The sequence below is a fragment of the Streptomyces sp. SAI-127 genome, from assembly GCF_029894425.1.
Taxonomy (GTDB): Bacteria; Actinomycetota; Actinomycetes; order Streptomycetales; family Streptomycetaceae; genus Streptomyces.
In genome coordinates this window covers 5,199,073-5,256,743 of record NZ_JARXYJ010000001.1, presented here as the reverse complement: position 1 = coordinate 5,256,743, position 57,671 = coordinate 5,199,073, and the positions used below count along the sequence as shown (strand labels likewise).

Below are 57,671 nucleotides of genomic sequence, written 5' to 3'. Positions count from 1 at the left end.
CTCACCAGTCCGCTTCGGCTCATCGTTCGCATGGCCCCTGCCTCTCCTCAGAGGTACTGCCGGGTGGATGTGCCGCACCCATTCGCATCGTATCCACACAGCGATTCCATCGATACCGCCTGAAAGCAAAGAGCGGGCCGTGTCCGGTACACACCGGACACGGCCCGCTCTTCATGCCTCGTCCAGGCGGTGCCGCGAGGCCTGGCTCAGGCTTCCGTCTCCTCGCCCTCGTCGTCCAGCAGACTCTTCTGCAGAACCGGTCCTTCACCCGGGGCAAGGGAGCTGAGGATGCGCTCGAGGTCTTCCATCGAGGCGAACTCGACCGTGATCTTGCCCTTCTTCTGTCCCAGGTCGACCTTCACCCGTGTCTCGAAGCGGTCCGAGAGACGAGTCGCGAGGTCGGTCAGCGCCGGAGAAACGAGGGCGCCGGCACGCGGCCCCTTGGAGCGCTGAGCGGTCTGCGGCCGCGACCCCATGAGGGTCACGATCTCCTCGACGGCACGCACCGACAGTCCCTCGGCCACGATTCGGTGGGCCAGCCGGTCCTGCTCCTCCGAGTCATCGACGGAGAGCAGCGCCCGGGCATGTCCGGCGGAGAGAACTCCGGCGGCCACCCGGCGCTGGACCGCAGGCGAGAGCTTCAGCAGGCGCAGTGTGTTGGAGACCTGCGGGCGGGACCGGCCGATACGGTCCGCCAACTGGTCGTGCGTGCAGTTGAAGTCCTTCAGCAACTGGTCGTAGGCGGCTGCCTCTTCCAGCGGGTTCAGCTGAGCACGGTGCAGGTTCTCCAGGAGCGCGTCCAGGAGAAGCTTGTCGTCGTCCGTGGCCCGCACGATCGCCGGGATCGCCTCCAGGCCCGCCTCACGGCAGGCCCGCCAGCGCCGCTCGCCCATGATGAGCTCGTAGCGGGCGGGACCCAACTGCCGCACGACGACCGGCTGGAGGAGGCCGACCTCCTGGATGGAGGTGACCAGTTCCTGAAGGGCGTCCTCGTCGAAGACCTCACGCGGCTGGCGCGGGTTCGGCGTGATGGAGTCGAGGGGGAGCTCCGCGAAGTGGGCGCCCATGGGAGGTGCCGGCGTCTCCGCGTAGCCGTTGACCGACGGCTCTTCGGTTTCATGTGAAACAGGCGGCAGTGTGGCCACCTTCGCCGCGGCCACCCCACGGTCGGTCGTCAGCACCGGGACGGACGTCGGGGAGGCGGAGCCGGCACCCCCCATCGCCGCCGGGGTCGGCGTCTTCTCTGTCGGGGCAGCGGGGATCAATGCGCCGAGCCCACGGCCCAAACCCCTCCGTCGCTCGCTCACTGGATCCCCTCCACCATGCTCGGGTTGCTCTGTGCGCCGATGTGCGCCTGAGTCGGGTCGTAGCTGACGCCGACTCCCTTCAACGCGATCTCTCGCGCCGCCTCAAGGTAGGACAGGGCCCCGCTCGATCCCGGATCGTACGTCAGCACCGTCTGTCCATAGCTCGGCGCCTCGGAGATACGGACCGAGCGAGGAATACTCGTCCGTAGCACCTCGTCGCCGAAGTGGGTGCGCACCTCGTCCGCGACCTGGGACGCAAGACGCGTCCGGCCGTCGTACATGGTGAGCAGGATGGTCGATACGTGCAAGGTGGGGTTGAGGTGGCCCCGCACCAGGTCGACGTTGCGCAGCAGCTGTCCGAGGCCCTCGAGCGCGTAGTACTCGCACTGGATCGGGATGAGGACCTCCGCACCAGCCACCAGCGCGTTGACCGTCAACAGGCCGAGCGAGGGCGGGCAGTCGATGAGGATGTAGTCCAGGGGCTGCTCGTACGCCTGGATCGCTCGTTGCAGTCGGCTCTCCCGGGCCACCAGGGACACCAGCTCGATCTCCGCACCGGCGAGATCGATCGTGGCGGGGGCACAGAAAAGGCCTTCGACATCGGGGACCGGCTGGACGACCTCGGCCAGCGGCCTGCTCTCGACCAGGACGTCGTAGATGGACGGGACTTCCGCGTGATGGTCTATACCCAGCGCCGTGGACGCGTTGCCCTGGGGGTCGAGGTCGATGACCAGGACACGGCCGCCATGCAGAGCAAGCGAAGCGGCAAGATTGACGGTCGTCGTCGTCTTGCCCACCCCGCCCTTCTGGTTGGCGACGACCATGATCCGGGTCTGCTCAGGCCGTGGCAGGCCCTCGCCGGCACGGCCCAAAGCCTCTACCGCCAGTTGGGCAGCACGACCGATCGGAGTGTCGTCCATCGGGGGCGGTGTTTCACGTGAAACATCGTCCCCCATCGACTCGGTTCGGGGACCGGGGACCGGATCGGTCATCGGTCCCGCGATGTTGGCGTCGGACCGCAAGGATTCACTCTCCTCGACTTCAGGCTCGCAATGAACAGAGCCTCCCATGCCATCGGGGTCGTGAACCAGTGAGGCCTGTTGTTCTGTGGAGAAATCCACCTCTGTGGACAACTCCGTTACCTCTCCGAGTGACCCGAGAGGCTTACGGTCGCGGGGTTCGGCCGCGGCGCGGCCCCGGCTGATGATGCCGTGCAGCAGTGAGCGACGTTTCACGTGAAACACGATGCAGGGCGACCGCGTCCGTTCTGCCGCGACACTCCGGCATGCATAGGTTTGGCAGCTTGTGTGGAGTACGTCTCGTCGTCAGGACGGATCAGCGACGCCGACGAGTGCGGCCGGTACGGGCCGCCTTGGCACGCTTGGCCGCAAAACGCACACCACCGGGACTCTCCCCGACCTCGACCCTCACCACCGTGGACAACGGGTCGACCACGCCCTCACCCACATGCAGGATGGAGGTCTCCACGGCACCGAGCTTACTCAGGGCCGTACCTGCCGCCTTGAGCTCCTCCTCCGCGGTGTCACCCTTGAGCGCGAGCATCTCGCCGTAGGGGCGCAGCAGCGGGACGCCCCACGTCGCCAGCCGGTCGAGCGGGGCCACGGCCCGCGCTGTCACCACATGCACGGGGGTCAGCTTGCCCATGACCTCCTCGGCACGGCCACGCACGACCGTCACATGGTCCAGGCCCAGCAGCTCCACGACCTCGGTCAGGAAGGTGGTGCGCCGCAGCAGCGGCTCCAGCAGCGTGATCTTCAGATCCTCGCGTACGAGCGCCAGGGGGATGCCGGGCAGACCGGCACCGGAGCCGACGTCGCACACCGTCACGCCCTCGGGAACCACCTCGGAGAGCACCGCGCAGTTCAGCAGATGCCGCTCCCAGAGGCGGGGCACTTCACGCGGGCCGATGAGACCGCGCTGCACCCCCGCCTCGGCGAGCAGCTCCGCGTAGCGAACCGCGTCGTCGAAGCGATCGCCGAACACCTCACGCGCCTGCTCGGGCGCAGGCGGGAGCTCCACTGCCTCCGTCACGGGGAACCGTCCTTCCGTACCGCATCAGCGCACGGGCGCCGACCACCAGAACTATCAGGCTGACAAAGTTCGGCCCCGCCTGCTCTACAGACAGACGGGGCCGGAGGAACGTACGGACCGATCAGGCGGGAAGCACGACGACGAAGCGCTGCGGCTCCTCGCCCTCGGACTCGCTGCGCAGGCCGGCGGCCTTGACCGCGTCATGCACGACCTTGCGCTCGAACGGCGTCATCGCATCGAGCTTCACGGACTCGCCGGTGCTCTTGACCTCGGCGGCGGCCTTGGCGCCCAGCTCGGAGAGCTCGGCGCGCTTCTTGGCCCGGTAACCGCCGATGTCCAGCATCAGCCGGCTGCGGTCCCCGGTCTCCCGGTGCACGGCCAGGCGGGTGAGCTCCTGCAGGGCTTCCAGCACCTCGCCGTCCCGGCCGACCAGCTTCTGCAGTTCGCGGCCGCCCGCGTCGCTGATGATCGAGACAGCGGCGCGGTCGGCCTCGACGTCCATGTCGATGTCGCCGTCGAGATCGGCGATGTCGAGCAGACCCTCGAGGTAGTCCGCCGCGATCTCACCCTCCTGCTCAAGGCGGGTCAGGGTGTCTGCGCCCTCGGCAGCGGCGGAGGTGGTGCCTTCCGTCACGGGATGGACTCCTTCTTACTTCTTGGACGGGGACTTGGGCCGCTGCGGACCCTTGCGCTGTCCGGACTGGGCCTTGCTGCGGGTACCGCCGCCGGACTGCTTCTTGGCGGGTGCGGCGGGCTTGGCGTCCTCGGGCTCATCGGACTTGCTCAGCGAGGTCGGCTCCGACGACGGAGCGTCATCGGCCGCCTTGCCACCCGAGGCAGCCGCACCGCCCGACTGCCGCTGGGACTTGCTCTGCCGCTTGGGCTGCTGACGCTTGGGCGTGGCCGCGCTGGTCGACGTACCGTCCTCGGTCTGGACCGCGGCCTGGGACTCGCTCTGGACCACGGAGCCGTCGGCCTGGGCCGCAAGGCCCGCCTTGTTCAGACCGTTGATGAACTTGCGCTCGAACTCGTTGCGGTCGCGGCCCTTGGCGACGATCGCCTTGATGATGGTGCGCTCGCTGCGCTTGCGGGCCTTGCCGTGGCTCGTGACGTGCTTGGTGAGGCGCTCCAGGTAGGCGGCCTGGGCCTTGGAACCCGGCGTCGGGTTGTTGCGGATGACGTACATCTGCTGGCCCATGGTCCACACGTTGGTGGTCAGCCAGTAGACGAGGACACCGACCGGGAAGTTGATGCCGAAGACGGCGAACATGACCGGGAAGACGTACATCAGCATCTTCTGCTGCTGCATGAACGGCGTCTTGACCGTGGTGTCGACGTTCTTCGTCATCAGCTGGCGCTGCGTGTAGAACTGCGACGCCGACATCAGGACGATCATGACCGCGGTGACGACCCGGACGTCCGTCAGCGAGGCGCCGAGCGCCTCGACCTTGCTCGAACCGTCCGTGAACTTCGCGGCCAGCGGGGCACCGAAAATGTGCGCCTTACGGGCACTGGCCAGCAACGATTCGTTGATGACACCGATGGTGTCGCCCGTCGCGATGCCGTTGAGCACGTGATACAGGGCGAAGAAGAACGGGGACTGCGCCAGGATGGGAAGGCACGAGGAGAGCGGGTTGGTACCCGTCTCCTTGTACAGCTTCATCATCTCTTCGGACTGACGCTGCTTGTCGTTCTTGTAGCGCTCCTGGATCTTCTTCATCTCGGGCTGGAGCGTCTGCATGGCCCGCGTCGACTTGATCTGCTTCACGAAGAGCGGGATCAGGCAGATACGGATCAGGATCACGAGGGACACGATCGACAGGCCCCAGGCCCACCCGGTGTCAGGGCCGAAGATGGCGCCGTACATCGAGTGGAACTGGACGATGACCCAGGAGACGGGTGTCGTGATGAAGCTGAAAAGACTGGCAATCGTGTCCACTAATCATGCTCCTTGGGCATGGGACGGAGTCTCTGCGGCCGGGCTCGAAGGAGTCTGTCCCTCGGTGGCCGAGGCGGCGGAGGGCCCGCCCCTACGTGCACGCCAGGCGTTACGCAGCATTTCGTGCCACCGCGGACGCTTGCGCGGCGGGACATGGTCCACCCCGCCCAGCGACCACGGATTGCACCGCAGGATGCGCCAGGCGGTGAGTGCCGTTCCCTTGATCGCACCGTGCCGGTCGATGGCCTGGAAGCCGTAGTGGGAGCACGACGGGTAGTACTTGCACACCGGCCCCAGCAGCGGACTGATGGTCCACTGGTACAGCTTGATCAGCGCCAGCAGCGGGTATTTCATCGTGCGCCCCCTCCCAGCAGCCGCTGAACGGCGGCATCCAGGTCTCGGGCCAGCTGTTCGTGATCGGCGTCGCCCGCCTCGGGCAGCGCTCGTACGACTACCAGGCTACCGGGGGGAAACAGAGCGACCCTGTCGCGCATCAGATGACGCAGTCTGCGCTTCACCTTGTTGCGCACGACCGCGCCGCCCACGGCCTTGCTCACGACGAAACCCGCACGCGTCGGGGGAGCGCTCTCCCCAGGCGCGTGCGGGTCCGTGGCACCGCTACGAAAATGGACGACAAGGGACGGGCGTCCAGCCCGGCGCCCTCGTCGTACCGCGGTCGCGAAGTCCTCGCGCCGCCTCAGCCGGTTCTCGGTGGGCAGCACGACGGCATGACCTGACCGGGATCAGGCGGACAGGCTGGCGCGACCCTTGCTGCGGCGGTTCGCCAGAATCGCGCGGCCGGCACGGGTACGCATCCGAAGACGGAAACCGTGGGTCTTCGCGCGACGACGGTTGTTCGGCTGGAAGGTGCGCTTGCTCACTCGGGGGCTCCAGAGATAAATCGGTGGTGGCGGGTGCCGTCCTGGCTGTCACCGTGCGCCCACGAGTAGCTCGCAGTAACGCCCGAGTGCACCGCTTCCCGATCACCCGAAGCGATCTGTGCCCATCGGAGGCAGGCGGCAGCAGCCATCGACAACTCGACCTGGTTACGGTACGCGCGGCTGCGCCATCCGGTCAAACCAGTGGTCACCAGGAGACACTATCCACAGGCTGGGGACAACAACTTGAACCGCACCCGTCGCCCTGACTACCGTGGCTGAACTCCGATTCGTTCCGTTGACCCCTGTGTTTCGGCTCCACCCCATTTGAATCCCGACTCGTCCCACAACCACACGTTCGTGGGACCCGTGAGAGAGCGTGCCCTGTGGCTGACGTACCTGCCGATCTTGCCGCAGTGTGGCCACGCGTACTCGAGCAACTTCTCGGCGAGGGCCGCGTCCAGGGTGTGGAGGCGAAGGACGAGCACTGGATCCGGCGCTGCCAGCCCCTCGCGCTGGTCGCCGACACCGCCCTGCTCGCCGTACCGAACGAATTTGCGAAAGGCGTACTGGAGGGCCGGCTGGCCCCTGCCGTCAGCGAGACGCTGAGCCGTGAGTGCGGTCGCCCGATCCGTATCGCGATCACGGTCGACGACTCCGCGGGCGAGCCCCCGGCACCGCCCGCGCCTCCTGCCCCCCGGCCCCAGTCGCGCTATGAGGAGCCGGAACTCCCCTCCGGCCAGTACGACAACCAGTACGAGGGCCCGGGGGCTGCGGGCGGCGGCCGCGGCGGCTACGGCCGTCATCGCGCCGACGACTCCCGTCCGAACCGCGGCGAGCAGCGCCCCGGGCCCCAGGGCGACCACGGGCCCCGCCCGGACCAGCTCCCGACCGCCCGCCCCGCCTACCCCTCGGAGTACCAGCGCCCCGAGCCCGGCTCCTGGCCGCGGCCGGCGCAGGACGAGTACAGCTGGCAGCAGCAGCGGCTCGGCTTCCCGGAGCGCGACCCGTACGCGTCGCCGTCGCAGGAGCCCTATCCGCAGGAGTCGTACGGCCCCCCGTCGCAGGACTACCGCCCGCAGCAGATGGAGCGCCCGCCCTACGACAGTCCGCGCCGCGACTACGACGAGCGGCCGGACTACGACAAGCCGCGACCCGACTACGACCAGCCCCGGTCCGACTACGACCAGCGCGACGCCCGCCGGGACCTGCCCGATCCCCCGCCCGGCTCCGGACATGTGCATCGCGGCGGCCCGGTCGGCTCCAGCCTGCCCACCACCGGTGCTCCCGGTCCGCTCGCCGCGCAGCCCGCGCCCGCGACCGGCCCCGGTGAGCCCACCGCGCGGCTGAACCCGAAGTACCTCTTCGACACGTTCGTCATCGGCGCCTCCAACCGCTTCGCCCACGCTGCCGCGGTGGCGGTCGCCGAGGCGCCGGCCAAGGCCTACAACCCCCTCTTCATCTACGGGGAGTCGGGACTCGGCAAGACCCACCTGCTGCACGCGATCGGGCACTACGCGCGCAGCCTGTATCCCGGCACGCGCGTGCGGTACGTGAGCTCGGAGGAGTTCACCAACGAGTTCATCAACTCCATCCGCGACGGCAAGGGCGACAGCTTCCGCAAGCGCTACCGCGAGATGGACATCCTGCTCGTCGACGACATCCAGTTCCTCGCGGACAAGGAGTCGACGCAGGAGGAGTTCTTCCACACCTTCAACACGCTCCACAACGCGAACAAGCAGATCGTTCTGTCCAGCGACCGGCCGCCCAAACAGCTGGTGACGCTGGAGGACCGGCTGCGGAACCGTTTCGAGTGGGGTCTGATCACCGACGTCCAGCCGCCCGAGCTGGAGACACGGATCGCGATCCTGCGCAAGAAGGCGGTGCAGGAGCAGCTCAACGCGCCGCCGGAGGTCCTGGAGTTCATCGCCTCCCGGATCTCGCGCAACATCCGCGAGCTGGAGGGGGCGCTGATCCGGGTGACGGCGTTCGCGTCGCTCAACCGGCAGCCGGTCGACCTGGGCCTGACCGAGATCGTCCTCAAGGACCTGATCCCCGGCGGCGAGGACTCGGCCCCGGAGATCACCTCCACGGCCATCATGAGCGCCACGGCGGACTACTTCGGCCTGACCGTCGAGGACCTGTGCGGCACCTCGCGCGGACGGGCGCTCGTCACGGCCCGCCAGATCGCCATGTACCTGTGCCGCGAGCTGACGGATCTGTCGCTGCCGAAGATCGGCGCGCTGTTCGGCGGCCGCGACCACACCACGGTCATGCACGCCGACCGCAAGATCCGCAATCTGATGGCCGAGCGGCGCTCCATCTACAACCAGGTCACCGAGCTCACCAACCGCATCAAGAACGGCTGACAGAGGCAGAGTTACGACGGTTTCGACGCTGAAGGGCGCCCTGGGGACGAGATCCCGGAGGCGCCCTTCTTCATGCCGCCGTAGCCGGCTGTTCGAATCCCCGCCGGGTTACGGCCTCCCTCCACAGATCCGGCGACTTTCTGCCGTCCACATCCTGGGGACTGCGAAGTTGTCCAGATCACGGTCCACAGGCTCTCTGTTGAAAGACCATCGGGCCAGGTCAGGTGGTTGTGGATTCGTGGACGAACGATCTCCACAGACTGTGGACAGCGAGAAGATCCACAGGCTGTGCACCGAGTTGTCCACCGGCAACCCACAGGCCGGGGCCGGTTGTCCCCAGCGATCACCAGGTTCTCCACATGCCTGTCCACTGTTCGGCAACGCGACGCGCCTGATCACCGGGTCGAGTGAAAGGCGTCACACGAAGGTGCCGGATTGGGCTGTGGGAAAGGTGGGTAAAGCTGGGGACGGCGCTGGGGAGAACTCGCCTCAGGCTGTGCACGGAGTGTGCAGAACTTTCTGTTCTCCACAGATACGCCAAGTTGTCCACCGCCTCCGCCCACAGGGCCAGTGGACAAAATTTCCCCTCTGAGCTGGGAAAACGGGGTTATCCACGGTATCCACAGCCCCTACTACTACTCCCAACTAGAGAGAGCTGGGAATCCGTTTCGAAGTGGGGCCTGTGCACAACTCGCTGTCCGGCTCCCGGCTGCCCCTCGTCACGACTTGACCCCGAGAGGCACCTACTGTCAGTGGGGTGCGTCAGACTGTTCCCCGGTGTCCTTCCCGGCACAGGGACCGACGACACCGAGACAGACGACGAAGCCAGGCAGGCCGAGCAGCGCCGGCAACAGCAGGAGGCGGCAACAGTGAAGATCCGGGTGGAACGCGACGTACTCGCGGAGGCAGTGGCCTGGGCGGCGCGCAGCCTCCCGGCCCGTCCGCCGGCGCCTGTCCTCGCCGGCCTTCTCCTGAAGGCCGAGGAAGGCCAGCTGAGCCTGTCCAGCTTCGACTACGAGGTCTCCGCGCGGGTGTCGGTGGAGGCAGAGGTCGAGGAGGGCGGCACGGTGCTGGTCTCCGGCCGCCTGCTCGCCGACATCTGCCGAGCCCTCCCCAACCGTCCGGTGGAGATTTCCACAGACGGTGTACGGGCCACGGTGGTCTGCGGCTCCTCGCGGTTCACACTCCACACCCTGCCTGTGGAGGAGTACCCGGCGCTGCCGCAGATGCCGAGCGCCACGGGCACCGTCCCCGGTGAGGTCTTCGCCTCCGCCGCCGCCCAGGTGGCCATCGCCGCGGGGCGCGACGACACGCTCCCCGTCCTGACCGGTGTGCGTATCGAGATCGAGGGCGACACCGTCACGCTGGCGTCCACCGACCGCTACCGCTTCGCGGTCCGTGAGTTCCTGTGGAAGCCGGAGAACCCCGAGGCGTCCGCGGTGGCCCTGGTGCCCGCCAAGACGCTCCTGGACACCGCCAAGGCCCTCACGAGCGGCGACAGCGTCATCCTGGCGCTCTCCGGTTCGGGCGCCGGCGAGGGTCTGATCGGTTTCGAGGGCGCGGGCCGCCGTACGACCACGCGTCTGCTCGAAGGCGACCTGCCGAAGTACCGCTCGCTGTTCCCGACGGAGTTCAACTCCATCGCCGTGATCGAGACCGCCCCCTTCGTGGAGGCCGTCAAGCGTGTGGCCCTGGTCGCCGAGCGCAACACCCCGGTGCGGCTGAGCTTCGAGCAGGGTGTGCTGATCCTGGAGGCCGGTTCCAGCGACGACGCACAGGCTGTGGAAAGGGTCGACGCCCAGCTGGAGGGCGACGACGTCTCGATCGCCTTCAACCCGACCTTCCTGCTGGACGGCCTGAGCGCCATCGACTCCCCGGTGGCCCAGCTGTCCTTCACGACGTCCACCAAGCCCGCCCTGCTGAGCGGCAAGCCGGCCCTGGACGCCGAGGCGGACGAGGCCTACAAGTACCTGATCATGCCGGTGCGGTTGAGCGGCTGAGCATGCCGGTCGGCCTGGGCTGGACGGCTGCTGGGGGTGTGGGGGTCGTCCCCCGCAAGATCGCAGTATGCCGGTGCGGCTGAGCGGCTGAGTCAAAGCCCCAGGTGAGGGCATACGTTTGAGCGCGTATGCCCACAGGTGTGCGTGAGCGTCCGGGTTTAGGCTCGTACGTGGGTACGAAAGTGCCCTCACGCCACAGCAACCTAAGGAACAACTGATGGAGCTCGGTCTCATCGGCCTCGGCAAGATGGGCGGCAACATGCGCGAGCGGATACGCCGCGCAGGCCACACCGTGATCGGATACGACCGCAACCCGGACCTCGCCGATGTCCACAGCCTGAAGGAACTTGTGGACGCGCTGCAGGGCCCGCGGGTCGTGTGGGTGATGGTCCCGGCCGGTGCGCCGACCCAGGCGACGATCGACGAGCTGGCCGAGCTCCTGGAGCCCGGTGACGTCGTGGTGGACGGTGGGAACTCCCGCTGGACGGACGACGAGAAGCACGCCGAGGAGCTGGCGGCCAAGGGCATCGGTTTCGTCGACTGCGGCGTCTCCGGTGGTGTGTGGGGCCTGGAGAACGGCTATGCGCTGATGTACGGCGGCGACGCGGAGAACGTCGCCAAGGTGCAGCCGGTCTTCGACGCTCTCAAGCCCAAGGGCGACGTCGGTGCGGTGCACGCCGGCAAGGTCGGTGCCGGCCACTTCGCGAAGATGGTCCACAACGGCATCGAGTACGCGATGATGCAGGCCTACGCCGAGGGCTGGGAGCTCCTGGAGAAGGTCGACTCCGTGACCGACGTCCGGGAGGTCTTCCGCTCCTGGCAGGAGGGCACGGTCATCCGGTCCTGGCTCCTCGACCTCGCGGTCAACGCCCTTGACGAGGACGAGCACCTGGACAAGCTGCGCGGTTTCGCACAGGACTCCGGCGAGGGCCGGTGGACCGTGGAGGCCGCCATAGACCACGCGGTGCCGCTGCCGGCGATCACCGCGTCGCTGTTCGCGCGGTTCGCGTCCCGTCAGGACGATTCGCCGCAGATGAAGATGATCGCGGCGCTGCGCAACCAGTTCGGCGGCCACGCGGTCGAGACGAAGTAATCCACAGGGCTGCGGAGCAATCCACAGGCCGCAGTCCACAACCTGGGGGAGGTCGGCGACCGACCATGCACGTCACGCATCTGTCGTTGGCCGACTTCCGCTCGTACGCCCGGGTCGAAGTTCCGCTCGACCCGGGCGTCACCGCGTTCGTGGGCCCCAACGGGCAGGGCAAGACGAATCTGGTCGAGGCGATCGGCTACCTCGCCACCCTCGGCAGCCACCGGGTGTCCTCCGACGCCCCCCTGGTCCGTATGGGCGCCGAGCGCGCGATCGTCCGGGCGCAGGTCAGACAGGGCGAGCGGCAGCAGCTGGTCGAGCTGGAGCTCAATCCCGGCAAGGCGAACCGTGCCCGGATCAACAGGTCCTCGCAGGTCAGGCCGCGTGATGTGCTCGGGATCGTGCGGACCGTGCTGTTCGCGCCGGAGGATCTCGCGCTGGTGAAGGGCGACCCGGGCGAGCGGCGCCGCTTCCTGGACGAGTTGATCACCGCCCGCTCCCCGCGTATGGCCGGCGTTCGCTCGGACTACGAGCGCGTCCTCAAGCAGCGCAACACGCTGCTGAAGTCGGCCGCGCTCGCGAGGAGGCACGGCGGTCGCTCGATGGACCTGTCCACCCTCGACGTATGGGATCAGCATCTCGCGCGCGTGGGCGCCGAGTTGCTCGCCCAGCGGCTCGACCTGATTGCCGCGCTCCAGCCGCTGGCCGACAAGGCGTACGAGCAACTGGCGCCCGGCGGCGGCCCGGTCGCTCTGGAGTACAAGCCGTCCGCGCCGGGCGAGGCACACACGCGTGAGGATCTCCACGAGCAGTTGATGGCCGCGCTCGCGGAGGCGCGCAAGCAGGAGATCGAGCGGGGCGTGACCCTCGTAGGACCGCATCGGGACGATCTGCTTCTCAAACTCGGTCAGCTGCCGGCCAAGGGATACGCCTCGCACGGCGAGTCCTGGTCGTACGCGCTGTCGCTGCGCCTCGCGTCGTACGACCTGCTCAGGGCCGAGGGCAACGAACCCGTGCTGATCCTCGACGACGTGTTCGCCGAGTTGGACACCCGTCGCCGTGAGCGCCTGGCGGAGCTCGTCGCGCCCGGTGAGCAGGTCCTGGTGACGGCGGCGGTCGACGACGACGTGCCGCACGTGCTGACGGGGGCGCGGTACACCGTGTCCGAGGGGACGGTTGAGCGCGTATGACCGACGAACAACCCCCCGCCGGGAGCCCCAAGCCCGCCGAGCCCTCCGGCGTCGACCTCGCGCGCGTGGCGCTCAGGGCCGCGAAGGAGCAGGCACGCGCGCGTGGGGACGCGGCGCAGCAGAAGCGCCAGGCCAGGCGCGGCGGCGGGCTGCGCTCCGGCGCGCGCGCCGACGGACGGGACCCCATGGCGTTCGGGGCCGCCATCAACCGCCTGATCACCGAGCGCGGTTGGGAGACGCCCGCCGCGGTGGGCGGGGTGATGGGGCGCTGGCCGCAGATCGTGGGCGAGGACCTGGCCAAGCACTGCGAGCCGGAGAAGTACGACGAGGACGAGCGGGTCCTGGTGGTGCGCTGCGACTCGACCGCGTGGGCGACGAACCTGCGGCTGCTCGCGCCGCAGCTGGTGGCCCGTCTGAACGAGGATCTCGGGCACGGCGCCGTGAAGTTGATCAAGGTGAACGGCCCCGGCGGCCCCGCCCGTCGCTACGGCCCGCTGCGCGCCCCCGGCAGCACGGGACCCGGCGATACCTACGGGTGAGAGACATCACATCAAGGGCGTCGGCGGTGCCATCGAGGCATCGGCGACGCCTTTGTCGTAGCCCTGTACGCGGTGGCGAATTCCGACCTGACTCCCAAGTAGCCAAGGGTTGACAGCCAGAAGCGCTGAAAGCCTCCGTGAGCCTCTTGGAGCCCCACTCCGTATATGGGGACCCGGAAGACGCCGGTTGAGGGCGGCACATGAGGACTCAGGTACCGGCAAACCCCCATCACTGTCGGCGCTACCGGTAGACTGGAAGCCAATCCCGCCCCAAACGTGGGGACCGCCCGGGAAACGCTGAGCAACGCTGATCAAGGCTTACCAACGCAACATGCCGCAGCCGCTCCGGCAACCCGCCGACGAGCCTGGCTCGTGCTGTGCCAGAAAGGGCGCTTCGTGGCCGATTCCGGCAACCCCAACGAGAACATCCCGTCCACCGACGCCGAGGCGACCTCGTCGAACGGCGAGGTAACCGCCTCGTACGACGCCAGCGCCATCACCGTCCTCGAGGGTCTGGACGCGGTCCGCAAGCGACCCGGTATGTACATCGGCTCGACCGGCGAGCGCGGCCTGCACCACCTGGTGCAGGAGGTCGTCGACAACTCCGTGGACGAGGCGCTGGCCGGCCACGCGGACACCATCGACGTGACGATCCTGGCCGACGGCGGCGTGCGCGTCATCGACAACGGCCGAGGCATCCCGGTGGGCATCGTCCCCTCCGAGGGCAAGCCGGCCGTCGAGGTCGTGCTGACGGTGCTGCACGCGGGCGGCAAGTTCGGCGGCGGCGGCTACGCGGTCTCCGGCGGTCTGCACGGCGTGGGTGTCTCCGTGGTGAACGCCCTGTCCAGCAAGGTCGCCGTCGAGGTCAAGACCGACGGCTACCGCTGGACGCAGGACTACAAGCTGGGCGTCCCGACGGCTCCGCTGGCCAAGCACGAGGCGACGGACGAGCACGGCACGTCGGTCACCTTCTGGGCCGACGGCGACATCTTCGAGACCACCGAGTACTCCTTCGAGACGCTTTCTCGCCGCTTCCAGGAGATGGCGTTCCTCAACAAGGGTTTGAGGATCAAACTCACCGACGAGCGTGAGTCGGCGAAGGCCACCGCCGGGGCGGACGAGGCGGGCGCCGACGAGAAGGACGAAGTCAAGGTCGTCGAGTACCACTACGAGGGCGGCATCGTCGACTTCGTGAAGTACCTCAACTCCCGCAAGGGAGACGTGGTGCACCCCACCGTGATCGACCTGGAGGCCGAGGACAAGGACAAGCTCCTGTCCCTCGAGGTCGCGATGCAGTGGAACAGCAGCTACACCGAGGGCGTCTACTCCTTCGCGAACATCATCCACACGCACGAGGGCGGCACGCACGAGGAAGGCTTCCGCGCGGCGCTGACGAACCTCGTCAACAAGTACGCGCGCGACAAGAAGCTGCTGCGTGAGAAGGACGACAACCTCACGGGTGACGACATCCGCGAGGGTCTGACCGCGATCATCTCGGTGAAGCTGAGCGAGCCGCAGTTCGAGGGCCAGACCAAGACCAAGCTGGGCAACACCGAGGTGAAGACCTTCGTCCAGAAGGTCGTCTACGAGCACCTCACCGACTGGCTGGACCGCAACCCCGTCGAGGCCGCGGACATCATCCGCAAGGGCATCCAGGCGGCCACCGCGCGCGTGGCGGCCCGCAAGGCCCGTGACCTGACGCGTCGCAAGGGCCTCCTGGAGACCGCGTCCCTGCCGGGCAAGCTCTCCGACTGCCAGTCGAACGACCCCACCAAGTGCGAGATCTTCATCGTCGAGGGTGACTCCGCCGGCGGTTCGGCCAAGTCCGGCCGAAACCCCGAGTACCAGGCGATCCTCCCGATCCGCGGCAAGATCCTGAACGTCGAGAAGGCGCGGATCGACAAGATCCTGCAGAACCAGGAGATCCAGGCGCTGATCTCGGCCTTCGGCACCGGGGTCCACGAGGACTTCGACATCGAGAAGCTGCGCTATCACAAGATCATCCTGATGGCGGACGCCGACGTCGACGGCCAGCACATCTCCACGCTGCTGCTGACCTTCCTGTTCCGCTTCATGCGGCCGCTGGTCGAGGCCGGGCACGTGTACCTCTCCCGCCCCCCTCTGTACAAGATCAAGTGGGGCCGGGACGACGTCGAGTACGCCTACTCGGACCGCGAGCGCGACGCACTGATCGAGATGGGCCGACAGCGCGGCAAGCGCATCCGCGAGGACTCCATCCAGCGCTTCAAGGGTCTCGGCGAGATGAACGCCGAGGAGCTGCGAGTGACCACCATGGACCAGGAGCACCGCGTCCTCGGCCAGGTCACCCTCGACGACGCCGCCCAGGCAGACGACCTGTTCTCCGTCCTGATGGGCGAGGACGTGGAGGCCCGCCGCCAGTTCATCCAGCGCAACGCCAAGGACGTCCGCTTCCTCGACATCTGAGTCGGTCTCAGCTGACCGCACCAGGAAGGATCTTCACCCGCAATGGCCGACGAGAACACGCCCGTCACCTCTGAAGAGGGCGGCGTCATCGCCCAGCGTGTCGAGCCCGTCGGGCTCGAGACGGAGATGCAGCGCTCGTACCTGGACTACGCGATGTCCGTCATCGTGTCCCGTGCGCTGCCGGACGTCCGGGACGGTCTCAAGCCCGTCCACCGCCGCGTCCTGTACGCCATGTACGACGGCGGCTACCGCCCCGAGCGCGGCTTCTACAAGTGCGCGCGCGTGGTCGGCGACGTCATGGGCAACTACCACCCCCACGGCGACTCCTCGATCTACGACGCCCTGGTGCGCCTCGCCCAGCCGTGGTCGATGCGGATGCCGCTGGTGGACTCCAACGGCAACTTCGGCTCCCCGGGCAACGACCCGGCGGCGGCGATGCGCTACACCGAGTGCAAGCTCGCGCCGCTGTCGATGGAGATGGTCCGTGACATCGACGAGGAGACCGTCGACTTCACGGACAACTACGACGGCCGCTCCCAGGAGCCGACCGTCCTGCCGGCCCGCTTCCCGAACCTGCTGATCAACGGCTCGGCCGGTATCGCGGTCGGCATGGCGACCAACATCCCGCCGCACAACCTGCGCGAGGTCGCTTCCGGTGCCCAGTGGTACCTGGAGAACCCGGAGGCCTCGCACGAGGAGCTCCTGGACGCCCTCATCGAGCGCATCAAGGGCCCCGACTTCCCGACCGGCGCGCTGGTCGTCGGCCGCAAGGGCATCGAGGAGGCGTACCGCACCGGTCGCGGCTCGATCACCATGCGCGCGGTCGTCGAGGTCGAGGAGATCCAGAACCGCCAGTGCCTGGTGGTCACGGAACTGCCGTACCAGACCAACCCCGACAACCTCGCGCAGAAGATCGCCGACCTGGTGAAGGACGGCAAGGTCGGCGGCATCGCGGACGTCCGGGACGAGACGTCGTCGCGTACGGGTCAGCGGCTCGTGATCGTTCTGAAGCGTGACGCGGTCGCCAAGGTCGTACTGAACAACCTGTACAAGCACACGGACCTGCAGTCGAACTTCGGCGCCAACATGCTGGCGCTCGTCGACGGCGTCCCCCGCACGCTCTCGCTCGACGCGTTCATCCGGCACTGGGTGGCGCACCAGATCGAGGTCATCGTCCGCCGTACGAAGTTCCGGCTGCGCAAGGCCGAGGAGCGGGCGCACATCCTGCGCGGCCTCCTCAAGGCCCTGGACGCCATCGACGAGGTCATCGCGCTGATCCGGCGCAGTGACACCGTCGACATCGCGCGCACGGGCCTGATGGGGCTCCTGGAGATCGACGAGATCCAGGCCAATGCCATCCTCGAGATGCAGCTGCGCCGACTCGCCGCCCTGGAGCGCCAGAAGATCATCCAGGAGCACGACGAACTCCAGGCGAAGATCGCCGAGTACACCGAGATCCTGGCCTCGCCAGTCCGCCAGCGCGGCATCGTCAGCGCCGAGCTCACCGCGATCGTCGACAAGTACGGCGACGACCGCAAGACCATGCTGGTGCCCTACGACGGCGACATGTCCATCGAGGACCTCATCGCCGAGGAGGACATCGTCGTCACGGTGTCGCGCGGCGGTTACGTCAAGCGCACCAAGACCGTGGACTACCGCGCCCAGAAGCGCGGCGGCAAGGGCGTGCGCGGCACGAAGCTCAAGGAAGACGACATCGTCGACCACTTCTTCGTCTCCACCACGCACCACTGGCTGCTGTTCTTCACCAACAAGGGCCGCGTCTACCGGGCCAAGGCGTACGAACTGCCGGACGCCGGCCGTGACGCGCGTGGACAGCACGTCGCCAACCTGCTCGCCTTCCAGCCGGACGAGGCGATCGCGGAGATCCTCGCGATCCGCGACTACGACGCGGCGCCGTACCTGGTGCTCGCCACGAAGGCGGGTCTGGTCAAGAAGACGTCACTGAAGGATTACGACTCTCCGCGTTCCGGTGGCGTCATCGCCATCAATCTGCGTGAGCGCGAGGACGGTTCGGACGACGAACTGATCGGTGCCGAACTCGTCTCGGCCGACAGTGATCTGCTTCTGATCAGCAAGAAGGCGCAGTCGATCAGGTTCACCGCCTCGGACGACACCCTGCGTCCCATGGGCCGTGCGACCTCGGGTGTCAAGGGCATGAGCTTCCGTGAGGGAGACGAGCTGCTCTCGATGAATGTTGTTCGACCCGGTACGTTCGTGTTCACTGCTACGGACGGCGGGTACGCGAAGCGCACCCCCGTCGACGAGTACCGCGTCCAGGGTCGCGGCGGCCTCGGCATCAAGGCCGCCAAGATCGTGGAGGACCGCGGATCGCTCGTCGGAGCGCTGGTGGTCGAGGAGACCGACGAGATCCTCGCCATCACGCTGTCCGGCGGTGTGATTCGTACGCGAGTCAGCGGGGTCAGGGAGACGGGCCGTGACACCATGGGCGTCCAACTGATCAACCTGGGCAAGCGCGATGCCGTGGTCGGCATCGCACGTAACGCCGAGGCGGGACGTGAGGCGGAGGAGGTCGACGGCGATGTGGCCGACGACGAGACCGTCGAGGGTGCCGCCGCGACCATCGGCACGGACGAGGGTGAGGCACCCTCGGCCGAGTAGCACGAGGAGTGAGTCATCGTGAGCGGAGCCACGGGCGCCGGATCGACCGGAACCTCTACGGGGTCTTCCCCCGGCTCGGAGGACGGCGGCGGCCGTGGCTCTGCCGCGCGTGCGACAGAAACGCACACGACAGATACGCACACGACTCAACTCAAGGCGATCAAGCCGCCCGCGACGGACTCGCGCTCGCCCGAGACTCATGGATCCCAGGGGGGACCTGTGACGGACACTCAGCCGCCGGCTCAGCCGACGGCGCCGGCCGCACCGCCGAAGGCGGCGGCCCAGCCGCAGCCCCAGCCCGCGGGACAGCCCCAGCCATCGCCCTCTCCGCTGCCGGGGGAACGCCGGCCGCAGCAGCAGGCCGGCCCTTACCACCCACCGCAGGCCTACCCGACACAGGCCAACCCGGCCGGTGCCGTACGACGCCCGCGCACCGGCGCGCGCACCACGCCCCGTACCCGCAAGGCACGTCTGCGGGTGGCCAAGGCCGACCCGTGGTCCGTCATGAAGGTCAGCTTCCTGCTCTCCATCGCGCTGGGCATCTGCACGATCGTCGCGGCCGCCGTGCTGTGGATGGTCATGGACGCGATGGGCGTCTTCTCGACGGTCGGCGGGACGATCTCCGAGGCGACCGGCTCGAACGAGTCGAACGGCTTCGACCTCCAGGCGTTCCTCTCCCTGCCGAACGTCCTGATGTTCACGTCGATCATCGCGGTCATCGACGTCGTCCTCGCGACGGCTCTCGCGACCCTCGGAGCGTTCATCTACAACCTCTCCGCGGGCTTCGTCGGCGGCGTCGAGCTGACGCTGGCGGAGGACGAGTAACGCTGCCTCAAACCTGCGGAGGCGGTCCCCGGGGAACCGATTTTGGGACTGCCCACGTCGTGCGCTAATCTTCAGGAGTCAGCGCGCGGGACACACCCCGCAGAGCGCGGCGGGGCTATAGCTCAGTTGGTTAGAGCGCATCCCTGATAAGGATGAGGCCACAGGTTCAAATCCTGTTAGCCCCACCAGCACGAAGGCCCCCAGCCGATCTCGGTTGGGGGTTTTTGTCATCCACGACGGACATCAGTCGCTGGGGGCCGCGTCACGTGGCCTTCGTCCAAGCGCTTAAAGCGCCTGTTTCCGACGTTCTCGTGTGCCTAGACTCGGCGAATGACCTTGGAATGGGAACAGGTAATCGTTCACTCGGTGGATCCGGCGGCCCTGGGGCAGTGGTGGGCGGAGGCTCTCGGCTGGGTGGTCGTCCACTCCTCCGATGACGAGTTCGAGATCCGCCCGGAGCCGGATCGCATGCCAGGGTTGGACTTCGTCAGGATCACCGAGAGCAAGAAAGTCAAAAGTCGGCTGCATCTCGACTTCAGGCCTGATGACCAGGCCGCCGAGGTGGCTCGCCTTGAGGCTCATGGTGCCAAGCGTGTCGACATCGGCCAGGGTGACCAGTCGTGGATCGTCATGGCAGACCCTGAAGGCAACGAGTTCTGTGTGCTGGGCCAACGGCGTCAGTGAGAACGCCTGAGTGAGGGCTGGGGCCGGCGCACACGGATGGCGCGTCCATCGTGTGCTGCCTCCTCCGGAGCCCATCCTCTTGGCTCCACCGGACACGAAGACCTTCAGCCGGTTCCGGTTGGGGGTCTTCGGCGTACGGGCGGGTGTTTCCGTGCGGTGCTGTGCGCGACGTCGTCATCTCTTCGGCGCTTCTTCGATGCGTCTTTAGGGCGTCTTTGGTGCATGTTCAATACGTTTAGGCGTTTCTCGGGTGCCGCGGTGGCGTGCCGTGGCGCGCAGTGACGTCAGGCACAGTCCGCTGCGGCCGGTTCGGCCGTGTCCGCTTCCGTGGCCGTGTCGGTGTCGGCGAGGGAGCGGGGGCGGCAGCTGGGGGTCTTGCCATGGGCCTCGGCCCGGATGCGCTGCTTCATCGTGGGGGGCAGCGATCTGATGTGGGACCAGAGGCCGTGGGACATCGCCAGGGGCTCCGGGTGTGTGCCGGCGCTGTTGCGGGCCGGCTGGGTCTGCGGTACGGCAGCGGCGGCGGTCGTCGTGATGAGTCCGAGCGCCGTGAACAGCGCGAGGAAGGCGGTGATGACGGCGGTCCACAGCTTCATGACCTTGTTCTGGGCCATGGCCCCTCACTTTCGGGTCGGTCGATTTGCGTACTTTCCTCATGATGTGTATGGGCGCCGCGAAATCACGGACCCGAGCCTGTGGCGCGTCGATCTTCGGATGAACACCACACGGATGGGTGCATAAAGGGAGAAAAATAGGAGAAGCGGGACTATAAGTGCCGAAGTGACCGTCCGTGGAGGTGTGATCACCCTCTGATCGGAGGTCCCTGTTCCGCTTCTACTGGGCCGCCCTCGACGGGAGTTGAGGGCCCGGACACAGGTCACCGATCGGTATCGGTCGGTGTGTATAGTCGGGCGCCAGAGGTCCCCTACGTCAAGGAAAGACGAGGTCGCGCGGTGAAGAAGCTTCTCCTGGTCGCACTGGCCGCCATCGGCGGGCTCCTCGTGTACCGCCAGATCCAGGCGGATCGCGCCGAGCAGGATCTGTGGACGGAGGCGACTGACTCCGTGCCCACGGGTTCGTGAGTACCGAGATCCGATTCTGAACAGACCCCGGCCGTTGTTGCGGTCGGGGTTTTGTGTTGCCAGGGGCCAGCTGCCGGGGGTTTCGGACGGTCGTACGGATTGCAAGGGTGGGTGGCGAGTCGGCGGGGCAGGATGGGCCACGGCCGCCGCACAGGTGGTCGGGTCGCATCGATGACGGCCGTGGGAGCTCGGGCGCGGGCACGGAGGGGTGGCGCGGGATGGGGCGGCGTACGGCGTGGTGGCGGGTGGCCGCCGTAGGGATCGTGCTGGGCGCGGTGACTGGCGCGCCGGGGTCTCCTGGCTTCGCCTCCTCCGCCTCGCCCTCTACGCCTCCCGCCTCTCAGTCCACTCTCACCTCTCCTTCTACTTCAGCCTCTCCTCCTTCCTCCGCCTCTTCTTCCTCTGCTACGGCTTCCTCGTACGCCTTCGCCGAAGACGCCCCGTCGGTCACCGGAGCGGCGGACACCGCGGACGCCGAGCGCCTCGAACCCGGCACGACGTACCGGAGTTCGCTGCCGAGTGACGGCAAGGTCTACTACGGCCTCCAACTCGACGGCACGTCGACCGTGTACGTCGCCGCGACGGCCGTACCCCCGACAGACGTCGCGGTCACCCCCACCGAAGGCGTCAGGGTGTCCCTGCAGGACGCCGACGGCCGTTCCTGCTCCGCGGCGGACACCGCCAGCATCGGCGCGGGCCGCAGCCCGCGCCCCCTCACGGTGTGGGGCGCTCGTCAGCTCTCGCCGAGCCGGTCGCTGTGCCAGGGCGCCGGTACGTACTACGTCGTCGTGGAGCGGGTACTGCGCACCGAGTCCTTGCCGGGCGACTGGGACCTGGAGCTCGCGCCCGTGCTGGAACCGCGGTTGCTGAAGTCCGGTTCGACCAGTGCGCCCGAGTCCTGGGACTCGGCCACGCCCTCGCGTCCCGCCGGTGCCGCCGTGCGGGTGCGGGGCGGCGGGGGATTCGGCTCGGCGACCGCGCTGGAGCAGGGAGTCTGGCGCGACGACGTAAAGCCCGGGCAGACGCTGTTCTACGAAGTGCCGGTCGACTGGGGACAGCAGGTGTACGCCACTGCCGACCTGAGCAGTTCGAGCGGCGGCGGGGCGGGTGGAGGCTTCGTGCCCGGGGGCGTGAATCTGGCGCTGTACAACCCCGTGCGCGGACTCGTCGACGCCACGAGCATCAGTTACAACGGCAGCCAGAAGTCGGGTGCTCTCGCTGCCCTGCCGCCGGTCGGGTACGACAACCGGTACGCCGTGTCCGACCGGGTGAACGGGATGCGGTTCGCCGGGGCCTACTACCTCGTCGTGCATCTCGCTGCCCGGGTGGGCGAGGAGTTCGGCGACGGGCCGGTCGGACTGATGCTGCGTGTGCGGGTGAAGGGGGAGGCGACGGCCGGGCCCGGTTACGCGGGCCAGTCCAAGCCGTCGGGAATCTTCCAGGTGGGGCTGCTCGGGCGGGCCTCGGGGGCGGCGGGCGAGGCGGACTCGAGCGACGGTGACGGTGGGGGCGGCAGCGGTGATGCCGGAATGAAGCTGGTGGCCGTCGGGGGGATCGGGGCGGGGACCGTGGTGTTGGTGGTGCTCGGGGTGTGGGTTGTGGTGGGGCGGCGGAGGGCCGCCGGGGTGTAGGGGGCGGCCCGCTTGGGCCTTTGGCTTGTGTTGCGGGTTGCTGCGGGTGGCGGGACGCGGGATGTCGGCCTGCGAGCTGTGGGGCCCGGGGGATGCAAGGCTCATGGGTGCTGGGGCCTTGGACATACCGGGGCAGGGGTTCACGGGTTTTCCGGATTGCGTGTGGCTGCCTGCCGCCGGTCGGTGCCTGCGTGGGATTTCGGGGCGCGGGTGGGTCAGGACTGCGCTGAGTCGGGGCTACGGCTGAATCACACCTGCGGTTGGTGCAGGACTGCAGGTGATTCGGGGCTGCCGGGCTCCCCGTGGCGAGGGCGGTTCGGGATTGCGGTCTGTCCGAGGTGCCGGGTCCTCAGATCTGGGTGAGTGCCCAGAACCCCACGGCGTAGCAGGCCAGGGCCAGGAGCAGGAGGGGGATCGCCACCTTTGCGGGTGGGCCGCTGCGGCGTGCTCGCGAAAGTGACCGGGCGGGGGGTGGAACCTGCGGGCTCTGAGCGGTGTACGAAGCAGTAGAGGTATCAGCGTGTGGCTGGTGCCGGACTGGCGTCGGGGCCTGCGTGGGGAAGCGCGGGGCGTGGGGTTGGGGGGAGGGCAGGACATGAGTGGGGGGTGTCGGGTCGTGGGGGGAAACGTAGGTGGAGTGGGCCGGGGCAGCCCGGTATGGCTGTTCCTGGGCCTGCGGGTGCTGGTGATGCGGCTGTGCCTGGTGCTCCGGTGGGGTGGAGGGCTGGGAGCGGGAGTCCGCGGGCCGGGGTGGTGGCAGATGGAAGCTGCCGGTGTCCGACACCCAGGGGGGCTGGTTGGGGGCGGGTGGGGTGTGGGGCGTGGGCCAGGGTGTTTCGGAGCCCGTTCCGGGGGCGGTGCTCGGGAAGGGCGCATCAGTGCTTCCCGTGCCGGGGTTGAGGTGAGCGGAGCCATCCGACCCACCTCGCTGCCTAGGCGCGTCACTTGCCTCGCGGGGGTAGGGAGGTATTCCACTTTCTTCGCCGTGCCAGGAGGGCACCCCGCCTGGCACTCCGGGCTGGGAGGACCACCCGTTGCCTTCACCGGGCCAGTAGGAGGCTCCGTTCGCTTCACCGGGCTGGGGGGAGGCCGGCCCGTTCCCTTCGCCGGGCCAGTAGGAGGCTCCGCCGGCCTCCCCGGGCTGGGGGGAGGTCGGCTCATTCCCTTCGCGGGGTCGGGAGGGAGCTCCGCCGGCCTCCCCGGGCTGGGAGAAGGTCGGCCCATTCCCTTCGCGGGGTCGGAAGGGAGCTCCGCCGGCCTCCCCGGGCTGGGAGAAGGTCGGCCCATTCCCTTCGCGGGGTCGGAAGGGAGCCCCGCCGGCCTCCCCGGGCTGCGAGGAGGCCGGTCCGTTCCCCTCGCCCGGTCGGGAGGCGGCTCCGCCCGCTTCACCGGGCTGGGATCCCACCCCGTTTCCCTCACCGAACCAGGAAGACGCCTCACCGCCCCCATTGGCCGCACCGGGCAGAGACGTCACGCCGTCACCCTGGCCAGGCCAAGCGGACGCCCCGTCCGCCTCACCGGCACCGGAGGCAACGTCGGAACCAGCACCGAATCCAGCACCGGCACCAGAGTCGGCTCCCGAACCGACACCAGCGCTGGGTTCAGCAGAAGCACCGGAGCCGACACCGGTACCCGACCCAGTACCGGCCCCCGACCCAGCACCAGCCCCACGCCAATCAGCCGCCCCGCCTCCTCCGCCGACGGCAAAAGCCCCCGCGCTTTCTCCGCCCCCGGAAGGCGCCCCGTTCGCTCCGCCGCCCCCGGAAGGCGCCCCGCTCCCTCCGGGGGTGCCGGAAGGCACCGCGCCTCCTCCGCTCCCGAAGGGCACCCCGCTCACCCCGCCGCCCCCAAAAGATCCTCCGCTTCCGTCACCGGTCCCGAAGCGCGGATCTCCCCCCGCCCCGGAGACCCTGTTCCGTGTCCTGCTCGGGTCCACGCCCGGGGCTCGCTTGAGGGGGCCTTCCGGGCCGAACCCGGGGGGCAGGGGGCCGAGTTGGTCGAAGATTTCGATGGACTCGTCGTCGGGTCCGGGGTCAGGGAGGAGTTCTCTGGCGGCGGCGAGGGCTTTGCGGGCCCCCGTGGCGGTGCGGAAGCGGGCCTGGGGGTCCGGCTGGAGGAGCGAGGCCACGACCTGCCAGAGCGGTTCGGGGACGCTCTGGGGCGCTCCGGGAGTGCCGTGGGCGGCGAAGTACTGGATGAGTGCCTTGGCGTCGGGCTTGGCGCCCTCCAGGAGGTACAGCGCGACCAGGCCGACGGCGAACAGGTCGGCGGGGAAGTCCGGTTCCGCGCCCATCATCTGCTCGGGGGCGAGATAGCCGGGCGTGCCCACGACGAGGTTGGTCTCGGTCAGGCGCGGTTCGCCCAGCCGCATGGCGATGCCGAAGTCGGACAGCCGCAGTCGAGGGCGGGCGGTGCCAGTGGCTTCGAGCAGGATGTTGGCGGGCTTGATGTCACGGTGCACGACGCCTTCCGCGTGCACCGCGGCCAGCCCCGCGAGGAGTTGGTCGAGCAGGGTGCAGACGAAGACCGGTGGCAGGGGGCCGTAGTCCCCGACCAGATGGACCAGCGAGCCACCGGCGACCAGGTCCATGGTGAACAGGACCTTGTCGTCGTCGGCGGCCCAGCTGGCGGGCGCGAGGACATGGGGGTGATCGATCCGCAGGGCTTGTTCGCGGACGAAGCGCAGCAGGGAGTGCGCGTCGCTCTGCAGCAGGACCTTGGCAGCCACATAACGGCGGCGCCGGTGGTCCCAGGCACGCCAGACGGCGCCGACACCTCCGCGTCCGATCGGATCGGCCAGTTCGTACCGGCCGGCGAACACCTCACCCATGACTGCGCGTCGCTCCTCCCCCTGCGGTTACCCCCCTTGCTTCCCCCTCGATGAGCGATACGACCCCTCGTGGCCTCCCGGATGAGAGATACGGCCCCGTGTTCCTCGTCTCCTCGGCGGCTGACACACCCCCGTATGTCAGCCCCCGGTGAGAAGCGCGACCCCCCGCGCTTCTCCGTGCTGCCGGCACAGCCCCCGGCCCGGCTGCCGAACCCCCTCCGGCTACCGGGCGGACGGCTCAGTTCTGGTGGGACTGGTAGTGCGTGACCGCGTCGGAGGTGCGGCCGGCGCCGTAGACCCGGAGGAACTCTGCCAGTTCCGGGTGGGTCGGGGCGAGGGTGTCCGCCGCGTCGATGATGTCTCCGGCGGCGGCCACCGAACGCAGCAGCGACTGGATCTCGCGAACGACCCGCTTGACCGTCGGCGCTCCCGAACTACTCGTCGTGGTCGTGGTGTTGCTGAGCACCGAGCCCCCCTGCGACTTCTTGATCTCGTCCATGCGCTCGGTCGCCTCGGCCGCGCTCACGCTGCCGTCCGCGACCTGCCCCGCCAGATCCTGCAGCAGCTGCACCCGCTGGACCACGGCGGGATTGCCGATCTTCGCCCGCTGACCACTCATCAGCTGAGACAGCATCGGAGCCGACAGTCCCAGCACCCCCGCGAGACGAGCCTGGTTGAGGCCGAGGTCGTCTATGAGCTTACGGAAGAGCGCCCCCAGCGGCTCCCCATACCAGTTCCGCTGCAGTTCCCGCGCTCTTGCGGTCGCTTCCTGCTGTGCGGCGTCCATGTGCGTCTCCCCATCGCTTCCCCAAAAATCCGTGGTTCGCGACAGCGAACCACGCCGAGCATCTTACGGAGAGTGGTCGTTCGCGGGGACCCCCAATCCTTTTGCGGAATACTGGGGGTGACCCGGTACTCTGGTCTGCGGCGCCCACCGGTAAGTGGTTCTTCCGGCGGACGTCTCTCTTCCCGGGGCCTTAGCTCAGTTGGTAGAGCGCTGTCTTTGCATGGCAGATGTCAGGGGTTCGACTCCCCTAGGCTCCACATCAGGAAACCCCTCCGACCTGCGGATATGCGGGCGGAGGGGTTTTTCGTGCGCGGGGTGGGAGCCGGTTAGCCCGGCGGGCCGGCGCCGACACACCGCACCGGCCTACTTCATCAGCGAGCGGTAGACCGCCGACGACCTCGGATGGGCCCGGCAGCCCCACACGCCGTGCGGGCAGTAGTCGGTGATGGCCTGGTAGAGCGGGCGCTGCCGGGCGAACCAGGTGAGCATGCCGCGCATGTACGCCGGGTTGTCGCCGTTCTCGTACAGGCCCCACTCTTGATACGAGAACGGTTTGCCGTGGGCGCGGGCGAAGCGGACGTGGGCGAGCAGGCCGTACGGCTCGCGCACCTGGTCGGTGAAGCTCAGGCCGCGCGGGGCGTCGTAGGCGTCCATGCCGATGATGTCGACGACCTCGTCGCCCGGATAGCAGCGCGGCCACGCGATCGCGTCGTGGCCGCGGGTGGGCGTGAACTCGAAGCGGAAGCGCTGACCGGGTACCGAGCGCATCGCGCGCACGATACGCGTCCAGTACGCCTTCCACGCGGACGGGTCCGGGCCGCAGCGGTGGGTGTAGGTGGTGCCGTTCATCTCCCAGCCGAGCACGATGATCGTGTCCGGGACGCCGAGAGCCGTCAGCCGGCGGGCCAGGGTGCGGAAGTGGCCGTCGTAGTCGCCGTCCGCCCCGCGCCGCAGCTCGGCGCGGACCGTGCTGTCGGGGAGATCGGCCTCGGTGCGTTCCAGCATCGGCACGTCGAGGACGAACATCCGCCGCGGGTCGGTCCGCCGCCATGCCGCCCAGGACTCCAGATAGCCCGGCGCGCCCTCGATGTTGCTCCAGCGGTCGCCGGGCAGATACACGTGCCCGACCCGGGGCGCGGGCCCGCCGAGCCAGGCGCCGAGTTCGCCGAGACGGCCCACGTCGGCGGGCTCGTAGCCGACGTACGCGCCGTACGCGGAAGCCGCCGAGGGCCCGGGGGCGCGAGCGGTGCAGGCCGAAGCCAGGAGCAGCAGGACGGCGGCCAGGGCGACCGGCCCACGGCGCGAGAACTTCATCAGGGCGGCGGTCCATCCGGTGCGGAGACGTGTCCCTGCGACTGTGGCGCACCCGAGCCCTGCCGCAGCGATGGAGCCACTCCGTCGGGTGAACACGACGGTGGGGCGGAAAAACTTCCGCCCCACCACTGGTACACGCCGGTGTCGGCGTCAGCGCCCTTCGTCGTGCTTTGCGGCGTCCTCCTCGGCCTCCTTCGCCTGGACCTCCGGATCCAGGACGGACTGGCCACTGCCGTCCACGGACGTCAGCCGGCCCGTCTCGGGCACCTCGGTCGCGGCCGGCGGCTCGACCAGCCAGTCGGGGTTGGCCTGCTTGTCCCACCACTTCCAGGCGGCGAAGGCGCCGCCCGCGACGAGACCCGCGACCGCCAGCGCCTTGGCGAGGCGTCCGGCACGGGCCCGCCGCTCATGCTTGCGGACCAGCTTCTGGACCTCCTTGGGCGTGATCTGACCGCGCAGTGCGGCCAGTGCGGCCACGCTCCGGGCCGTGGCCTCGTCGCGCACCGGGCCGGCCACGGCGACGGCCTGCCCGATCCTCGGACGGGAGTAGTCGGCGGCCTGACGGGCCGCCTTACGGGTGCGTACGGCAGCCTCGTGGGCGGCCTGGTCTACCTTCGGCGGAACATGCGTACGGGCCTGCTCCAGGCGCGGCGCGACATGGGCGCCGTACTGGACACGAGCCTGCTCGGCCGCCTGCGAGACCTTCGGCGCGAGCCGTACGCGTGCCTCAGTCGCGTAGTGCGAGGCCTTGTCCTTGGCCGTGTCGGCGTAGGGCGCCACCACTTCCGCGGCGTGCAGCACGCTGTCCTTAGCCGAGCCGGTCGCGGCGCGCACGCTGTCGATGCGGGTCACGGGATCCTCCTCCTCGGTGGCGTACGGTATTTCGACTTTCCACCCTTTTACGGATCATGCCTGCCGGAGTGCAGCCCGGCACCTGAGGGCGGGCATCCGGATCAATAACGGACGAATACGTGGCAACAGGAGCTTGTCGACGACAATGCCACGGATCGCTGCTCCGCGCCCCTGCCCGGACCCTCCTCGGCCGGATCCGTGGCAGGATCGGTCGGGCACAAGAAGACAACGGAAGGCAGATCGTGGCCGAGCAGCTTTACGCCACCCTGAAGACCAACCACGGCGACATCGAAGTCCGGCTCCTGCCGAACCACGCCCCGAAGACGGTCCGGAACTTCGTCGAACTCGCCCAGGGCGAGCGCGAGTGGACGCACCCGGGCACCGGTGAGAAGTCCACCAAGAGGCTCTACGACGGCACGATCTTCCACCGCGTCATCAGCGGCTTCATGATCCAGGGCGGCGACCCGCTGGGCACCGGCATCGGCGGTCCGGGCTACGAGTTCGAGGACGAGTTCCACCCGGACCTCGGCTTCAACAAGCCCTACCTGCTCGCCATGGCCAACGCGGGCCCCGGCACCAACGGCTCGCAGTTCTTCATCACCGTCTCCCCGACGGCCTGGCTGAACCGCAAGCACACCATCTTCGGCGAGGTCACGGACGCGGCCAGCCAGAAGGTCGTGGACGCCATCGCCGGCGTCAAGACCACCCGCCCCAACGACCGGCCGGTGAACGACGTCGTCATCGAGCAGGTCGTCGTGGAGACCCGCCAGGGCTGAGCCCGGGCGACCACCACGCAGGGAACCAAACGCCCCGCTCAACCGTAAGGATGAGCGGGGCGGTGCATGTGGGTACGACGACTCAGGCGACTTAGGGGATGGCATGAATCAGGAGGCGGGCAGTTCACCGGAGGCCCAGAACCTGCCTGGCTGCTACCGGCACCCGGACCGTGAGACCGGCATCCGCTGCACCCGCTGCGATCGCCCGATCTGCCCCGAGTGCATGGTCAGCGCCTCCGTCGGCTTCCATTGCCCCGAGTGCGTACGCGACGGGGGCGGCGGCGGACCGGCTCCGGCCGCGGCGAGGCCCCGTACCATCGCGGGCGGGACGGTCACGGCCGACCCCCGGCTGCTGACCAAGATCTTGATCGGGATCAACCTCGCGGTGTTCATCGCCATCCGCACCAACACGTCCCTGGCGGATGACCTCAGCCTCATCGCTGCCTGGCCGCCGGCGCCCTTCACGCCCACCCAGGGAGTCGCGGACGGGCAGTACTACCGCCTGGTCACCTCGATGTTCGCCCACCAGGAGATCTGGCACATCGGCTTCAACATGCTGGGCCTGTGGTGGCTCGGCGGCCCCCTCGAAGCGGCCCTGGGCCGTGCCCGTTATCTCGCGGTCTACTTCGTCTCCGGCCTAGCGGGCAGTGCCCTGGCCTATCTGCTGGCCGATCCGGGCACCCAGACACTCGGCGCCTCCGGTGCCATCTTCGGCCTCTTGGGCGCGACCGCGGTCCTGATGCGGCGGCTCAACTACGACCCGCGGCCGATCATCGCGCTCCTGGTGATCAACCTGATCTTCACCTTCGGCTGGAGCAGCATCTCCTGGCAGGCCCACATCGGTGGCCTGGTCGCCGGCCTGATCACCGGGTACGGCATGGTCCACGCCCCACGCGAGCGGCGGTCGCTGGTGCAGTACGGCACCTGCGCGCTCGTCCTGCTGGTCGTCGTGGGCATGACGCTGTTCAGGACCGCCCAGCTGACCTGAGCGGACCCGTTGTCCACAGCGAGTACCGGATCTTGTGCATACAGTGCGGGAACAGCTGCGCCCCCTGTTGCTGACTCGCGTTTGGGCAGGTCAGGCAGGGGGCGAACAGGCTTGCGGGGGCTGGTGCGATGGTCGTACCGGCGTCAACGTCCGATGGGTTATCCACAGATCGTCGTCTTTTCCCCAGGTCCTGTGGAAATTGCTCCAGGCTGTGGATAACTCAGCGGATACCCCTGGGGAGAGCTACTTCCACTGGGTGGAGACGCCGAATCCGGCGGCGATGAAGCCGAAGCCCACCACGATGTTCCAGTTGTCCAGAGCGTCGATGGGGAGCGAGCCGTCCGTCACATAGAAGACGACGATCCAGGCCAGCCCGATGAGGAACATGGCCAGCATCACGGGGGCTACCCACGCGCGGCTGGTCAGCTTGATGGCGGTCGCCTGCTTCGCCGGGGGCGGCGTGTAGTCGGCCTTCTTGCGGATACGTGACTTCGGCACGAGGGTCTCTCCTGTCGATGCGCTGCGTGGCCGCGCAGGTAACTGGTCGGGCTCGGGGCAGCGTACAAGGGGACACTGAGTGCTCCCCCGGGCGTCCGTTAGCGTAGTGCTTCCGTAGCGCCGAAGGAGATAAGGGTACGTTGAGCAATTCTGCCGACTCACCCCAGTCCGGATCCAGTCCTGCCCGCAGGCGGGGTTTCCGGCCGGTGAGAGCGCTCACGGTGGCCGTCTTCGCTCTCGCGGGACTCATTTTCTTCACGAGTTTCAATACGGCCAAGGGCACCAACATCCGCACGGACGCGTCCCTGCTGAAGCTCTCGGACCTCATTCAGGAGCGCAGCCACAACAACGGCGAGCTCGACGAGTCGAACGGCTCGCTGCGCCGGGACGTCGAGGCGCTCGCCGAGCGCGACGACGGCAGCACCAAGGCCGAGGACGACAAGCTCGCTGCCCTGGAGGACAGGGCGGGCACCCAGAAGATCAAGGGGAAGGCGGTCACGGTCACGCTCGACGACGCCCCGCCGAACGCCACCGCCAAGCTCCCCGGCTACCCCGAGCCCCAGCCCGACTACCTGGTCATCCACCAGCAGGACCTCCAGGCCGTGGTCAACGCCCTGTGGAAGGGCGGCGCGCAGGGCATCAAGGTCATGGATCAGCGGCTGATCTCCACCAGCGCCGTGCGCTGCGTCGGCAACACCCTGATCCTCCAGGGCCGCGTGTACTCGCCGCCGTACAAGATCCAGGCGGTCGGAGACCCCGGGAAGCTGAAGCAGGCGCTCGCGGACTCCAAGGCGATCCAGAACTACATGGTCTACGTCAATGTCTACGGCCTTGGCTGGAATGTCGCCGACGACGGCACGGTGACTCTTCCCGGCTACTCGGGCACAGTGGATCTGCAGTACGCCAAGCCCGTGGAGTGAGCACGATGTGAGCCCCTGGAGCCGCCGGTGCGTGTCGTCGTCAGGACCGTCAGCGAGCTGTGCATCACCGTCGGCGCCCTGATCGTGCTGTTCGTCGCCTATGTGCTGTTCTGGACCGGTGTGAAGGCCGACACCGTCATGGACGACCAGATCGACCAGTTACAGAGCCAGTGGTCCAAGGGGAGCGTCCAGCGGCCGAAGGTGACGGCCGGTGCCACCGCGACTCCGGCGGAGCCGGCGCCGTACCGGAGTGGGCAGCCCTTCGCGATCATGTACATCCCGCGGCTTGGTTTCACGTGGAACAAGCCCGTGCTCGAAGGCACCCGGGTCGGCACCCTGAAGAAGGGCCTCGGCCACTACACGAACACCGCGCAGCTCGGTCAGCAGGGCAATTTCTCGGTGGCCGGGCACCGGCGCACCTACGGGGATCCGTTCAAGGACTTCCCGAAGCTTCGGCGCGGTGACGCGGTCGTCCTGACCGACGGGACCACCTGGTTCACGTATCGGATCGACAAAGGGCCTTACAAAACAGTGCCCACCGACATTGAGGTGATCGATCCTGTGCCACGTAAATCCGGTTACACGCGGCCTGGCCGCTATCTCACGCTGACCACGTGCGATCCGGAGTGGGGACACAGTCACCGGCTGATCGTCTGGGCACACCTGGACACCACACAGCCTGTGGAGGACGGCAAGCCTGTTGCCCTGCGCCGTTAGTCTGGTGCGGTACGGCGTGAGTCTGGTGCCGTGGTGCGACGGAAGGGACGGCATGTACGGCTGGATCTGGCGGCATCTGCCGGGGAACGCATGGGTGAAGGCGTTCCTCTCACTCATGCTGGGCGTTGCTGTGGTCTACGTCCTGTTCCAGTACGTGTTCCCGTGGGCCGAACCGCTGCTGCCCTTCAACGATGTGACGGTGGACAACCAGTGAGCGCGCGCATTCTCGTCGTCGACAACTACGACAGCTTCGTCTTCAACCTGGTCCAGTACCTCTATCAGCTGGGCGCCGAGTGCGAGGTGCTGCGCAACGACGAGGTGTCGACGGCGCACGCCCAGGACGGCTTCGACGGCGTCCTGCTCTCGCCCGGCCCCGGCACACCGGAGGAGGCCGGGGTCTGCGTCGAGATGGTGCGCCACTGCGCCGCGACCGGGGTGCCCGTCTTCGGTGTCTGCCTCGGGATGCAGTCGATGCAGGTGGCGTACGGCGGTGTCGTGGACCGCGCTCCCGAGCTGCTGCACGGCAAGACCTCTCTCGTCGAGCACGAGGGCAGGGGCGTCTTCGCGGGGCTGCCGACGCCGTTCACGGCGACCCGGTACCACTCCCTTGCCGCCGAGCCGACGACGGTCCCGGCCGAGCTGGAGGTCACCGCGCGGACGCACGACGGGATCGTCATGGGGCTGAGGCACCGTGAACTCCCGGTTGAGGGCGTGCAGTTCCACCCGGAGTCGGTGCTGACGGAGCACGGGCACCTGATGCTGGCCAACTGGCTGGTGGAGTGCGGGGACCAGGGCGCGGTGGCGAGGTCGGCGGGGCTCGCCCCGGTGGTGGGCAGGGCCACGGCGTGACGGCCCTGCGCCCCGAGCGCGAGGACTTGTACGGCGACGCGTCGTACAAGTCCTACGGCGGCGATCCCTACGGCGGGGAGTCCTTCGGCGGTGGTTCCTACACCGAGGAGCCCTACGTCGAAGAGCCCTACGTCGAGGAGTCGTACGCCGAGGAGTCGTTCGGCGGGGTGCCTTCGGGCGGGGCGTCGGCGCCGTACGTACCACCGGCCGATGACGAGACGGTGGCGCTGCGGATCCCCGATTCGCCGCCGCCCTCCATATCCGCCTCTGCGGCCTCTTCCGTCACATCCGCCACTGGATCCCCACAAGGCGGCCGTGCGGCCCGCAGAAAGGCCGCCAAGGGCCGTCACGGGCGTCATGGTGGCGGAGCCGCCCCTGAATCGCAGTCCGAGCAGGAGTCGCCGGACGGGAAGCCGCTCTCCCGTGTCGAGGCCCGTCGGCAGGCAAAGGCGCGCAAACCCGGCGCTGCCGTCGTCGCGAGCCGCGCGATCGGTGAGGTGTTCATCACCACCGGCGTGCTGATGCTGCTGTTCGTCAGTTACCAGCTGTGGTGGACCAATGTGCGAGCGCACGCGCAGGCGGACAAGGAGGCCAGCAGCCTCCAGAACGACTGGGCGAGCGGCAAGGGCGCGCCGGGCACGTTCGAGCCGGGCCAGGGCTTCGCCCTGCTGCACATCCCCAAGCTGGACGTGGTGGTGCCGATCGCCGAGGGCGTCAGCAACAAGAAGGTGCTCGACAAAGGCATGGTGGGGCACTACAGCGAGGGCGCGCTCAAGACGGCGATGCCCGACGCCAAGACCGGCAACTTCGCCCTCGCCGGGCACCGCAACACCCACGGCGAGCCCTTCCGTTACATCAACAAGCTCTCGCCGGGCGACGCGATCGTCGTCGAGACGCAGGACGACTACTTCGTCTACAAGATGACGTCGACGCTGCCGGTGACGGCTCCGAGCAACACGAGTGTGATCGACCCCATCCCCAAGGGATCCGGGTTCAGCACGGCCGGCCGCTACATCACCCTCACCACCTGCACGCCGGAGTTCACCAGCAAGTACCGGTTGATCGTCTGGGGCAAGATGGTCGAGGAACGGCCGCGCAGCAAGGGCAAGCCGGATGCGCTCGTCCAGTAAGGGCAGATGACAAGTGGCAGCGACCACCGAACAAGAGCAGAACACCGGCACCGCAGCGCCGCGTCGCCGCGGCACCGGCCGGATCGCCATGGCGGTCAGCGTCTTCGGTGAACTCCTCATCACTGCGGGCCTCGTGCTCGGCCTGTTCGTCGTCTACTCGCTGTGGTGGACGAACGTCGTCGCGGACCGCGCGGCGGACAAACAGGCCGACAAGGTGCGCGACAGCTGGACCGAGCGGACCACCGGCGGTCCCGGTGCGCTGGACACCAAGAACGGCATCGGCTTCCTGCACGTCCCCGCGATGAAGAACGGCGAGGTCCTGGTCGAGAAGGGCACCTCGACGAAGATCCTCAACGACGGCGTCGCCGGCTACTACACCGACCCCGTCAAGGCCACGCTCCCCACCAGCGGCAAGACGGGCAACTTCTCCCTCGCCGCCCACCGCGACGGCCACGGCGCGAAGTTCCACAACATCGACAAGATCAAAAAGGGCGACGCGATCGTCTTCGAGACCAAGGACGAGTGGTACGTCTACAAGGCCTACGCGGTTCTCGCCGAGACCTCGAAGTACAACGTCAAGGTCCTCGGCCAGATCCCCAAGGAGTCCGGCAAGAAGAAGGCCGGCCACTACATCACGCTGACGACGTGCACTCCGGTGTACACCTCGCGGTACCGGTATGTGGTGTGGGGTGAGCTGGTCCGCACGGAGAAGGTGGACAGCGAGCGGACGCTGCCGAAGGAATTGACCTAGCATGACGGAGGCCCGAAGCCGCAACTATCTCTTGCGGCTTCGGGCCTCTTTGCGTCGGGCCGTGCCTACTCCAGGACTTCCAGCGGTTCCCCGGCGCTCCACTGCTCCAGCAGCCCGCGGTGTACGACCGTGATCCCTGTCTCGGCGGCGATGCTCAGGGCTTCCGCGGTGAACGGGCAAGTGGCCACGAAGAGCGCCACCTCCGCGCTGTGGAGAACCTTGGCCGCTCCGACGAACTTCTGCATGTCGGGGCTGGTGATGTTGAGGTACGGCGCGAACCGCTTGCACTGGACGACGAGGCGTCGTCCATCGGGCGTGAGCCCGCTGACGTCGATACCCCGGTCTCCGTGGCCGCCCTGCACGGTCACGTTGGTGCATCCGTCGCGGCGTAGCAGCTTGGCGATGTGGTGTTCGAACGTGCGGCCGTTCATGGCGTCCATGGCGGCCATGACTCCGACGGTGGGCCGGTCGTCTCGTACGCCTTCGAGTCGTTGAAGGCGGGTGTGGTGCTGGTGGAGACGTCGCTCGATGCGCTGGACTCCTGCCCGCAGGGCGATCAGTTCCTTGCGGTGCTCGCCCGATGTTTCGATCAGGGCGTTGAACATCGGTACGACGGTCTTGCCGAGGATGTGGGTGATGCGTTGGTCGATGCGGTCGTCGAGGGAGGCGGGGTCTGTGTGGACAGAGTTATCCACAGGCTGGGTGCGGGCCAGGTACTCCATGTCCAGGAGGTACACACGTACCTGACGTGCGACTTCGCTGTCGCGGAGGAGCATGGCGACGTTGAGGACGGCTCGGCGGGAGAAGAGAGCGAGGGATGCGGTGCGCGACTGAATCCCACTGAGTTTCTTGAAGGAGCTCAGTTCTGAACCTGTCAAGACGTGGTACCCGCTGGCCTCCAGTTCGGCGCGGTGGTCGAGTACGAGGGAGCGAACAGCTTTGATGCCGACCTCGAAGTACGCCGCCACCATCGCCGTGGTCACATGCATCCCGTCCGGCAGCAGCGACAGCGCTTTGACCCTGTCGAGTACGTCCGTCCGTTCCAGCACGCCGTCGCGCAGGGTCTTGGATTCCAGCAGCGCCGATTCGTTGATCACGTTCTGCCCTTCCGGTTGAGGCATGGCCCATGGCCTGGGCAGAGCTTCGTCACCCCACCCCAACGGGTCAACGAGTCGTCATATAGGAAGACACGATCGGTATGCGAACACGCCAGCGGGTCGCATGACAAAGCCCCGGCGCCCTGTGAGGGGCGTCGGGGCTTGTCTCTGTGTGGAGTTCTGCGTGTGGCTAGCCGTTCCCGCCGCCGAAGAAGCCTCCGCCGTTGTTGCCGCCGTTGTTGTTGCCGCCGCCGACGCTCACCGTGGCCAGGGTGATCTGGGTGCCGCCCGCGTTGTCGACCTCGTTGCCGGCGCCCGGGTCCTGCTGGGCCACGAGCGCGGTGTCGCTCTGGTCGCTGCCGTTCGCGAACTGGATGTTCGTGAAGCCGGCGTTGTTGAGGATCTGCCGGGCCTGGGCGACCGTCTGGCCGACGACGTTCGGGACCTCGGTCTTGTCCTTCGCCTTGCCGATCTGGATGTTCACCGACGAGTTCTTGTCGGCCTGGGTGCCGGCCTGCGGCGAGGTCGCGATGACCTTGCCGATCTGGTTGGTGTCGTCGGTCTCGACCTCGGTGCAGTTGCCGACGAGGTTGTTCGCCTGCATCTGTGCCTTGGCGTCGTCACAGGACTGGCCGGTGACGTCCGGGACCGTGGACTTCTCCTCGGCCTTGGCGATGGTGAGGGTGATGGTGGAACCCTTCTCCACTTCCGTGCCCAGCTCCGGGTCCTGCGCCAGGACGGTGCCCACCTTTTCGGTGGACTCCTGCTGCTTGGTCTTGACGACCAACTCGTACTTGTCGCCCCCCAGCGTCTCCGTGGCCTTGTCGACGTCCTGGCCGAGGACACTGGGGACGGCCACCTTGGGCGCCCCGGTGGACACCACGAGGTTGACGGCGGAGTTCTTGTCGACCTTGGTGCCGGGCGTCGGGTTCTGCTCGCAGATGTTGCCCTTGGCCGCGTTCTCACACGCCTTCTGCGTGACCTCACCGACCTTCAGGTCGACGTTGCCCAGCTGTTTCTCGGCGTCGGCCCGCGCCTGGTTGACGATGTTCGGCACGGCCACCTGGTCGTTGCCCGCGCCCCCGTTGCCGCTGAAGATCCACTTGCCGATCAGGATCGCGCCGACGAGCACCAGGATGCCCGCCACCACCAGCAGGATCGTCGAGGTGTTCGACTTCTTCTGGCGGCGCCGGTCGGGGCGGTCGTCGTAGCCGAAGCCGCCGTCGTCCGGGCTCATCGGCGGCAGCATGGTGGTGGCGCCCGCGTCGGCGCGCAGGGCCGTGGTCGGCTGGTCGTCCGGGTAGCCGCCGTAGCCCACCGAGCCCATCGCCGCGGTGGCCGCGACCGGCTGGCCGTCGAGGCAGGCCTCGATGTCGGCGCGCATCTCGTCGGCCGACTGGTAGCGGTAGTTCGGATCCTTGACCAGGGCCCTGAGGACGATGGCGTCCATCTCGGGCGTGATCTCCGGGTCGAAGACCGACGGGGGCTGCGCCTCCTCGCGTACGTGCTGGTACGCGACGGCCACCGGGGAGTCGCCCACGAAGGGCGGCCGGACCGTCAGCAGCTCGTAGAGGAGACAGCCGGTGGAGTAGAGGTCCGACCTCGCGTCGACCTGCTCGCCCTTCGCCTGCTCCGGAGAGAGGTACTGGGCGGTGCCGATGACCGCGGAGGTCTGCGTCATCGTCATGCCGGAGTCGCCCATGGCGCGGGCGATGCCGAAGTCCATCACCTTGACCTGGCCGTTGCGCGTGAGCATCACGTTCGCGGGCTTGATGTCCCGGTGGACGATGCCGCTGCGGTGGGAGTACTCCAGTGCCTGGAGGATCCCGATGGTCATCTCCAGGGAGCGCTCCGGCAGCAGCTTGCGGCCGGAGTGCAGGAGCTCGCGAAGCGTGGAGCCGTCGACGTACTCCATGACGATGTACGGGATCGAGACCCCGTCGATGTAGTCCTCGCCCGTGTCGTAGACCGCCACGATCGCGGGATGGTTGAGCGAGGCGGCCGACTGGGCCTCCCGGCGGAACCGGGCCTGGAAGGACGGATCACGCGCGAGGTCCGCGCGCAGCGTCTTCACCGCCACCGTGCGGCCGAGGCGCGTGTCCATGGCGAGGTAGACCTCCGCCATGCCACCACGGCCGAGCACCTGGCCCAGCTCGTACCGGCCGCCGAGGCGACGCGGCTCTTCCATAGCTTCCTACCAGCCCTCTCCGTCGGTCCCGACCGGCACGTGTGTGCCGTCGGAGGCTGCACTCCGGGCCTACCGTACCCGGCTAGCTTTGTGTGACCTGGCCAAGTGCGTCACCCGATACAGGACCGGTATCGCAACGTGCACCGATGTGAAGGCGACGTGAGCGGGGTCACTTCTTGGAGTCGACGACCGCCTCCATGACGCTCTTGGCGATCGGTGCCGCGAGACCGCTGCCGGAGATGTTCTCGCGGACCGCGTTGTCGTCCTGGACGACCACGGCCACGGCGACCGGTGCGCTGTCGCCGACCTTGGCGTACGAGATGAACCAGGCGTACGGGTTCTTGCTGTTGTTCTCGCCGTGCTGGGCGGTACCGGTCTTGCCGCCCACGGTGACGTCGTTGATCTGCGCCGTCGTGCCGGTGCCCTTCTCGACGACAGTCTCCATCATCGACTGGAGGATCTGGGCGTTCTCCGCCGACAGCGGCTCGCTCATCTTCTCCGGCTCGGTCTTCTCCAGGGTGTCCACGTTCGGGGCCTGGAGGGAGTCGACCATGTACGGCTTCATCAGGGTGCCGTTGTTGGCGACGGCCGAGGCGACCATGGCCATCTGGAGCGGGGTCGCGGCGGTGTTGTACTGGCCGATCGAGGACAGTGCGGTCTGCGAGGGGTTCATGTCGTCGGAGAAGACCGACGAGCTGGAGCGCACCGGCGTGAACTGCTGCTCGTCGAAGCCGAACTTCTTGGCCTCTTCGAGCATCTTCTCGTTGCCGAGGTCGGAGCCGACCTTGCCGAAGACGGTGTTGCAGGAGTACTGGAGGGCGACCCGCAGAGTGGCGTTCTCGCAGGGGATGTTGCCCTCGTTCTTCAGCGGGGTCGTGGTGCCCGGCATGGTCCACGGCAGCGGCGACTTGGTCTTCTCGTCCGCCGAGTTGTACAGGCCGTTCTCGAGGGCGGCTGCCGCGGTGACGACCTTGAAGGTGGAGCCGGGCGGGTAGACCTCGCGCAGCGCCCGGTTCAGCATCGGGTCGTCGGGGTTGTTCTTCTTGTCGAGCTTCTTCCAGGCCTCGGCGTCGGAGTCGCTGCCGCCGGCGATCGTCGAGGGGTCGTACGACGGGTAGGAGGCCAGCGCCAGGATCTTGCCGGTGGAGGGCTCGATGGCGGCGACCGCGCCCTTGCCGCCCTGCTTCTTCAGACCGTCGTAGGCGGCCTTCTGCGCGGCGGCGTTGAGGGTGGTGACGACGTTGCCGCCCTCCTTCGGCTTGCCGGTGAGCATGTCGAGGGTGTTGCGGAAGAAGAGCCGGTCGTCGGTGCCGGTGAGGATGCCGTCCTCGATGGACTCCAGCTGGTTGGCGCCGTAGGACTGCGAGACGAAGCCCGTGACCGGCGCCCACATCGCGCCGTCCTTGTAGGTGCGCTTGTACTTGAAGTCGCCCGACGTCGTCTCCGCGTGCCCGGTGATGGCCTTGCCGTCGACGATGATGTCGCCGCGGGGCGTCGCGTACCGCGCGATGAGCACACGGCGGTTCTTCGGGTCGTCCTTGAGGCTGTCGGCCTTGACGTACTGGAGCCAGTTGTCCCGCAGGAGCAGGGTGAGGACCAGCAGGCCGCAGAAGATCGCGATCCGGCGCAGGGGCTTGTTCATGACGGGCGGACCACCTGGGTCATCTCGGCGTCGGGGGTCGGGGCGGGGGCGGGCGCCGGACGGCGCGCGGTGTCGCTGATCCTCAGCAGGATGCCGATCAGGGCCCAGTTGGCGATGACGGAGGAACCGCCGTACGCCAGGAAGGGCATCGTCATACCGGTCAGCGGGATCAGACCCATCACACCGCCGGCCACCACGAAGACCTGGAGCGCGAAGGCACCGGACAGGCCGATCGCGAGCAGCTTGCCGAACGGGTCGCGGGCGGCGAGGGCGGTGCGCACGCCGCGCTCCACGATCAGGCCGTAGAGCAGCAGGATCGCCATGAGGCCGGCCAAGCCCAGTTCCTCGCCGAAGGTGGCCAGGATGAAGTCGGAGTTGGCGGCGAAGCGGATCAGCTCCGAGTGGCCCTGGCCCCAGCCGGTACCGAGGGTGCCGCCGGATCCGAACGCCCAGAGGGCCTGCATGGCCTGCTCGGAGTGGCCGGCGACCTGGTCCTGGCTCAGCTGGTACTCACGCATCGGGTCGAGCCAGGCCTGGACACGCTGCTGCACGTGCGGTTCGAAGGATGCGACGCCGACCGCGCCCGCCGCCGACATCAGCAGACCGAAGACGATCCAACTGGTCCGCTCGGTGGCGACGTACAGCATGATGATGAACATTCCGAAGAACAGCAGCGACGTTCCGAGGTCGGTCTCGAAGACCAGGATGAGGATCGAGATGAACCAGACGACCAGGATGGGTCCGAGGTCGCGGCCGCGGGGCAGGTAGAGGCCCATGAAGCGGCGGCTGGCAAGAGCGAGGGCGTCCCGCTTGACCATGAGGTATCCGGCGAAGAACACCGCGAGGACGATCTTGGCGAACTCACCGGGCTGGATGGTGAAGCTGCCGATCTGGATCCAGATCTTGGCGCCATAGACGTTCAGGCCCAGACCTGGGACCAGCGGGAGCAGCAGCAGGACCAGCGCGCCGACCATGGAGATGTAGGTGTAGCGCTGCAGGACCCGGTGGTCCTTGAGGAAGATCAGGACGACGGCGAACAGGGCGATGCCCATCGCCGTGTAGATCAGCTGGTTGGTGGCCTTGCCGCCGGCGACATGGATCTGCTGGAGCAGTTTGGACTGGTCGAGGCGCCAGATCGCGACGAGCCCGAGGCCGTTGAGCAAGGTGGCCAGGGGCAGCATCAGGGGGTCCGCGTACGGGGCGAACTTGCGTACGACGAGATGGGCGACGCCGGCCAGCAGACCGAGGCCCAGGCCGTAGCTCAGGAGCCCGGACGGGACCTGGTCGTCGATGGCCAGACCCACGTTGGCGTAGGCGAAGACCGGGATGAGGACGGCGAACACCAACAGCGCCAGCTCGGTGTTGCGGCGGCTCGGGGCGCCGATCGCGCCGATCGTGGACGTGTGGTGCGTCGACGTGTTCGAAGTACTGCTGCTCATCGTGTGACAGGGCCTCTCACGGCTTGCCTACTGCGTACCGCAGTTCCCGACGACCTGCTTCTCCTCGTCCGAGAGGGTGGGGCCGGGGGTGGGAGTGGGCGCGGTCGGGGATGCGGAAGCGTTCGGGGACGGGGAGGTCGTGCTCGTCGGGGTCGGTGTGGCCTTGGACGTCAGGGAGGACTGAGTGGTTCCCGTGGTGCCTCCGGCCTCGCCCTCGCCCGTCTTGGAGTTCTTGTCGCTCTCCTTGGCCTGCGCCTCGGCCTGCTTCTTGCACGCGGAGGCCTGGACGCCCAGTTCGCCGATCTTCTTCTGGGCCGTCTTCAGGTCGCCCTCGGCGATGGTGCCCTCGACCGACTTCTGCTGGTACGGCGGCAGGTACTTGAGTTCGATCTCGGGGTGGTCCTTGGACACCTTCGAGAGCGAGACCCACGCCAGGTCCTGGCTGATGCCGCGGTACAGCGCCACGTGCTCGTCGTTGACGCCGACGTAGTACTGGGTCTGCGTCCAGCGCCAGCCGCCGTACAGACCACCGCCGATGACGGCGAGCGCGAGGACCGAGTAGAACGATCTCTTCAGCCACTTGCGGCCCTTGCGGGGCTTGACGAAGTCGTCGTCGGAGTAGTCGCCGAAGCTGCCCGCGGGGACGTAGCCGGTGGTGTCGGAGGAGCCGGGCCGGCCGTACTCGCCGCCTCCGCCCTGCCCGTGGCCCTGGCGGCCGAGCCCGGAGGCGCGGCCCGCGGGGGTCTGCATGATGCCGTTGTCGTGCAGCTGGAGCTGGTTCTCGGCGACCGCGCCGACCACGACCGGGGTGTCGGAGAGCTGCCCGGCGAGGGTGTCGCCGGTGTCCAGGTCGAGGACGTCCGCGACGATGACCGTGATGTTGTCGGGGCCGCCGCCCCGCAGTGCGAGCTGGATGAGCTCCTGCACGGTCTCCTGGGGGCCCTGGTAGCTGGCGAGGGTGTCCTCGAGCGTCTGGTGGGAGACGACGCCGGACAGACCGTCGGAGCAGATCAGGTAGCGGTCGCCGGCGCGGACCTCACGGATGGAGAGGTCGGGCTCGACGTGTTCGCCGCTGCCCAACGCCCGCATCAGCAGGGAGCGTTGGGGGTGGGTGGTGGCCTCTTCCTCGGTGATGCGGCCCTCGTCGACCAGGCGCTGCACCCAGGTGTGGTCCTGTGTGATCTGCGTGAGGACACCGTCGCGCAGCAGGTACGCGCGCGAGTCGCCGACGTGCACGAGGCCGAGCCGCTGGCCCGTCCACAGCAGCGCGGTCAGCGTGGTCCCCATGCCTTCGAGCTGGGGGTCCTCCTCGACCATGGAGCGCAGCTGGTCGTTGGCGCGCTGGACGGCCACGCCGAGCGAGGTGAGGACGTCGGAGCCGGGCACGTCGTCGTCGAGGGCGACGATGGTGGAGATGGCCTCGGAGGAGGCGACCTCGCCGGCGGCGGCGCCGCCCATGCCGTCCGCGATGGCCAGCAGGCGGGGCCCGGCGTATCCGGAGTCCTCGTTGCCCTCCCGGATCATGCCTTTGTGCGATCCGGCGGCGAAGCGCAGTGACAGACTCATGCGCACCTCGCCCGTCGGCTCCGGGTACATCCGCACGGTGCCCACCCTCCGGTCGGGAGCGCGCCGGGGCCCGGGGTGGGGGCCCACACCGCGTGCTCGCTCCGCTCGCGCCTATTCATGATGTAGCACTACTTCCGCAGCTCGATGACGGTCTTGCCGATGCGGATCGCCGCGCCCAGCGGAATCGGTGTCGGGGTCGTCAGCCGCGTTCGGTCGAGATACGTGCCGTTGGTGGAGCCCAGGTCCTCGACGATCCACTGACCGTCGCGGTCCGGGTAGATCCTGGCATGGCGGCTGGAGGCGTAGTCGTCGTCCAGCACGATGGTGCTGTCGTGCGCCCGGCCCAGCGTGATGGTCTGGCCCTGAAGCGCGACGGTGGTACCGGTGAGGGTGCCCTCGGACACGACGAGCTTGGTGGGTGCGTTACGGCGCTGGCGGCCGCCAGCGGCCGGCTGCTGGCGCTGCTGCGGAGGCGCCTGCCGCTGGGCCTGCTGGGCCCGGCCGGCCTCCCGGCGCGAGCCGCGCTGGGTGACACGCGTACCGAACAGGTCGCTGCGGATGACCTGCACGGCCACGATCACGAACAGCCACAGTACGGCCAGGAAACCCAGCCGCATGACCGTGAGGGTCAGCTCTGACATTGCCCCCGCTTCACCCTTCGGCTTGCCGGTAAATGATGGTGGTACTGCCCACGACGATCCGCGAGCCGTCGCGGAGCGTAGCGCGGGTGGTGTGCTGCCCGTCCACCACGATGCCGTTGGTGGACCCGAGATCCTGGATCGTCGAGGGCGTTCCGGTCCGGATCTCACAGTGCCGGCGCGAGACGCCGGGGTCGTCGATCCGCACGTCGGCTTCGGTGCTGCGGCCCAGCACCAGCGTTGCGCGGGAGATCTGATGGCGGGTGCCGTTGATCTCGATCCAGTGGCGGGTACGGGAGCCCGGCGCGGGCGCGCCGACCGGGCCGCCGGCGCCGGGGCGCTGGGCCTGGGCCGGCTGGGGATAGCCGTAGCCGCCGGGGGCGCCACGGCCGGGAGGCGGGGCGGACGGCATGGGCGGAGCGCCTGCCGGAGCGGCCGGCGGCGGGTAGCCGTAGCCGCCGGCTCCCGCGCCGGGCGCGGCGGGCCGGGCGGCCGGGGCCGCGGTTCCGGGGGCCTGCTGATCGGTGGAGCCGGCGAGCGTACGGCTGCGCACCCGGTACAGACCGGTGTCGAGGTCGTCCGCCTTCTCCAGGTTGACCCTGATCGGGCCCATGAAGGTGTAGCGCTGCTGCTTGGCGTAGTCGCGCACCATGCCGGCGAGCTCGTCGCCGAGCTGGCCCGAGTAGGGGCTGAGCCGCTCGAAGTCCGGCGTGCTCAGCTCCACGATGAAGTCATTGGGCACGACCGTGCGGTCGCGGTTCCAGATGGTGGCGTTGTTGTCGCACTCCCGCTGGAGCGCGCCCGCGATCTCCACGGGCTGCACCTCGGACTTGAACACCTTGGCGAAGGTGCCGTTGACCAGACCTTCGAGACGCTGCTCGAACTTCTTCAGGACTCCCATGAGGCACCTCCTCCGTCCTTGCCGTCCTGGGTACTGCGCTGTGTGCTGCTTACCTGGTACTGCTTACTGATCGTATCCACGCGCCGGTGAATCGGCTGGTTCCCCCTGTCGGCACTGTCGACGGGTGTCGACGCCTCCGAAGTTCCCTCTGGAGCTCCACTTCGAACTCCGCTGTCGAACTCCTCTGTCAAGGATCGTAGAGGCGGCCGTGGACCAGTGTCCCGCACCTGACTGTGGACCCGGACCGGCTCCGGGGGAGACGGGGGCTACCGGTACGAGGTTGATACGTGAACAAGCACAGGTTGATACGTGGCCGCCGGTACCCGGGTTCGGTGGACCGCTTCCGAACCCGCTGGTGGGCGGCTGCCCCCGGATATGGGATGTGAATCCACCTCCTCCACCGTGCTAATGTTCTGCGTGTCGGAGGGCGCCGCACCGCAAGGCGAGGAGCCCGAGGACACACCCAATGCGCGGGTGGCGGAATAGGCAGACGCGCTGGATTCAGGTTCCAGTGCCCGAAAGGGCGTGGGGGTTCAACTCCCCCCTCGCGCACCACTGGAAGCCCCCCAGGTCCTCGACCTGGGGGGCTTTTTGGTGTCCGTCCGAGGCGGCCGGGTGGTGGCACGGCTCACGCTGTGAGGTCCCTCTCACTCCCTCGTACCGGCCAGTTCCACCGCTCTGCGGCGCATCGCCCAGGCTGCCGGGGCGATCGAGAACACCACGGCGAGGACCGCGCAGGCTCCGGTGACCGTGGCGAGCTCCGGCCACGGGATGCGCATCGGCCCGTGGACCGACAGCAGTCCCAGCGCGCCCCGCATCCCGGCCAGATTGATCGCGGTGACCAGCAGCCCGAGCACCCCGCCCACCGCTACGACCGTCAGCGCCTCGGCGCCGACCAGCCGCAGCACCTGCCGACGGGTGGCCCCGGCCAGGCGGAGGACGGCCAGGTCGCGTACCCGGTCCGAGGCCGCCATGACCATCGTGTTGGCCAGGGAGATCCCGGTGTAGAGCAGGGCGATGCCGAGGACCAGCAGGAAGCCGTACCTGGTGTTCCGGTCGGTCGCGGGGTGACTCGCCCGCACCCACTGGTCCCTGGTGAGGACGTGCCCGCCCGCCTTGCGCAGTTCGTCGGCCACCACGGCGGGGTCGGCACCGGCAGAGAGGGTGACGTCCACGCGGTCGACAGGTGCGCCCGGGGCATTGGCCGGGGTGACGTAGACGCCGTTGTCGCCGGTGCCGGTCCTCATCACGGCGGCGATCCGCAGCGACTTCCTGGTGCCGTCGCCGAGCCATACGTCCACGGTCCGACCGACGGTGTGCCGCTCCCACTCCTCGTTGACGATGATCGACCCGTCGTCGAGGTCGCTCACCTTTCCGGCGGCCAGGGGGAGGTCCGCGGTCGCGGCGAGCGGTGCGGGCTCGGCGGCACGGGCCTCGGACCTGATGAGGGCCACGCCGTCCTCCAGGACGTACACGGCGCTCGACGAGGTCGCGGAGGCCGTGGCGCCGGGGATCGTGCGGAGCCGGTGGAGTGTGTGCGCGTCGAAGCCTGTGTTCTCGGCGGGATCGTTGCTCCCGGTAGCGCCGCTGCTCGCGGTCGGGCCGGTCGACCCGGCGGGGACGACCACGAAGTCGGCCGTGGTCCGCTCGCGCGTCTCGGTGGCCTTGGCCTGGTTCAGCGTGGCGGTCGCGCCCAGGAGTGAACCCGTGAGGGCGACGGTGACCAGGACGGGCGCCGCGACGGCTGCCGTACGGCGGACTCCCGCGGCGGCGTTCTCCCGCACCAGCATCCCGCCCGCACCCGGCAGTTGGGACGGCAGCCAGGCGACCAGCCGGGTCAGCGGACGCACCAGGGCCGGCGCGAGAAGCGCGACCGCGGTGATCAGCAGCATCGGACGGCTGACGTAGGTCTTGCGGTGCAGCAGCTCGCCCGGGTCGGTGACCAGGGAAAGGGCCAACGTCACCACGGTGGCCAGCAGCAGGCCGGCACCGCACAGCAGGCGGCCCCGGGGCATCGCCCTCGCGTCCACGGAAGCCTCGCGCAGTGCTTGGGTGGGACCGATACGGCCGGCCCGCCAGGACGCGGCGATCACACCGAGCAGCGCGACGAGCAGACCTGTCCAGAAAGCCATGTGGAACGGCCACTTGGAGTCGCCGATGGTGAACCAGCCCGGTGCCAGTCCGACATCGACCGCCCAGTCGGCGAGTCGTGGGGCCCCCGTGCGCACCGACCGCACAGCCGGTGGCCGAGGCGAGTACGCCCACCAGCAGTGCCTCCGCGCACACCGTCCGGCGGATCTGGCCGGGCGTGGCTCCCGCAGTGCGCAGCAGGCCGAACTCCCGGCGCCGCTGGGCGACCGCGAAGGCGAAGGTGGACGCCACGACGAACACCGACACGAAGGCGGTGACGCCGCCGGCGGTGCCGAACAGGGCGTTCATGGCGGTGAGCGTCTCCCGGTCGCGGTCCGGGTCGGGGTCGGCGAGATGGCGGGCCTTGCCGGTGAGGACGTGGACGGACTCGCCTTTTGCTGCTTCTCGTACGTCGGTCGCGGCTGCCTCCACCACGAGCTGAGTGCTCTTCGGGGACAGCTCGGCGGCGCGGGCATCGGTGTAGAAGACGGGGTTCTCGAAGCCGAGTGAGGAAACGGTGCCGACGACCGTCACGGTGCCGTGGCGGGTGTGCAGCCGCTGTCCTGGGCGCGCCCAGTCGGCGGTGACGACTTCGGCGGGTGTGCGGGGTGCCCGGCCCGCCGTGATCTCGTACGGGGCGAAGGCGGCGGTGGACCAGGGGTGACCGATGAGGCCGCGGGGGCCGCCCACGGCGTGTACGGCGAAGGAGCGGTCCGCGATGACGGTGCCGAGTTTCTTCAGCTTGGCCACGGTCGCTTCGGGCACCGCACGCGGGTGGGCGAGCTTGCGTGTTTCACGTGAAACATGGGCGCCGGTCGAGGTCGGCACGCTCAGGGTGTTCTGGCCCTGGACCACGACCGGTGCTGTGGCGAACCGCTCGGGCCGTCTCTCCGGTGCGTCCAGTGAGGAGGCCAGGGTCAGGCCCATCACGGCGAGCAGGGCGACGCCGAGGGAGAGGGCGACGAAGGTGCCCAAGAAGGTCGACCAGCGGGTGCGGAGAGTGTGGAGGGCGATGGTCAGCACGGGTGGCCCTCCGGGCGGTCCTCGGTGCCGGGCATGGGGCGGGGAGCGGGATGGGCGGTCCGCCGGGACGGTGGTGCGTCCTCCAACTTCGCCAAGTGCGTGGCGATGTCGCTGGTGCCGGCTCCGACGAGCTCGCCGTTGAGCCGGCCGTCGACGAGGAAGACCACGCGGTCCGCATGGGACGCGGCCACCGGGTCGTGGGTGACCATGACCACCGTCTGGCTCTGGCGGTCGACCATGGAGCGCAGCAGGGTCAGTACTTCGCGGCCGGCTCGGGAGTCGAGGGCGCCGGTCGGTTCGTCGCCGAAGAGGACTTCGGGGCGGGTGACCAGGGCGCGGGCCAGGGCGACGCGCTGCTGTTGGCCGCCGGACAGCTCGGTGGGCCGGTGCCGGGCGCGCTCACCGAGGCCGACCTGCTGAAGTACCTCGCGGATCCGGGCCTTCGGTACGCGTCGGCCGGCCAGCCTGAGAGGCAGGGAGACGTTCTGCTCGGCGGTGAGCGAGGGCAGCAGATTGAACGCCTGGAAGACGAATCCGACGCGCTCACGCCGCAGCAGGGTCAGTTTGGTCTCGCTGAGCGTCGTGAGCTCGGTGCCGCCCATGGTGACCGAGCCCGAGGTGGGCCGGTCCAGGCCCGCGGCGCACTGCAGCAGGGTCGACTTGCCCGAGCCGGAGGGGCCCATGACGGCGGTGAAGGTGCCGCGGGGGAAGGCGAGGGTGACGTCGTCGAGTGCGGTCACGGTGGTGTCGTCGGGGGAGGCGCGTCTGCTGGTCCTGTTGTGTGCTGTGCGGTGTGCCCTGCTGTAGGTCCTGCCGTATGTCCTGCTGACGGATCGCAGGCTGATGGCGTCGGTGGTCATGGGTCCCCCAGTTGTCCGGTGTCGTCCCCGCGGCTGGCTTCGGTGGCTCCACGAAACCGTGCGGAGGTGCCCGGGCGCAGTGCGGCGGGACCGAGACCTGGGGTAGGGCCGGCCATACCCCGACTCCTCCGTCCAGGGCCATGGCACCGCCCCGTGTCCCGCTTCTACGGTGATCCGCATGCATCCTCGGAATGTGTGGCAGGCCATGTCCCGGCCGGGTTTTCTGCTGTCGGCGTGGCCTTGGCGCGCGGTCGGCTATCTGCTGACCGGTGCGGCGGCCGGCGTGGTCGCGCTGGTGGGGATCGTGACGCTGGCGGTGGTCGGCGGGGCGCTCACCGCCGTACTCGTGGGGCTGCCGTTGCTCGTCATGCTGGCGCTGTCCGGTGTCGTGGTTGCCCGGCTGGAGCGGCGACGACTGCGCCTGGTCGACGCGGACCCGGTGTCCGATCCGCATCGGGCACCCGCCGCCACGGGGCTGTGGGCCTGGCTGACGACGCGGCTGAAGGAGCAGGCGACCTGGCGTGAGTTCGGGTACACCCTGCTGTTCGCCGGGCTGCTCTGGCCGGTCGACGCCCTCGCGATCGCGGTCGCCCTGCTCTGCCCGGTCTCCATGGCCGCCGCCCCGCTGCTGATGGCCACGGTCGGGGACGGCCGGGAGGCGAAGGTGCTCAAGCAGTGGACGGTCACCACGTGGCCGACGGCCTTCGGGGTGGCCGTACTGGGCCTCGCGCTCCTGGCGTTGGGCCTGTACACGCTGGGGGTCGTGGCGGGTGCCCGGGCCGGGCTGACCCGGCTGCTGATCGCCTCACGCGACGGCGAGCCGGATGCCAGGGTCGTGGAACTGAGCCGTTCACGCGCGCGGTTGGTGGACGCCTTCGAGGCGGAGCGCAGGCGCATCGAACGCGATCTGCACGACGGAGCCCAACAGCGCCTGGTCGCCCTGACGATGATCCTGGGTCTCGCCCGTCTCGACGCCCCGGCCGGACCGCTCGCCGACCAGCTCGCCAAGGCCCACGACGAGGCGGGCCAGGCCCTGGCCGAACTGCGCGAGCTCATTCAGGGCATCCACCCCAAGGTCCTCGCGGACTACGGCCTGACCGCCGCCGTGGCCGATGTCGCGGACCGCTCCGTCGTCCCGGTCGACGTCGATCTGTCGGTGCCGGGACGGCTGGACCAGGCGGTGGAGGCGGCCGCCTACTTCGTGGTCTGCGAGGCCCTGGCGAACGTCGCCAAGCACAGCGGGGCGGACCGGGCCGAGGTGCGCGGTGGACACTCCCGCGGGCGGCTGCTGCTGGAGGTGCGGGACGACGGCCGCGGCGGCGCCGACGCCTCTGCGGGCAGCGGGCTGACCGGACTCGCCGACCGGGTGTCGGTCCTGGATGGCACACTCTCCCTGTCCAGTCCGCCGGGCGGTCCGACCCTGTTGCGTGTGGAGTTCCCTTGCGAGGTGACCGAGTTGGCCGAGGCGCGCGGGACGACCGGGGTGCGGGCGCAGGCGGATCGCTCCGTGTAGTGCTGGCCGAGGACAGCGTGCTGCTGCGCGAGGGGCTCATCGGCCTGCTCGGCCGCTGCGGGCACGAGGTCGTCGCGGCAGTCGGTGACGCCGAGGCACTTCTTGCCGCCGTCGAAGAACACAACCCGGACGTCGTCGTGACGGACGTCCGCATGCCGCCCGGTTTCCAGGACGAGGGGCTGCACGCGGCCGTCCGCCTGCGGGAGCGGCGCCCCGGCCTGCCGGTGCTGGTCCTCAGCCAGTACGTGCAGCGGGCGTACGCCTCCGAACTCCTCGACTCCGGAGACGGCACGGGGGTCGGCTATCTGCTCAAGGACCGGGTCGGCCAGGTCGAGCAGTTCGTCGACGCCCTGCGCGAGGTCGCGGACGGCGGCACCGTCGTGGACCCCGAAGTCGTACGGCAGCTGCTGCGCCGCCGCCGCGATCCGCTGGAGCGGCTCACCCCACGTGAACGAGAGGTGCTCGCGCTGATCGCGGAGGGCAGGTCCAACGCGGCCATCGCGCGGGAACTGGTGGTGTCCGAGGCGGCGGTCGGCAAGCACATCGGCGGCATCCTGACGAAGCTGGACCTGCCGCCGGCGGAGGAGACACACCGGCGGGTGCTGGCGGTGCTGGCGTACTTGCGGGCGTGAGGGACGCGCAGGGCTGCGTCTTTCCTCCGGGGTTTTTCCACAGGTGTGGAGTTGTCCACAGGGTCTGACGCGTTTTGGCTGGTGGTTGTACGGTCGGCACGAGTTGATGTTCTTGCGAGTCACGGGGGAGGCGGTCGGTGTGACCGAGGCCGGTGTGGAGGCGAAGGCCGGGGCGCAGGCCGGTGAGACGGCCGGCGCTGCGGCCGGGGCCCGGCGGCCCCTGGTGCGCGGCTTCGCCCAGTGGCCCGTCGAGGGCTCGCCCAAGAAGGAGGGCAAGGCTCTGCGGGAGAGCGTCCCGCGCGCTGCCCATGCCGTGCTGGACCCCGACAGCTCCCGTCCCGGCACGGTGGAGGCGGTCGAGGAGTCGAGCCGGGGCCGCATCCCCGAGCTGACCCCGCTGCGGGTGGGCCGGATGGCGGCCACGCCGTTCGCCTTCCTGCGCGGCTCGGCGGGTCTCATGGCGTACGACCTGGCCCGCACCCCGATGACCAGGATCCGCGCCCAGATCTGCGGCGACGCGCACGCGGCGAACTTCGGCCTGTACGGCGACGCCCGCGGCGACCTGGTCATCGACCTGAACGACTTCGACGAGACGGTGTACGGCCCCTGGGAGTGGGACCTCAAGCGGCTCGCCGCCTCCCTCGTCCTCGCGGGCCGGGAGATCGGCGCCGACGAGGACACCTGCCGCGCGGCGGCGCACGGCGCGGTGGGCGCCTACCGGCGCACCATGCGGCTGCTGGCCAAACTCCCGGTGCTGGACGCGTGGAACGCGATCGCGGACGAGGAGCTCGTCTCCCACACCGACGCCCATGACCTGGTCGGCACGCTGGAGCGGGTCTCGGAGAAGGCGCGGGCCAACACCAGCGGGCGCTTCGCGGCGAGGTCGACGGAGCTGACCGAGGACGGCGGCCGCCGCTTCGTGGACGCCCCGCCGGTGCTGCGCCGGGTGCCGGACGCGGAGGCCGCGGCGGTAGCCGCCTCCCTGGAGCACTACCTGACCACGCTCTCCGAGGACCGCCTTCCGCTGCTGGCCCGCCATGCGGTGCACGACGTGGCGTTCCGCGTCGTCGGCACGGGCAGCGTGGGCACACGCTCCTACGTCGTCCTGCTGCTGGACCACCGCGGTGAACCGCTGGTCCTCCAGGTCAAGGAGGCGAGGACCTCGGCGCTCGTGCCCCACCTGGTCACCGCCGGCTTCGAGGCCCCGTCGGTCGACCACGAGGGCCGCCGGGTGGTCCTGGGCCAGAAGCGGATGCAGGTCGTCAGCGACATCCTGCTGGGCTGGACGACCGTCGATGACCGCCCCTTCCAGGTCCGCCAGTTCCGCAACCGGAAGGGAAGCGTCGATCCGACCGCCCTCTCCGCCGACCAGATAGACGACTACGGCCGTATGACCGGCGCCCTCCTGGCCCGCGCCCACTCCCACAGCGCCGACCCGCGCCTCGTCTCCGGCTACTGCGGCAAGAACGACGAACTCGACGAGGCCATCGCCACCTTCGCCGTGACCTACGCCGACCGCACGGAGGCGGACCACGCGGACCTGGTGGCGGCGGTGCGGGCGGGGCGGATCGCGGGGGAGCCGGGGGTGTGAGGACACCCTCGGCGTCCACAGGGCGGAAGAGCACAGTCCAGGCCGGCCGGGCACGCCGCCGTCGGGGGCGCGGGCGACGGCCCCCGGTGGGGGCGGGGCCGGGGGGCGACCTGCCGTGGTCGTTCCGTTCGTGGCCTACGCTGTTCGGATGATGACCCCGGAAGCTGAGCGGCACGGTGGTGACACCGGTGCGGACCAGGTGGCTGCCGAGGGCGGGGGTGCGCCCCGGCCCGAGGAGCGGCTGGAGCGTGCCGTACGGGCCGCGGAGCAGGCGCTCATCGAGTACGAGATCGCGGTGGACACCTTCCGCATCGAGGTGGAGAACTTCTCCCGCCTGCACCACCAGAAGCTCGGCCCCATGTACACCCGCCTCGACGAGCTGGACGCGCAGATCGCGGAGATCCGGGCCGCCCGCACCGGCGATCCCGAGGACCGGCGCAAGGCGGACGAGGCCCGTGCCCGGGTGATGCCGATGCCCGGCGTCGAAGAGCTGTTCCACGGCTGGATGGACGGGGAGGGCCTGTTCCCCGAGGCCGAGGCGATGCTCACGGACCAGCCGGTGCGGCCTCCGCAGCGGGTGCGCCCCAGCGACGAGGCCCGCAAGCTCTACCGTGAGCTCGCCCGTAAGGCCCACCCGGACCTCGCCCAGGACGAGACCGAGCGGGCGCGGCGCGAGGAGTTCATCACCCGGGTCAACGCGGCCTACTCCCGTGGGGACGAGCCACTCCTGCGGGAACTGTCCGAGGAGTGGGCCGCCGGGCCGAAGCCCCCGGAGCAGGGGCCCACCCCCAGCGAGGAGCTCTACGCCCGTCTCGAATGGCTCGCCCAGCGCAAGGAACTGCTGTCCGTGGTCGCGCGGGAGCTGGAGGAGAGCGCGATCGGCTCGATGCTCCGGATGGCACCGGACGACCCGGACCACCTCCTGGAGGAGATCGCCGAGAAGCTCCTGGCCGACGTCTCCACACGCGAGGCGGAGCTCGCGGAGCTGCTCGTACAGGAGTGACGGGCCGCGTCCCGAGGGCGTCGGGTAGCGTCGGCCCCATGAATTTCGGTGCTGGTGTGCCCACGGTCCAGGTCACGGACCTCAAGGACGGCGATTTCCTGCTGGACGTCCGCGAGGACGACGAATGGCAGGCGGGTCACGCCGAAGGGGCGTTGCACATACCCATCAGTGAGTTCGTGGCCCGCTACGGCGAGCTGACCGAGGCCGCTCCGCAGGACGGCCGCGTCCACGTGATCTGCCGGTCCGGCGGCCGCTCGGCGCAGGTAACGATGTACCTGGCCCAGCAGGGCATCGACGCCGCGAACGTCGACGGCGGCATGCAGCTGTGGGCCGAGACGGGCCGCCCCGTGGTGACCGACGACGGCCGGCCGGGCTTCGTCCTCTAGCCTCCGGCGTTCCCGGGCGGCGGACGCTCAGTCGTCTTTGCCGCTCGGGTTGCGGTCGTAACGGCTCGCGCGGCGGGCCAGCTCGCCCGCTGCGAGGGTCGCGGCGGACACCGCGCGCGTCCAGCGTGGGCCGCCCCGGGCCGCCCACCAGACGCAGACGCATCCCGCGATGGTGAGCACGAGGATGCAGGACAGGGCGAGCACCATCATGCTCGGCCTCCTTCTGTCGGTGCGGTTCCGTCATCCTCTCAGTCGCCGATCAAGGGTTCCGCGGTTTCGCCTATCCCAGAGAATGGGCCGCCAGCAGGTCCCCCAACGCCTCCTCGTGAGCCGCCGCCGGGCCCAGCGACAGCTCCAGATGCTTGGCCCAGGCGTGGTAGCGGTGCAGGGGGTAGTCGACGTCGGCGCCGAACCCGCCGTGCAGATGCTGTGCCGTCTGCACGACCCGCCGTACCCCCTCGGAGGCCCAGATCTTCGCCACGGCGACGTCCCCCGCGACCGGCAGCGTGCACCGGGCTCCCGAAGCGATCCGCCAAGCGGCCTGCCACAGCGTGACCTCCATCGCGCGCAGGTCGATGTAACGGTCGGCGGCCTGCACGGCGACCGCCTGGAAGGTGGCGACCGGGAACCCGAACTGCTCGCGCTTGCTGGTGTATTCACTGCTCATCCGCAGCACCCGCTCGCCCAGGCCGAGCGCCAGCGCACACGTCCCCGTGGTCAGCAGATCCCGCAGCCACTCCCACGCGCCCTCGACGTCGATCACGTCCCGTGCGGCGATCCGCGCCGACTCCAGCCGCAGTTCACCCAGCCGCTCCCCGCTGGTGGAGAACTGCTCGGCCGGCACGACCCCGTCATGGACCCGGGGCACCAGCGCGAGGACGGTCCGGTCCGCGGCCGTGTGGGCGGGGACGACGACGTGGTCCGCGTCGTACGCCCACGGCACCGCCGTCTGCACACCGTCCAGGATCCAGTCGGCCCCCGCCCCCGCCCCCTCCTCCTGCCGTGCGGTGACGGCGAGTTCGGCCGGGTCATGGCCGGTGCGGCCGCTCGCGGCGACGGTCAGCACGACCTCCCCGCGCCCTGCCCGCTCCAGCAGCTCCGCCTTCAGCTCGGGACCGCCGTAAGCCTGCACGGCCGCCATGGCCGCACTGTTCTCCAACAGCGGCACCCGCGCCAGCACCTTCGCCGACTCGCGCAGCACCAGGCACAGCGCGACGGCGTCCAGACCCGCCCCGCCGTACTCCTCGGCCGACAGCAGGCTCAGCAGGTCCGCGTCGGCGAGCCTGGCCCACAGCGCGCGGTCGAACTCGTCGGCCACGGCACCCGTGGTCAGTGCCGGGGACGGCACCGCGTCCGGCGCGACGTCGGCGAACACCCCCCGCGCCGCCTCGGCCGCCGCCTGCTGCTCCTCGCTGAAGGTGAAGTCCACGGTCCCTGTCCTTCCGAAGGGTCGGCAGATCGGGTCAGCTGATCTGACGGTCCGTCAAGATAGAACAGGTTCTAGAAGAAGGGAACGGGCTCCCCCGACCTACCTGTCGAAGTCCAGCTCCACCTTCTCCGTCACCGGATGCGACTGGCACGCCAGGACATAGCCCGCCTGCGTCTCCTCCGGCTCCAGCGCGAAGTTGCGGTCCATGCGCACCTCGCCGGAGACCAGGAAGGCCCGGCAGGTCCCGCACACCCCGCCCTTGCAGGCGTAGGGCGCGTCGGACCGGTTGCGCAGCACCGTCTCCAGAAGCGACTCGCCGTCCTGGACGGGCCAGCTGCCGGCACGTCCGTCGAGCCGGGCGGTCACCGTGCTGTGCGCGGGCGCGGGGACCGGTTGCGCCGGGGCAGCCCCCGCGTCCACATGGAAGATCTCCTCGTGGATACGGGTACGGGCGACCCCGAGCTCCCGCAGCGCCTTCTCCGCGCCCTGCACCAGTCCGAACGGTCCGCACAGGAACCACCCCGCCACCCGGTCCACCGGCAGCAGCGCCGGCAGCAGTCCGGTCAGCCGCTCCCGGTCGAGCCGCCCGGACGGCAGCCCCGCCTGCTGCTCCTCCCGGGAGAGCACCGTGACCAGCTGGAAGCGCTCGGGGTGGCGGTCCTTCAGGTCGGCGACCTCCTCCAGGAACATCGTGGACGCGGAGGTGCGGTCGCTGCGGATCAGGCAGAACCGGGCCTCGGGCTCGCGCGCCAGCAGCGTCGCCACGATCGACAGCACCGGGGTGATGCCACTGCCGCCGACGATCGCCGCGTACAGACCGGGCGCCGGGTCGAGGGTGAACCGGCCGGCCGGCGTCATCACCTCCAGCTCGTCACCGACGTTGATCTCCTTGAGCGCGTACGTCGAGAAGGCCCCGCCCTCCACCAGCCGCACGCCGACCCGCAGTTCGCGAGGTCCCTCCGCGTCGGGTGCCGGGGAGCAGATCGAATAGGTCCGGCGTATCTCCCGGCCGTCGGCCGTGCGGCGCACGGCGAGATGCTGGCCGGCGGCGTGCCGGTACTCCTCGCGCAGCTCGGGCGGCACGGTGAGGGTCAGGGCCACGGAGTCGTCGGTGAGCCGGTCGACCGCGGCCACCGGGAGCGGGTGGAAGCGGGCCATCACAACTCCTTGAAGTGGTCGAACGGTTCACGGCAGTCGAGGCACCGGCGCAGCGCCTTGCACGCGGTGGAGGAGAACCGGCTGAGCAGTTCGGTGTCGGCGGAACCGCAGTGCGGGCAGAGGACAGCCTCGGCCGCCGTGTCCAGTGTCCGCGTCGGCCCGAGCCGCACCGCGACCGGCCCGGCCGCCGCCACGACGCGGGGCGGCGCTATGCCGAACTCCCGCAGCTTGCGGCGCCCTTCGGCCGTGATGTCGTCGGTCGACCAGGCGGGCGCGAGTACCGTGCGGACGGTGACCTCCCGCACGCCGTGTTCTCGCAGCACCCGCTCTATGTCCAGGGACATCGCCTCGATCGCCGGGCAGCCGGTGTACGTCGGGGTCAGCTCGACGTCGACCGAGTCCGCGTCCCGGACATGCACCGCGCGCAGCACACCCAGCTCGCGCAGGGTGAGCACGGGCAGTTCGGGGTCGGGCACCGAACCGGCGAGCGCGAACAGCTCCGTCTCCAGCGAGGTGAGCGTCACCATGACGCCCCCGGGTGACTGCGGTGCAGGTGCTGCATCTCGGCGAGCATCCGCCCGAAGGACTCGGTGTGCAGACCCTGCCGCCCCGCCCCGGCTGCCCACGCGCCGGTGCGCGGCCCTTCGGGGACGGCCAGGGTGGCCCGGCGCAGGATCTCCCCCACGGACGCGAGCCAGGCGGCCTCCATGCGCTCCCAGTCGACGTCCACTCCCTCCACCGGATGGAACATCTCGCCGGTGAACCGCCACAGCGCCTCGCACGCCCGCCGGGTCCGCCCGTGACTCTCCTCGGTGCCGTCGCCGAGCCGCAGGGTCCACTGCTCGGCGTGGTCGCGGTGATAGGCGACCTCCTTGACGGCCTTCGCGGCGAGTGGGGCGAAGGGGCCGTCGCCCGCGGCCAGTTCGGCGTAGAGCAGGTGCTGGTAGGTGGAGAAGAAGAGCTGGCGGACGATCGTGTGGGCGAAGTCGCCGTTCTCCTGCTCCACCAGCTGGAGGTTGCGGAAGGCGCGCTCCTCGCGCAGATACGCCAGTTCGTCCTCGTCGCCGGCCATGGACAGCAGCAGCCGGGCCTGGCCGAGCAGGTCCAGGGCGATGTTGGCGAGGGCGACCTCCTCCTCCAGGACGGGGGCGTGACCCGCCCACTCGCCCAGGCGGTGCGAGAGCACCAGTGCGTCGTCGCCGAGGGCCACGGCGGCCGTGGTGGGAACCGGGGAGGGCGTGGGAGCAGCCGTCGTCTCAGGTGTGCTCACAGGTGCTTCACCCCCTCCGGGATGTCGTAGAACGTCGGGTGCCGGTACGGCTTGTCGGCCGACGGCTCGAAGAACGGGTCCTTCTCGTCGGGCGAGGAGGCCGTGATCGCGGTCGAGGGGAC

Annotated in this window: 51 protein-coding genes, 3 tRNA genes and 2 pseudogenes (1 of these 56 running past the window's edge); 27 read left to right on the top strand and 29 right to left on the bottom strand. The window is 69.1% G+C overall.

All coding sequences use genetic code 11. The features are described from left to right. Window positions 1-206 precede the first annotated feature (206 nt). From M2157_RS24065 to rpmH, 8 genes are all read right to left on the bottom strand, one after another. Window positions 207-1,307 carry a ParB/RepB/Spo0J family partition protein gene (locus M2157_RS24065; protein WP_280866179.1) on the bottom strand — a complete coding sequence of 367 codons (1,101 nt, stop codon included), beginning with the start codon at window positions 1,305-1,307 and terminating at the stop codon, window positions 207-209. After that, the gene (locus tag M2157_RS24060) at window positions 1,304-2,377 is read right to left on the bottom strand and encodes a ParA family protein (protein ID WP_164433038.1); all 1,074 of its coding nucleotides are present in this window, start codon (window positions 2,375-2,377) and stop codon (window positions 1,304-1,306) included. The genes M2157_RS24065 and M2157_RS24060 overlap by 4 nt, the downstream gene beginning before the upstream one ends. A gap of 265 nt (window positions 2,378-2,642) precedes the next feature. Continuing rightward, window positions 2,643-3,359 (bottom strand): 16S rRNA (guanine(527)-N(7))-methyltransferase RsmG, encoded by a 717-nt coding sequence (rsmG, locus tag M2157_RS24055; RefSeq protein ID WP_266516712.1) that lies wholly within the window; start codon window positions 3,357-3,359, stop codon window positions 2,643-2,645. A gap of 121 nt (window positions 3,360-3,480) precedes the next feature. Continuing rightward, complete coding sequence (locus tag M2157_RS24050) at window positions 3,481-3,993, bottom strand: R3H domain-containing nucleic acid-binding protein (protein WP_280866178.1); 513 nt, start codon at window positions 3,991-3,993, stop codon at window positions 3,481-3,483. A 15-nt stretch (window positions 3,994-4,008) separates the two neighbouring features. Further along, window positions 4,009-5,298: a membrane protein insertase YidC gene (yidC, locus tag M2157_RS24045; RefSeq protein WP_280858859.1), complete on the bottom strand. Its 1,290-nt coding sequence runs from the start codon at window positions 5,296-5,298 to the stop codon at window positions 4,009-4,011. 3 nt (window positions 5,299-5,301) lie between these two features. Next, the gene (gene yidD / locus M2157_RS24040) at window positions 5,302-5,652 is read right to left on the bottom strand and encodes a membrane protein insertion efficiency factor YidD (protein WP_057609092.1); all 351 of its coding nucleotides are present in this window, start codon (window positions 5,650-5,652) and stop codon (window positions 5,302-5,304) included. Further along, window positions 5,649-6,020: a ribonuclease P protein component gene (gene rnpA, locus M2157_RS24035; protein WP_059208182.1), complete on the bottom strand. Its 372-nt coding sequence runs from the start codon at window positions 6,018-6,020 to the stop codon at window positions 5,649-5,651. Before rnpA ends, yidD begins: the two co-directional genes overlap by 4 nt. 21 nt (window positions 6,021-6,041) lie before the next feature. Then, on the bottom strand, window positions 6,042-6,179 hold the full coding sequence (gene rpmH / locus M2157_RS24030) for a 50S ribosomal protein L34 (protein ID WP_005482975.1): 138 nt from the start codon (window positions 6,177-6,179) through the stop codon (window positions 6,042-6,044). 383 nt (window positions 6,180-6,562) lie between these two features. Here rpmH and dnaA point away from each other — a divergent pair, with 383 nt between their 5' ends. The 10 genes from dnaA (at window position 6,563) to M2157_RS23980 (ending at window position 19,958) form a co-directional block, all read left to right on the top strand. Beyond that, complete coding sequence (gene dnaA, locus M2157_RS24025; protein ID WP_280866177.1) at window positions 6,563-8,545, top strand: chromosomal replication initiator protein DnaA; 1,983 nt, start codon at window positions 6,563-6,565, stop codon at window positions 8,543-8,545. 869 nt (window positions 8,546-9,414) lie between these two features. Beyond that, window positions 9,415-10,545 carry a DNA polymerase III subunit beta gene (gene dnaN, locus M2157_RS24020; RefSeq protein WP_280858861.1) on the top strand — a complete coding sequence of 377 codons (1,131 nt, stop codon included), beginning with the start codon at window positions 9,415-9,417 and terminating at the stop codon, window positions 10,543-10,545. A 217-nt stretch (window positions 10,546-10,762) separates the two neighbouring features. Next, window positions 10,763-11,638 carry a phosphogluconate dehydrogenase (NAD(+)-dependent, decarboxylating) gene (gene gnd, locus M2157_RS24015; RefSeq protein ID WP_280858862.1) on the top strand — a complete coding sequence of 292 codons (876 nt, stop codon included), beginning with the start codon at window positions 10,763-10,765 and terminating at the stop codon, window positions 11,636-11,638. A 65-nt stretch (window positions 11,639-11,703) separates the two neighbouring features. Beyond that, entirely contained in the window at window positions 11,704-12,825 is a 1,122-nt protein-coding gene (gene recF / locus M2157_RS24010; protein WP_280858863.1) for a DNA replication/repair protein RecF, read from the top strand. After that, window positions 12,822-13,364 (top strand): DciA family protein, encoded by a 543-nt coding sequence (locus M2157_RS24005; protein WP_280858864.1) that lies wholly within the window; start codon window positions 12,822-12,824, stop codon window positions 13,362-13,364. Before recF ends, M2157_RS24005 begins: the two co-directional genes overlap by 4 nt. A gap of 372 nt (window positions 13,365-13,736) precedes the next feature. Next, complete coding sequence (gene gyrB / locus M2157_RS24000) at window positions 13,737-15,809, top strand: DNA topoisomerase (ATP-hydrolyzing) subunit B (RefSeq protein WP_280858865.1); 2,073 nt, start codon at window positions 13,737-13,739, stop codon at window positions 15,807-15,809. Window positions 15,810-15,851: 42 nt separating this feature from the next. Continuing rightward, window positions 15,852-18,449, top strand: coding sequence for a DNA gyrase subunit A (gene gyrA / locus M2157_RS23995; RefSeq protein WP_280858866.1), 2,598 nt, complete (start codon window positions 15,852-15,854; stop codon window positions 18,447-18,449). An 18-nt stretch (window positions 18,450-18,467) separates the two neighbouring features. Continuing rightward, window positions 18,468-19,274, top strand: a complete 807-nt coding sequence (locus M2157_RS23990) for a DUF3566 domain-containing protein (RefSeq protein WP_280866176.1) — start codon at window positions 18,468-18,470, stop codon at window positions 19,272-19,274. Between the two features lie 111 nt (window positions 19,275-19,385). Next, window positions 19,386-19,462, top strand: a tRNA-Ile gene (locus M2157_RS23985). Window positions 19,463-19,604: 142 nt separating this feature from the next. Continuing rightward, window positions 19,605-19,958 (top strand): VOC family protein, encoded by a 354-nt coding sequence (locus tag M2157_RS23980; protein ID WP_280858868.1) that lies wholly within the window; start codon window positions 19,605-19,607, stop codon window positions 19,956-19,958. Between the two features lie 284 nt (window positions 19,959-20,242). Here the strand turns inward: M2157_RS23980 and M2157_RS23975 are convergent, their stop codons facing one another. Continuing rightward, complete coding sequence (locus tag M2157_RS23975) at window positions 20,243-20,572, bottom strand: DUF6344 domain-containing protein (RefSeq protein ID WP_280858869.1); 330 nt, start codon at window positions 20,570-20,572, stop codon at window positions 20,243-20,245. Between the two features lie 339 nt (window positions 20,573-20,911). On the opposite strand from M2157_RS23975, the gene M2157_RS23970 reads away from it, so the two are divergent. After that, window positions 20,912-21,040, top strand: a complete 129-nt coding sequence (locus M2157_RS23970; protein WP_003999697.1) for a DLW-39 family protein — start codon at window positions 20,912-20,914, stop codon at window positions 21,038-21,040. A 218-nt stretch (window positions 21,041-21,258) separates the two neighbouring features. Continuing rightward, the gene (locus M2157_RS23965; RefSeq protein WP_280866175.1) at window positions 21,259-22,671 is read left to right on the top strand and encodes a hypothetical protein; all 1,413 of its coding nucleotides are present in this window, start codon (window positions 21,259-21,261) and stop codon (window positions 22,669-22,671) included. Between the two features lie 1,930 nt (window positions 22,672-24,601). Here M2157_RS23965 and M2157_RS23960 read toward each other — a convergent pair. Both M2157_RS23960 and M2157_RS23955 read right to left on the bottom strand, forming a co-directional pair. Continuing rightward, window positions 24,602-25,501, bottom strand: a pseudogene (locus M2157_RS23960) (serine/threonine-protein kinase); the annotation flags it as partial. Between the two features lie 238 nt (window positions 25,502-25,739). Continuing rightward, a complete protein-coding gene (locus tag M2157_RS23955) occupies window positions 25,740-26,288 on the bottom strand; it encodes a DNA-binding protein (RefSeq protein WP_031036313.1) in 549 nt (182 codons plus the stop codon). 184 nt (window positions 26,289-26,472) lie between these two features. Between M2157_RS23955 and M2157_RS23950 the strand changes: the two genes are divergently transcribed. After that, a tRNA-Ala gene (locus M2157_RS23950) sits at window positions 26,473-26,545 on the top strand. Window positions 26,546-26,651: 106 nt separating this feature from the next. Here M2157_RS23950 and M2157_RS23945 read toward each other — a convergent pair. Together M2157_RS23945 and M2157_RS23940 are read right to left on the bottom strand one after the other, a co-directional pair. After that, window positions 26,652-27,602, bottom strand: a complete 951-nt coding sequence (locus tag M2157_RS23945; RefSeq protein WP_280866174.1) for a glycosyl hydrolase — start codon at window positions 27,600-27,602, stop codon at window positions 26,652-26,654. Between the two features lie 150 nt (window positions 27,603-27,752). Then, window positions 27,753-28,454 carry a DUF5324 family protein gene (locus tag M2157_RS23940; RefSeq protein WP_280866173.1) on the bottom strand — a complete coding sequence of 234 codons (702 nt, stop codon included), beginning with the start codon at window positions 28,452-28,454 and terminating at the stop codon, window positions 27,753-27,755. A 242-nt stretch (window positions 28,455-28,696) separates the two neighbouring features. On the opposite strand from M2157_RS23940, the gene M2157_RS23935 reads away from it, so the two are divergent. Continuing rightward, on the top strand, window positions 28,697-29,230 hold the full coding sequence (locus M2157_RS23935; RefSeq protein WP_266562394.1) for a peptidylprolyl isomerase: 534 nt from the start codon (window positions 28,697-28,699) through the stop codon (window positions 29,228-29,230). A gap of 103 nt (window positions 29,231-29,333) precedes the next feature. Then, complete coding sequence (locus M2157_RS23930; protein ID WP_280866172.1) at window positions 29,334-30,218, top strand: rhomboid family intramembrane serine protease; 885 nt, start codon at window positions 29,334-29,336, stop codon at window positions 30,216-30,218. Between the two features lie 243 nt (window positions 30,219-30,461). On the opposite strand, the gene crgA is transcribed toward M2157_RS23930, so the two are convergent. Beyond that, window positions 30,462-30,716: a cell division protein CrgA gene (gene crgA / locus M2157_RS23925; RefSeq protein WP_069759519.1), complete on the bottom strand. Its 255-nt coding sequence runs from the start codon at window positions 30,714-30,716 to the stop codon at window positions 30,462-30,464. Window positions 30,717-30,856: 140 nt separating this feature from the next. Between crgA and M2157_RS23920 the strand changes: the two genes are divergently transcribed. From M2157_RS23920 to M2157_RS23895, 6 genes are read left to right on the top strand one after another with little or no spacing between them, the layout of a single operon-like run. Continuing rightward, window positions 30,857-31,636 (top strand): DUF881 domain-containing protein, encoded by a 780-nt coding sequence (locus tag M2157_RS23920; RefSeq protein ID WP_280866171.1) that lies wholly within the window; start codon window positions 30,857-30,859, stop codon window positions 31,634-31,636. A 27-nt stretch (window positions 31,637-31,663) separates the two neighbouring features. Beyond that, entirely contained in the window at window positions 31,664-32,353 is a 690-nt protein-coding gene (locus tag M2157_RS23915) for a class E sortase (protein ID WP_280858875.1), read from the top strand. Between the two features lie 16 nt (window positions 32,354-32,369). Further along, window positions 32,370-32,567 carry a hypothetical protein gene (locus M2157_RS23910; RefSeq protein WP_280859086.1) on the top strand — a complete coding sequence of 66 codons (198 nt, stop codon included), beginning with the start codon at window positions 32,370-32,372 and terminating at the stop codon, window positions 32,565-32,567. Continuing rightward, window positions 32,564-33,202 carry an aminodeoxychorismate/anthranilate synthase component II gene (locus tag M2157_RS23905; RefSeq protein WP_280858876.1) on the top strand — a complete coding sequence of 213 codons (639 nt, stop codon included), beginning with the start codon at window positions 32,564-32,566 and terminating at the stop codon, window positions 33,200-33,202. Before M2157_RS23910 ends, M2157_RS23905 begins: the two co-directional genes overlap by 4 nt. Continuing rightward, window positions 33,199-34,332, top strand: coding sequence for a class E sortase (locus M2157_RS23900; RefSeq protein ID WP_280866170.1), 1,134 nt, complete (start codon window positions 33,199-33,201; stop codon window positions 34,330-34,332). The genes M2157_RS23905 and M2157_RS23900 overlap by 4 nt, the downstream gene beginning before the upstream one ends. A gap of 13 nt (window positions 34,333-34,345) precedes the next feature. Then, a complete protein-coding gene (locus M2157_RS23895; protein ID WP_280858878.1) occupies window positions 34,346-35,083 on the top strand; it encodes a class E sortase in 738 nt (245 codons plus the stop codon). 65 nt (window positions 35,084-35,148) lie between these two features. On the opposite strand, the gene M2157_RS23890 is transcribed toward M2157_RS23895, so the two are convergent. From M2157_RS23890 to M2157_RS23860, 7 genes are all read right to left on the bottom strand, one after another. After that, the gene (locus tag M2157_RS23890) at window positions 35,149-36,204 is read right to left on the bottom strand and encodes a restriction endonuclease (protein ID WP_280858879.1); all 1,056 of its coding nucleotides are present in this window, start codon (window positions 36,202-36,204) and stop codon (window positions 35,149-35,151) included. A 166-nt stretch (window positions 36,205-36,370) separates the two neighbouring features. Then, on the bottom strand, window positions 36,371-38,368 hold the full coding sequence (gene pknB / locus M2157_RS23885) for a Stk1 family PASTA domain-containing Ser/Thr kinase (protein ID WP_280858880.1): 1,998 nt from the start codon (window positions 38,366-38,368) through the stop codon (window positions 36,371-36,373). 169 nt (window positions 38,369-38,537) lie between these two features. Next, complete coding sequence (locus M2157_RS23880) at window positions 38,538-40,010, bottom strand: penicillin-binding protein 2 (protein ID WP_280858881.1); 1,473 nt, start codon at window positions 40,008-40,010, stop codon at window positions 38,538-38,540. After that, window positions 40,007-41,449 carry an FtsW/RodA/SpoVE family cell cycle protein gene (locus M2157_RS23875; protein ID WP_280858882.1) on the bottom strand — a complete coding sequence of 481 codons (1,443 nt, stop codon included), beginning with the start codon at window positions 41,447-41,449 and terminating at the stop codon, window positions 40,007-40,009. Before M2157_RS23875 ends, M2157_RS23880 begins: the two co-directional genes overlap by 4 nt. Before the next feature lie 27 nt (window positions 41,450-41,476). After that, window positions 41,477-43,045, bottom strand: coding sequence for a Stp1/IreP family PP2C-type Ser/Thr phosphatase (locus tag M2157_RS23870; protein ID WP_280859077.1), 1,569 nt, complete (start codon window positions 43,043-43,045; stop codon window positions 41,477-41,479). Window positions 43,046-43,143: 98 nt separating this feature from the next. After that, window positions 43,144-43,656 (bottom strand): FHA domain-containing protein, encoded by a 513-nt coding sequence (locus tag M2157_RS23865; protein ID WP_037707129.1) that lies wholly within the window; start codon window positions 43,654-43,656, stop codon window positions 43,144-43,146. Window positions 43,657-43,666: 10 nt separating this feature from the next. Next, complete coding sequence (locus M2157_RS23860) at window positions 43,667-44,554, bottom strand: DUF3662 and FHA domain-containing protein (RefSeq protein ID WP_280858883.1); 888 nt, start codon at window positions 44,552-44,554, stop codon at window positions 43,667-43,669. A 468-nt stretch (window positions 44,555-45,022) separates the two neighbouring features. Here M2157_RS23860 and M2157_RS23855 point away from each other — a divergent pair. Continuing rightward, a tRNA-Leu gene (locus tag M2157_RS23855) sits at window positions 45,023-45,109 on the top strand. A 92-nt stretch (window positions 45,110-45,201) separates the two neighbouring features. Here the strand turns inward: M2157_RS23855 and M2157_RS23850 are convergent. Further along, window positions 45,202-47,707, bottom strand: a pseudogene (locus M2157_RS23850) (ABC transporter permease). Continuing rightward, window positions 47,701-48,567, bottom strand: a complete 867-nt coding sequence (locus tag M2157_RS23845) for an ABC transporter ATP-binding protein (RefSeq protein WP_280863663.1) — start codon at window positions 48,565-48,567, stop codon at window positions 47,701-47,703. The pseudogene M2157_RS23850 and the gene M2157_RS23845 overlap by 7 nt, the downstream one beginning before the upstream one ends. A gap of 178 nt (window positions 48,568-48,745) precedes the next feature. Here M2157_RS23845 and M2157_RS23840 point away from each other — a divergent pair, with 178 nt between their 5' ends. The 5 genes from M2157_RS23840 to M2157_RS23820 all read left to right on the top strand — a co-directional run bounded on the left by M2157_RS23840 (window position 48,746) and on the right by M2157_RS23820 (window position 53,692). Beyond that, window positions 48,746-50,080, top strand: a complete 1,335-nt coding sequence (locus tag M2157_RS23840) for a sensor histidine kinase (RefSeq protein WP_280863662.1) — start codon at window positions 48,746-48,748, stop codon at window positions 50,078-50,080. Beyond that, on the top strand, window positions 50,080-50,712 hold the full coding sequence (locus M2157_RS23835) for a response regulator transcription factor (RefSeq protein ID WP_280863661.1): 633 nt from the start codon (window positions 50,080-50,082) through the stop codon (window positions 50,710-50,712). The genes M2157_RS23840 and M2157_RS23835 overlap by 1 nt, the downstream gene beginning before the upstream one ends. Window positions 50,713-50,818: 106 nt before the next feature. Then, entirely contained in the window at window positions 50,819-52,303 is a 1,485-nt protein-coding gene (locus M2157_RS23830; RefSeq protein ID WP_280866169.1) for a DUF2252 domain-containing protein, read from the top strand. A 148-nt stretch (window positions 52,304-52,451) separates the two neighbouring features. Next, complete coding sequence (locus M2157_RS23825) at window positions 52,452-53,306, top strand: J domain-containing protein (RefSeq protein WP_280866168.1); 855 nt, start codon at window positions 52,452-52,454, stop codon at window positions 53,304-53,306. Between the two features lie 56 nt (window positions 53,307-53,362). After that, window positions 53,363-53,692 (top strand): rhodanese-like domain-containing protein, encoded by a 330-nt coding sequence (locus M2157_RS23820; protein WP_059208213.1) that lies wholly within the window; start codon window positions 53,363-53,365, stop codon window positions 53,690-53,692. Between the two features lie 27 nt (window positions 53,693-53,719). On the opposite strand, the gene M2157_RS23815 is transcribed toward M2157_RS23820, so the two are convergent. The 6 genes from M2157_RS23815 to paaB form a co-directional block, all read right to left on the bottom strand. After that, the gene (locus M2157_RS23815; protein ID WP_280863658.1) at window positions 53,720-53,902 is read right to left on the bottom strand and encodes a hypothetical protein; all 183 of its coding nucleotides are present in this window, start codon (window positions 53,900-53,902) and stop codon (window positions 53,720-53,722) included. A 70-nt stretch (window positions 53,903-53,972) separates the two neighbouring features. Continuing rightward, the gene (locus M2157_RS23810; protein ID WP_280866167.1) at window positions 53,973-55,121 is read right to left on the bottom strand and encodes an acyl-CoA dehydrogenase family protein; all 1,149 of its coding nucleotides are present in this window, start codon (window positions 55,119-55,121) and stop codon (window positions 53,973-53,975) included. A gap of 99 nt (window positions 55,122-55,220) precedes the next feature. After that, complete coding sequence (locus tag M2157_RS23805) at window positions 55,221-56,279, bottom strand: 2Fe-2S iron-sulfur cluster-binding protein (protein WP_280866166.1); 1,059 nt, start codon at window positions 56,277-56,279, stop codon at window positions 55,221-55,223. Continuing rightward, window positions 56,279-56,806: a 1,2-phenylacetyl-CoA epoxidase subunit PaaD gene (gene paaD, locus M2157_RS23800; RefSeq protein WP_280863655.1), complete on the bottom strand. Its 528-nt coding sequence runs from the start codon at window positions 56,804-56,806 to the stop codon at window positions 56,279-56,281. Before paaD ends, M2157_RS23805 begins: the two co-directional genes overlap by 1 nt. Further along, complete coding sequence (gene paaC, locus M2157_RS23795) at window positions 56,800-57,549, bottom strand: 1,2-phenylacetyl-CoA epoxidase subunit PaaC (protein WP_280863654.1); 750 nt, start codon at window positions 57,547-57,549, stop codon at window positions 56,800-56,802. Before paaC ends, paaD begins: the two co-directional genes overlap by 7 nt. Continuing rightward, on the bottom strand, window positions 57,546-57,671 hold the 3' portion of the coding sequence (gene paaB, locus M2157_RS23790) for a 1,2-phenylacetyl-CoA epoxidase subunit PaaB (RefSeq protein ID WP_280863653.1). 162 nt of this gene lie beyond the right edge of the window; the window shows 126 of its 288 coding nt (coding positions 163-288); its start codon lies beyond the right edge, outside the window; its stop codon occupies window positions 57,546-57,548. Before paaB ends, paaC begins: the two co-directional genes overlap by 4 nt.

Bases quoted from the DNA above. Each gene is read 5' to 3' on its own strand.
- M2157_RS24060 (WP_164433038.1), bottom strand. From the start codon at position 2,377: ATGGGAGGCTCTGTTCATTGCGAGCCTGAAGTCGAGGAGAGTGAATCC.
- yidD (WP_057609092.1), bottom strand. From the start codon at position 5,652: ATGAAATACCCGCTGCTGGCGCTGATCAAGCTGTACCAGTGGACCATC.
- gnd (WP_280858862.1), top strand. From the start codon at position 10,763: ATGGAGCTCGGTCTCATCGGCCTCGGCAAGATGGGCGGCAACATGCGC.
- recF (WP_280858863.1), top strand. From the start codon at position 11,704: ATGCACGTCACGCATCTGTCGTTGGCCGACTTCCGCTCGTACGCCCGG.
- M2157_RS24005 (WP_280858864.1), top strand. From the start codon at position 12,822: ATGACCGACGAACAACCCCCCGCCGGGAGCCCCAAGCCCGCCGAGCCC.
- gyrA (WP_280858866.1), top strand. From the start codon at position 15,852: ATGGCCGACGAGAACACGCCCGTCACCTCTGAAGAGGGCGGCGTCATC.
- M2157_RS23980 (WP_280858868.1), top strand. From the start codon at position 19,605: ATGACCTTGGAATGGGAACAGGTAATCGTTCACTCGGTGGATCCGGCG.
- M2157_RS23975 (WP_280858869.1), bottom strand. From the start codon at position 20,572: ATGGCCCAGAACAAGGTCATGAAGCTGTGGACCGCCGTCATCACCGCC.
- M2157_RS23965 (WP_280866175.1), top strand. From the start codon at position 21,259: ATGGGGCGGCGTACGGCGTGGTGGCGGGTGGCCGCCGTAGGGATCGTG.
- M2157_RS23955 (WP_031036313.1), bottom strand. From the start codon at position 26,288: ATGGACGCCGCACAGCAGGAAGCGACCGCAAGAGCGCGGGAACTGCAG.
- M2157_RS23945 (WP_280866174.1), bottom strand. From the start codon at position 27,602: ATGAAGTTCTCGCGCCGTGGGCCGGTCGCCCTGGCCGCCGTCCTGCTG.
- M2157_RS23930 (WP_280866172.1), top strand. From the start codon at position 29,334: ATGAATCAGGAGGCGGGCAGTTCACCGGAGGCCCAGAACCTGCCTGGC.
- M2157_RS23890 (WP_280858879.1), bottom strand. From the start codon at position 36,204: ATGCCTCAACCGGAAGGGCAGAACGTGATCAACGAATCGGCGCTGCTG.
- pknB (WP_280858880.1), bottom strand. From the start codon at position 38,368: ATGGAAGAGCCGCGTCGCCTCGGCGGCCGGTACGAGCTGGGCCAGGTG.
- M2157_RS23880 (WP_280858881.1), bottom strand. From the start codon at position 40,010: ATGAACAAGCCCCTGCGCCGGATCGCGATCTTCTGCGGCCTGCTGGTC.
- M2157_RS23875 (WP_280858882.1), bottom strand. From the start codon at position 41,449: ATGAGCAGCAGTACTTCGAACACGTCGACGCACCACACGTCCACGATC.
- M2157_RS23870 (WP_280859077.1), bottom strand. From the start codon at position 43,045: ATGTACCCGGAGCCGACGGGCGAGGTGCGCATGAGTCTGTCACTGCGC.
- M2157_RS23865 (WP_037707129.1), bottom strand. From the start codon at position 43,656: ATGTCAGAGCTGACCCTCACGGTCATGCGGCTGGGTTTCCTGGCCGTA.
- M2157_RS23860 (WP_280858883.1), bottom strand. From the start codon at position 44,554: ATGGGAGTCCTGAAGAAGTTCGAGCAGCGTCTCGAAGGTCTGGTCAAC.
- M2157_RS23845 (WP_280863663.1), bottom strand. From the start codon at position 48,567: ATGACCACCGACGCCATCAGCCTGCGATCCGTCAGCAGGACATACGGC.
- M2157_RS23840 (WP_280863662.1), top strand. From the start codon at position 48,746: ATGCATCCTCGGAATGTGTGGCAGGCCATGTCCCGGCCGGGTTTTCTG.
- M2157_RS23830 (WP_280866169.1), top strand. From the start codon at position 50,819: ATGTTCTTGCGAGTCACGGGGGAGGCGGTCGGTGTGACCGAGGCCGGT.
- M2157_RS23825 (WP_280866168.1), top strand. From the start codon at position 52,452: ATGATGACCCCGGAAGCTGAGCGGCACGGTGGTGACACCGGTGCGGAC.
- M2157_RS23815 (WP_280863658.1), bottom strand. From the start codon at position 53,902: ATGATGGTGCTCGCCCTGTCCTGCATCCTCGTGCTCACCATCGCGGGA.
- M2157_RS23805 (WP_280866166.1), bottom strand. From the start codon at position 56,279: ATGGCCCGCTTCCACCCGCTCCCGGTGGCCGCGGTCGACCGGCTCACC.
- paaD (WP_280863655.1), bottom strand. From the start codon at position 56,806: ATGGTGACGCTCACCTCGCTGGAGACGGAGCTGTTCGCGCTCGCCGGT.